The organism is Streptomyces luteolus, from assembly GCF_029968015.1.
In the GTDB taxonomy this organism is placed as follows: Bacteria; Actinomycetota; Actinomycetes; order Streptomycetales; family Streptomycetaceae; genus Streptomyces; species Streptomyces luteolus.
This window is the reverse complement of record NZ_JASCIS010000007.1, coordinates 115,344-173,014: the sequence shown is the minus strand read 5'-3', so window position 1 is coordinate 173,014 and position 57,671 is coordinate 115,344. Positions and strand designations below refer to the sequence as shown.

48 protein-coding genes and 3 pseudogenes (2 of these 51 cut by a window edge) are annotated in these 57,671 nt (G+C 70.2%); 34 read left to right on the top strand and 17 right to left on the bottom strand.

Features of this window, described 5'->3' with window-relative positions; all coding sequences use genetic code 11:
* The 4 genes from QIT00_RS09410 to QIT00_RS09395 form a co-directional block, all read left to right on the top strand.
* On the top strand, nt 1–2,235 hold the 3' portion of the coding sequence (locus tag QIT00_RS09410) for a GNAT family N-acetyltransferase (RefSeq protein ID WP_282534686.1). 993 nt of this gene lie to the left of the window's left edge; the window shows 2,235 of its 3,228 coding nt (coding positions 994–3,228); its start codon lies off the left edge, out of view; its stop codon occupies nt 2,233–2,235.
* 152 nt (nt 2,236–2,387) lie between these two features.
* Nucleotides 2,388–2,984, top strand: a complete 597-nt coding sequence (locus QIT00_RS09405; protein ID WP_282534685.1) for a DUF5998 family protein — start codon at nt 2,388–2,390, stop codon at nt 2,982–2,984.
* Complete coding sequence (locus tag QIT00_RS09400) at nt 2,984–4,243, top strand: alkaline phosphatase family protein (RefSeq protein ID WP_282534684.1); 1,260 nt, start codon at nt 2,984–2,986, stop codon at nt 4,241–4,243. The genes QIT00_RS09405 and QIT00_RS09400 overlap by 1 nt, the downstream gene beginning before the upstream one ends.
* 53 nt (nt 4,244–4,296) lie before the next feature.
* Nucleotides 4,297–4,947: a thymidine kinase gene (locus QIT00_RS09395; protein ID WP_282534683.1), complete on the top strand. Its 651-nt coding sequence runs from the start codon at nt 4,297–4,299 to the stop codon at nt 4,945–4,947.
* A 22-nt stretch (nt 4,948–4,969) separates the two neighbouring features.
* Here the strand turns inward: QIT00_RS09395 and QIT00_RS09390 are convergent, their stop codons facing one another.
* Nucleotides 4,970–5,752 carry a hypothetical protein gene (locus tag QIT00_RS09390; protein ID WP_282534682.1) on the bottom strand — a complete coding sequence of 261 codons (783 nt, stop codon included), beginning with the start codon at nt 5,750–5,752 and terminating at the stop codon, nt 4,970–4,972.
* Between the two features lie 535 nt (nt 5,753–6,287).
* On the opposite strand from QIT00_RS09390, the gene QIT00_RS09385 reads away from it, so the two are divergent.
* The gene (locus QIT00_RS09385; RefSeq protein WP_282534681.1) at nt 6,288–9,029 is read left to right on the top strand and encodes an ATP-binding protein; all 2,742 of its coding nucleotides are present in this window, start codon (nt 6,288–6,290) and stop codon (nt 9,027–9,029) included.
* 16 nt (nt 9,030–9,045) lie between these two features.
* Nucleotides 9,046–9,412, top strand: a pseudogene (locus QIT00_RS09380) (6-pyruvoyl trahydropterin synthase family protein).
* Nucleotides 9,413–9,473: 61 nt separating this feature from the next.
* Here QIT00_RS09380 and QIT00_RS09375 read toward each other — a convergent pair.
* Entirely contained in the window at nt 9,474–10,247 is a 774-nt protein-coding gene (locus tag QIT00_RS09375; protein WP_282534680.1) for a VOC family protein, read from the bottom strand.
* A 244-nt stretch (nt 10,248–10,491) separates the two neighbouring features.
* Here QIT00_RS09375 and QIT00_RS09370 point away from each other — a divergent pair, with 244 nt between their 5' ends.
* Nucleotides 10,492–11,343, top strand: a complete 852-nt coding sequence (locus QIT00_RS09370; RefSeq protein ID WP_282534679.1) for a sulfurtransferase — start codon at nt 10,492–10,494, stop codon at nt 11,341–11,343.
* Between the two features lie 184 nt (nt 11,344–11,527).
* Here the strand turns inward: QIT00_RS09370 and sepH are convergent, their stop codons facing one another.
* A complete protein-coding gene (gene sepH / locus QIT00_RS09365; RefSeq protein ID WP_282534678.1) occupies nt 11,528–12,625 on the bottom strand; it encodes a septation protein SepH in 1,098 nt (365 codons plus the stop codon).
* A 466-nt stretch (nt 12,626–13,091) separates the two neighbouring features.
* Between sepH and QIT00_RS09360 the strand changes: the two genes are divergently transcribed.
* The gene (locus tag QIT00_RS09360) at nt 13,092–14,363 is read left to right on the top strand and encodes a hypothetical protein (RefSeq protein WP_282534677.1); all 1,272 of its coding nucleotides are present in this window, start codon (nt 13,092–13,094) and stop codon (nt 14,361–14,363) included.
* A gap of 3 nt (nt 14,364–14,366) precedes the next feature.
* Here the strand turns inward: QIT00_RS09360 and QIT00_RS09355 are convergent, their stop codons facing one another.
* Both QIT00_RS09355 and QIT00_RS09350 read right to left on the bottom strand, forming a co-directional pair.
* The gene (locus QIT00_RS09355; RefSeq protein WP_282534676.1) at nt 14,367–15,716 is read right to left on the bottom strand and encodes a D-arabinono-1,4-lactone oxidase; all 1,350 of its coding nucleotides are present in this window, start codon (nt 15,714–15,716) and stop codon (nt 14,367–14,369) included.
* Nucleotides 15,646–16,917: an MFS transporter gene (locus QIT00_RS09350; RefSeq protein ID WP_282534675.1), complete on the bottom strand. Its 1,272-nt coding sequence runs from the start codon at nt 16,915–16,917 to the stop codon at nt 15,646–15,648. Before QIT00_RS09350 ends, QIT00_RS09355 begins: the two co-directional genes overlap by 71 nt.
* 119 nt (nt 16,918–17,036) lie before the next feature.
* Between QIT00_RS09350 and QIT00_RS09345 the strand changes: the two genes are divergently transcribed.
* Both QIT00_RS09345 and QIT00_RS09340 read left to right on the top strand, forming a co-directional pair.
* Nucleotides 17,037–18,167 carry a ferrochelatase gene (locus QIT00_RS09345; protein ID WP_282534674.1) on the top strand — a complete coding sequence of 377 codons (1,131 nt, stop codon included), beginning with the start codon at nt 17,037–17,039 and terminating at the stop codon, nt 18,165–18,167.
* A gap of 13 nt (nt 18,168–18,180) precedes the next feature.
* A complete protein-coding gene (locus QIT00_RS09340) occupies nt 18,181–18,990 on the top strand; it encodes an inositol monophosphatase family protein (protein WP_282534673.1) in 810 nt (269 codons plus the stop codon).
* Between the two features lie 160 nt (nt 18,991–19,150).
* Here the strand turns inward: QIT00_RS09340 and QIT00_RS09335 are convergent, their stop codons facing one another.
* On the bottom strand, nt 19,151–19,312 hold the full coding sequence (locus QIT00_RS09335) for a hypothetical protein (protein ID WP_282534672.1): 162 nt from the start codon (nt 19,310–19,312) through the stop codon (nt 19,151–19,153).
* 306 nt (nt 19,313–19,618) lie between these two features.
* Between QIT00_RS09335 and QIT00_RS09330 the strand changes: the two genes are divergently transcribed.
* From QIT00_RS09330 to QIT00_RS09315, 4 genes are all read left to right on the top strand, one after another.
* Nucleotides 19,619–20,272: a response regulator transcription factor gene (locus QIT00_RS09330; RefSeq protein ID WP_282512128.1), complete on the top strand. Its 654-nt coding sequence runs from the start codon at nt 19,619–19,621 to the stop codon at nt 20,270–20,272.
* A 7-nt stretch (nt 20,273–20,279) separates the two neighbouring features.
* Entirely contained in the window at nt 20,280–21,527 is a 1,248-nt protein-coding gene (locus tag QIT00_RS09325; RefSeq protein ID WP_282534671.1) for a sensor histidine kinase, read from the top strand.
* Nucleotides 21,528–21,918: 391 nt separating this feature from the next.
* A complete protein-coding gene (locus QIT00_RS09320) occupies nt 21,919–22,215 on the top strand; it encodes a DUF4193 domain-containing protein (protein ID WP_282512126.1) in 297 nt (98 codons plus the stop codon).
* A gap of 14 nt (nt 22,216–22,229) precedes the next feature.
* A complete protein-coding gene (locus QIT00_RS09315) occupies nt 22,230–23,297 on the top strand; it encodes a hypothetical protein (RefSeq protein ID WP_282534670.1) in 1,068 nt (355 codons plus the stop codon).
* Nucleotides 23,298–23,375: 78 nt separating this feature from the next.
* On the opposite strand, the gene QIT00_RS09310 is transcribed toward QIT00_RS09315, so the two are convergent.
* Complete coding sequence (locus QIT00_RS09310) at nt 23,376–23,837, bottom strand: DUF3093 domain-containing protein (protein ID WP_282534669.1); 462 nt, start codon at nt 23,835–23,837, stop codon at nt 23,376–23,378.
* Between the two features lie 58 nt (nt 23,838–23,895).
* Here QIT00_RS09310 and QIT00_RS09305 point away from each other — a divergent pair, with 58 nt between their 5' ends.
* The 7 genes from QIT00_RS09305 (at nt 23,896) to QIT00_RS09275 (ending at nt 30,669) form a co-directional block, all read left to right on the top strand.
* On the top strand, nt 23,896–24,489 hold the full coding sequence (locus QIT00_RS09305) for a PaaI family thioesterase (protein ID WP_282534668.1): 594 nt from the start codon (nt 23,896–23,898) through the stop codon (nt 24,487–24,489).
* A 68-nt stretch (nt 24,490–24,557) separates the two neighbouring features.
* Nucleotides 24,558–25,103 carry a dUTP diphosphatase gene (dut, locus tag QIT00_RS09300; RefSeq protein WP_282534743.1) on the top strand — a complete coding sequence of 182 codons (546 nt, stop codon included), beginning with the start codon at nt 24,558–24,560 and terminating at the stop codon, nt 25,101–25,103.
* 1 nt (nt 25,104) lies between these two features.
* Nucleotides 25,105–25,890, top strand: a complete 786-nt coding sequence (locus QIT00_RS09295) for a DUF3710 domain-containing protein (RefSeq protein ID WP_282534667.1) — start codon at nt 25,105–25,107, stop codon at nt 25,888–25,890.
* Nucleotides 25,891–26,155: 265 nt separating this feature from the next.
* Nucleotides 26,156–28,699, top strand: coding sequence for an ATP-binding protein (locus QIT00_RS09290; RefSeq protein ID WP_282534666.1), 2,544 nt, complete (start codon nt 26,156–26,158; stop codon nt 28,697–28,699).
* A gap of 56 nt (nt 28,700–28,755) precedes the next feature.
* Nucleotides 28,756–29,445, top strand: a complete 690-nt coding sequence (locus QIT00_RS09285; protein ID WP_282534742.1) for a response regulator — start codon at nt 28,756–28,758, stop codon at nt 29,443–29,445.
* Nucleotides 29,446–29,541: 96 nt separating this feature from the next.
* Nucleotides 29,542–29,940: an OB-fold nucleic acid binding domain-containing protein gene (locus QIT00_RS09280; protein ID WP_282534665.1), complete on the top strand. Its 399-nt coding sequence runs from the start codon at nt 29,542–29,544 to the stop codon at nt 29,938–29,940.
* 3 nt (nt 29,941–29,943) lie between these two features.
* Nucleotides 29,944–30,669 (top strand): DUF3159 domain-containing protein, encoded by a 726-nt coding sequence (locus QIT00_RS09275; RefSeq protein WP_282534664.1) that lies wholly within the window; start codon nt 29,944–29,946, stop codon nt 30,667–30,669.
* Between the two features lie 159 nt (nt 30,670–30,828).
* On the opposite strand, the gene QIT00_RS09270 is transcribed toward QIT00_RS09275, so the two are convergent.
* Entirely contained in the window at nt 30,829–31,497 is a 669-nt protein-coding gene (locus tag QIT00_RS09270; protein WP_282534663.1) for a potassium channel family protein, read from the bottom strand.
* On the bottom strand, nt 31,497–32,165 hold the full coding sequence (locus tag QIT00_RS09265; protein WP_282534662.1) for a potassium channel family protein: 669 nt from the start codon (nt 32,163–32,165) through the stop codon (nt 31,497–31,499). Before QIT00_RS09265 ends, QIT00_RS09270 begins: the two co-directional genes overlap by 1 nt.
* 199 nt (nt 32,166–32,364) lie before the next feature.
* Here QIT00_RS09265 and QIT00_RS09260 point away from each other — a divergent pair, with 199 nt between their 5' ends.
* The 4 genes from QIT00_RS09260 (at nt 32,365) to QIT00_RS09245 (ending at nt 37,803) form a co-directional block, all read left to right on the top strand.
* A complete protein-coding gene (locus QIT00_RS09260; RefSeq protein ID WP_282534661.1) occupies nt 32,365–34,503 on the top strand; it encodes an APC family permease in 2,139 nt (712 codons plus the stop codon).
* 96 nt (nt 34,504–34,599) lie between these two features.
* Nucleotides 34,600–35,931, top strand: a complete 1,332-nt coding sequence (locus QIT00_RS09255) for a class I SAM-dependent RNA methyltransferase (RefSeq protein ID WP_282534660.1) — start codon at nt 34,600–34,602, stop codon at nt 35,929–35,931.
* A 480-nt stretch (nt 35,932–36,411) separates the two neighbouring features.
* The gene (locus QIT00_RS09250) at nt 36,412–37,071 is read left to right on the top strand and encodes a peroxiredoxin-like family protein (protein ID WP_282534659.1); all 660 of its coding nucleotides are present in this window, start codon (nt 36,412–36,414) and stop codon (nt 37,069–37,071) included.
* Nucleotides 37,072–37,203: 132 nt separating this feature from the next.
* Nucleotides 37,204–37,803: a TetR/AcrR family transcriptional regulator gene (locus QIT00_RS09245; protein WP_282534658.1), complete on the top strand. Its 600-nt coding sequence runs from the start codon at nt 37,204–37,206 to the stop codon at nt 37,801–37,803.
* 19 nt (nt 37,804–37,822) lie between these two features.
* Here QIT00_RS09245 and QIT00_RS09240 read toward each other — a convergent pair.
* Nucleotides 37,823–38,417 (bottom strand): annotated as a pseudogene (locus tag QIT00_RS09240) (MFS transporter); the annotation flags it as partial.
* A gap of 163 nt (nt 38,418–38,580) precedes the next feature.
* Here QIT00_RS09240 and QIT00_RS09235 point away from each other — a divergent pair.
* Nucleotides 38,581–40,176 carry an extracellular catalytic domain type 2 short-chain-length polyhydroxyalkanoate depolymerase gene (locus QIT00_RS09235; RefSeq protein WP_282534657.1) on the top strand — a complete coding sequence of 532 codons (1,596 nt, stop codon included), beginning with the start codon at nt 38,581–38,583 and terminating at the stop codon, nt 40,174–40,176.
* Between the two features lie 676 nt (nt 40,177–40,852).
* Here the strand turns inward: QIT00_RS09235 and QIT00_RS09230 are convergent.
* From QIT00_RS09230 to QIT00_RS09205, 6 genes and pseudogenes are all read right to left on the bottom strand, one after another.
* Nucleotides 40,853–41,039, bottom strand: a pseudogene (locus QIT00_RS09230) (S8 family serine peptidase); the annotation flags it as partial.
* Between the two features lie 166 nt (nt 41,040–41,205).
* Nucleotides 41,206–42,192, bottom strand: coding sequence for a dihydrodipicolinate synthase family protein (locus QIT00_RS09225; protein ID WP_282534656.1), 987 nt, complete (start codon nt 42,190–42,192; stop codon nt 41,206–41,208).
* Between the two features lie 197 nt (nt 42,193–42,389).
* Nucleotides 42,390–45,218, bottom strand: coding sequence for an NEW3 domain-containing protein (locus QIT00_RS09220; RefSeq protein WP_282534655.1), 2,829 nt, complete (start codon nt 45,216–45,218; stop codon nt 42,390–42,392).
* A 98-nt stretch (nt 45,219–45,316) separates the two neighbouring features.
* Complete coding sequence (locus tag QIT00_RS09215; protein WP_282534654.1) at nt 45,317–46,282, bottom strand: carbohydrate ABC transporter permease; 966 nt, start codon at nt 46,280–46,282, stop codon at nt 45,317–45,319.
* On the bottom strand, nt 46,279–47,265 hold the full coding sequence (locus QIT00_RS09210) for a carbohydrate ABC transporter permease (protein WP_282534653.1): 987 nt from the start codon (nt 47,263–47,265) through the stop codon (nt 46,279–46,281). The genes QIT00_RS09215 and QIT00_RS09210 overlap by 4 nt, the downstream gene beginning before the upstream one ends.
* A gap of 4 nt (nt 47,266–47,269) precedes the next feature.
* Nucleotides 47,270–48,559, bottom strand: a complete 1,290-nt coding sequence (locus tag QIT00_RS09205) for an ABC transporter substrate-binding protein (RefSeq protein ID WP_282534652.1) — start codon at nt 48,557–48,559, stop codon at nt 47,270–47,272.
* A 250-nt stretch (nt 48,560–48,809) separates the two neighbouring features.
* Here QIT00_RS09205 and QIT00_RS09200 point away from each other — a divergent pair, with 250 nt between their 5' ends.
* The 8 genes from QIT00_RS09200 (at nt 48,810) to QIT00_RS09165 (ending at nt 57,417) form a co-directional block, all read left to right on the top strand.
* Nucleotides 48,810–49,610, top strand: a complete 801-nt coding sequence (locus tag QIT00_RS09200) for a DeoR/GlpR family DNA-binding transcription regulator (protein ID WP_282534651.1) — start codon at nt 48,810–48,812, stop codon at nt 49,608–49,610.
* A 48-nt stretch (nt 49,611–49,658) separates the two neighbouring features.
* Nucleotides 49,659–50,636 (top strand): SDR family NAD(P)-dependent oxidoreductase, encoded by a 978-nt coding sequence (locus QIT00_RS09195; RefSeq protein ID WP_282534650.1) that lies wholly within the window; start codon nt 49,659–49,661, stop codon nt 50,634–50,636.
* Nucleotides 50,636–51,769: a mandelate racemase/muconate lactonizing enzyme family protein gene (locus tag QIT00_RS09190; protein ID WP_282534649.1), complete on the top strand. Its 1,134-nt coding sequence runs from the start codon at nt 50,636–50,638 to the stop codon at nt 51,767–51,769. Before QIT00_RS09195 ends, QIT00_RS09190 begins: the two co-directional genes overlap by 1 nt.
* On the top strand, nt 51,769–52,653 hold the full coding sequence (locus tag QIT00_RS09185; RefSeq protein WP_282534648.1) for a RidA family protein: 885 nt from the start codon (nt 51,769–51,771) through the stop codon (nt 52,651–52,653). The genes QIT00_RS09190 and QIT00_RS09185 overlap by 1 nt, the downstream gene beginning before the upstream one ends.
* A 28-nt stretch (nt 52,654–52,681) precedes the next feature.
* Entirely contained in the window at nt 52,682–53,500 is an 819-nt protein-coding gene (locus tag QIT00_RS09180) for a creatininase family protein (RefSeq protein WP_282534647.1), read from the top strand.
* Nucleotides 53,501–53,684: 184 nt separating this feature from the next.
* A complete protein-coding gene (locus tag QIT00_RS09175; protein WP_349017169.1) occupies nt 53,685–54,797 on the top strand; it encodes a Gfo/Idh/MocA family protein in 1,113 nt (370 codons plus the stop codon).
* Entirely contained in the window at nt 54,794–55,636 is an 843-nt protein-coding gene (locus QIT00_RS09170) for a sugar phosphate isomerase/epimerase family protein (RefSeq protein ID WP_282534645.1), read from the top strand. Before QIT00_RS09175 ends, QIT00_RS09170 begins: the two co-directional genes overlap by 4 nt.
* 728 nt (nt 55,637–56,364) lie before the next feature.
* Nucleotides 56,365–57,417, top strand: coding sequence for a LacI family DNA-binding transcriptional regulator (locus QIT00_RS09165; RefSeq protein WP_282534644.1), 1,053 nt, complete (start codon nt 56,365–56,367; stop codon nt 57,415–57,417).
* Between the two features lie 42 nt (nt 57,418–57,459).
* Here QIT00_RS09165 and QIT00_RS09160 read toward each other — a convergent pair whose 3' ends face one another.
* Nucleotides 57,460–57,671: the 3' portion of an alpha-amylase family glycosyl hydrolase gene (locus tag QIT00_RS09160; protein WP_282534643.1), read on the bottom strand. Its footprint extends 1,402 nt past the window's final position; only the last 212 of its 1,614 coding nucleotides appear in the window; the start codon falls outside the window, past its right edge; the stop codon is at nt 57,460–57,462.

The window sequence follows — 57,671 nt, the reverse complement described above, 5'->3', positions numbered from 1 at the left end:
CAGGCCCGTTCGTACGGGATGCGGATCATCGGCCCCAACGCCTTCGGCGTCATCAACACCGCCCCGCAGATCCGGCTCAACGCCTCGCTCGCGCCGACCCTGCCCGCCACCGGGCGCGTCGGCCTGTTCACCCAGTCCGGGGCCATCGGCATCGCCCTGCTCGCCGGACTCCACCGCCGCGGCACGGGCCTGTCCACCTTCGTCAGCGCCGGCAACCGGGCCGACGTCTCGGGCAACGACGTCCTGCAGTTCTGGTACGACGACCCGGAGACCGAGGTCGCCCTCATGTACCTCGAATCCATCGGCAACCCAAGGAAGTTCACCCGTCTCGCCCGCCGTACCGCCGCCGTCAAGCCCGTCGTCGTGGTCAAGGGCGCCCGGCACTCCGGCGCCCCCATCGGCCACGCGGTGCCCGCCACCCGCATCCCGCACGAGACAGTCTCCGCGCTCCTGCGCCAGGCCGGTGTGATCCGCGTGGACACGGTCACCGAACTCGTCGACGCCGGGCTGCTCCTCGCCGGACAACCCCTGCCCGCCGGGCCCCGTGTCGCGATCCTCGGCAACTCCGAATCGGTCGGCGTCCTCGCGTACGACGCCTGCCTCGCGGAGGAGCTCAGGCCACAGCGGCCGCTCGACCTCACCACCCAGGCCACGCCCGCCGACTTCCGTGCCGCGCTCGACGCCGCCCTCGCCGACGACAACTGCGACGCCGTCGTCGTCACGGCGATCCCCTGGGTCGGCGACTCGGCACCGCAGTCCCCGTCCGCCCTGGCGGCCGCGCTCCGCGAGGCGGTCGCCGCAGGACCCGCCAAGCCGGTCGTCGTGGTCGTGGTCGAACTGGGCCAGCTCGCCGAAGCCCTCTCCGCCGCGTCCCGCACAGCCCCACCCGCCGAGGGCACCCCGCGACCCCCGGACCAGACCGCCCACGCCACCGGGCCCGCCGCCGAACCAGCGACTGGGCCCGCCACCGCACCAGCGACCGGGCCTGCCACCGGGGCCCCCACTGAACCAGCGACCGGGCCCCCGACCGAAGCGGCCACGAAACCGGCGGCCGAACCCCCCACCGGGGCCACGAAACCGGCGGCCGAACCCCAGACCGAAGCGGCCACGAAACCAGCGGCCGAACCCCCCACCAAGCCGGTCACGAAACCGGCAGCCGAACCCCCCACCGAAGCAGCCACGAAACCGGCAGCCGAACCCCCCACCGAAGCAGCCACGAAACCGGCAGCCGATCCGGCGACCCATCCCGCCACCGAACCTGCCACCGAACCCGCGCCCGAGCCTCCAGCCCATTCCTCAGCCGAACCCCCATCCGATCCCGCCACCGAACCCCCATCCGATCCCGCCCCCTCCGCCCGCGCCGGCAGCATCCCCGCCTACCCCGCAGCCGAACGGGCCGCCCGTGCCCTCGGCGAAGCCGTCAAGTACGCCCAGTGGCGGCGCGAGAACGCCGACCACCCCGGCCGCGTCCCGCAATACGACGACATCGACGAGCGCGGTGCCGCCGATCGGATCGACACCCTCCTGGCCGACGCCGACACGGAGCGCGGCTTCGACCTCGCGCCCGAGGACGCCCACGACCTGCTGCGCCGGTACGGCCTCCGGGTCCACCGCACCCTGCCCGCACCCGACGCGGACGCGGCCGCCCACGCCGCCCGGGTCCTCGGCTACCCGGTCGCCCTGAAGACCACCGCTCCGCACCTGCGCCACCGCGCCGACCTCGGCGGCGTCCGTCTGGATCTCGCGGGTGAGGGCCAACTGCGTGCCGCCTACGCCGAGTTGACCGAAACCCTCGGCAAGCCGGAAGAGCTGCGCCCGGTCGTGCAGGCGATGGTGCCGCGCGGCGTCGACACCGTCGTACGCGCCACCATCGACCCGGCCGCCGGGGCCGTCCTCTCCTTCGGCCTCGCCGGGGCGCCGTCCGAACTCCTCGGCGACACCGCGCACCGGCTCGTGCCGGTCACCGACAGAGACGCGGCCGGACTCATCAGATCCATCAGAACGGCGCCGCTCCTCTTCGGCTGGCGCGGCTCGTCCCCGGTGGACACCGCCGCCCTGGAGGAGGTGCTGCTCCGGGTCTCCCGGCTCGTCGACGACCACCCCGAGATCGTCTCCGTCACACTCGAACCCGTGGTCGTCGGGCAGTACGGCGCCGCCGTCCTCAGCGCCACGGTCCGCCTCGCCCCACCCCCGGCCCGCGACGACCTGGGCCCCCGCACCCTGCCCGCCTACTGACCCCGCTCGCCGAGCGCGCCCGACCCCTCCCGGCGCCCCGGGACCCGCCCCACTCCCCGCCCCACTCCACCCCCGCTCCACCCCCGCTCCACCCTTGCCCCGGCCCGACCGTGCGTGCCACAGCGGTCTCCGTACCCCCGTAGGATGGGCGCATGGCGAAGACCGGTACGACGACCCAGGGGCTGCGCACGGCGATCGAGCGCAGCGGCTACTACCCGGCTCTCGTGGCCGAGGCGGTGGAGGCCGCCGTCGGCGGCGAGTCGATCGCGTCGTACCTGGTGCACCAGGAGACCACGTTCGACGCCAACGAGGTCCGCCGCCACGTCACGGTCCTCGTCCTCACCGGCACCCGCTTCATCGTCAGCCACACCGACGAGCAGGCCGCCGACTCCACCTCGCCGACGCCGTACGCGACCACCTCCACCGAGTCCGTGAAGCTCGGCCGGATCTCCTCGGTCGTGGTCAGCAGGGTCGTCGCGAACCCGGAGCGGTACCAGCCCGGCAGCCTGCCCCGCGAGGTCCTGCTCACCATCGGCTGGGGCGCCGTCGCCCGTATCGACCTCGAACCCGCTGCCTGCGGCGACCCCAACTGCGAGGCCGACCACGGGTACACCGGCAACTCCACGGCGGATGACCTGAGCCTGCGCGTCAGCGAGGCGGGCGACGGCCCGGACACCGTGCGCCAGACCCTGGCCTTCGCCCAGGCGCTCTCCGAAGCGACCGCGGCCACCGCCGCGAGCACCCGCTGATGTCCCACCCGTCTCCCCCCTCCGCCCATGATCGAGGTCGCTACGCGCCCGCCCCTCCGGATGCGTACTGGCCGGACGACCCCGCTGAGTTCCTCCCCGTCCACTCCGCTCCGGTCCCCGCGTACGGCACCGGATCCCTCGCCGATCTGCTGCCCACCCTCGTGACCGGCATGGGCGTGCGGGTGCCCGGTTCGCCCGCGCGGATCCCGGAGCTCACCGCCGCCGACCGCAACTGCGTCTTCCTCATCGACGGCCTGGGCTGGGAGCAACTGCTCGCCCACCCCGACGAGGCCCCGTTCCTGACCTCCCTGATCGGCAGCTCCCGAGGCGGCACCGGGCGCCCCATCACCGTGGGCTTCCCCGCGACCACCGCGACCTCGCTCGCCTCGGTCGGCACCGGACTGCCGCCCGCCGCGCACGGCCTGCCCGGCTACACGGTGCGCAACCCGGAGACCGACGCGCTGATGAACCAGCTGCGCTGGAACCCCTGGACTCCGCCGCACATCTGGCAGCCCTATCCGACGGTCTTCCAGACCGCCCACGAGGCCGGAGTGCACACCGCCCAGGTGTCGTCCCCGGCCTTCGAGCAGACCCCGCTCACCAAGATCGCCCTCAGCGGCGGCAGCTTCCACGGCAGGCTCTCCGGCGAGGAGCGCATGGACCTCGCGGCGGAGCAACTCGCCGCGGGGGACCGGTCGTTGGTCTACACGTACTACTCCGAGGTGGACGGCAAGGGCCACCGCTTCGGCGTCGACTCGGACGCCTGGCGCGGCCAGCTGATGTATGTCGACCGCCTGGTGCAGCGCCTCGCCGAGCAACTGCCGCCCCGCTCCGCCCTGTACGTGACCGCCGACCACGGCATGATCGACATCCCCTTCGACGAGCAGCACCGCATCGACTTCGACGAGGACTGGGAGCTGCGCGCGGGCGTCGCCCTGCTCGGCGGCGAGGGCCGCGCCCGGCACGTCTACGCCGTCCCCGGCGCCGAGGGGGACGTGCTGACCTGCTGGCGCGAGGTGCTCGGCGAGCAGTTCTGGGTGGCGAGCCGCGAAGAGGCCATCGCCGCGGGCTGGTTCGGCCCGCCCGGAAGCTGCGACGAGCGAGTGTACGGCCGGCTCGGCGACGTGATCGCCGCCGCGCGCGACGACGTCCTGATCATCGCCTCGGAGCGGGAGCCCAACGAGTCCGCGATGGTCGGCAACCACGGCTCCATGACGGCGGTCGAGCAGCTGGTCCCGCTCCTCGAAGTCCGCCCCTGAACACCGCAGCCGCGCCCACTCCTACGTACGTACCGAAAGGTCCTCAACTCCCCATGCCCGAGCTGGTGTTCTTCTGCGGAACCATGGACTGCGGCAAGAGCACCCTCGCCCTCCAGATCGGTCACAACCGGTCGGCGCGGGGACTGCGGGGCGTGATCTTCACCCGGGACGACCGGGCGGGCGAGGGCAAGCTGTCCTCCCGGCTCGGCCTGGTCACGGACGCCGTCGAGGCGGCACCGGGCCTCGACCTGTACGGGTACCTGGTGGAGCTGATGTCGCAGGGCGAGCGGGTGGACTACGTGATCGTGGACGAGGCGCAGTTCCTCGCGCCCGAGCAGATCGACCAGCTGGCCCGGGTCGTGGACGACCTGGACATGGACGTCTTCGCGTTCGGCATCACCACGGACTTCCGCACCAAGCTCTTCCCCGGCTCGCAGCGCCTGATCGAACTCGCCGACCGCATAGAGACGTTGCAGGTCGAGGCGATGTGCTGGTGCGGCGCCCGGGCCACGCACAACGCCCGTACGGTCGGCGGCGCGATGGTCGTCGAGGGCGAGCAGGTCGTCGTCGGCGACGTGGACCGCCCGGCCGAGGAGGTCGGCTACGAGGTGCTGTGCCGCCGCCATCACCGCCGCCGCATGACGAGCGCCTCGTCCCGGGCGGCGGCGGTGTCGCCGGACGTGCTGCCGGTGACGTCGGTCTGACCTCTGATGCGGAACCCCGGGGCTACGCCGTCCACGGGCATGAAGCCGTGCCTGTGTCGACCGGTACGGACCTCGTCTGCTTCGACGGCACCTTGAGGATGCCGTCTCCGTCCGTGTCCCAGAGCAGGTACTGGCCGTCCGATGAGCCGAAACTGAGGTACGGGCGCTCCGGGCGCAGCTTGCCTCCGTCTTCGTTGAGCTTCTCGGGATCTGTGGTGGGCTCGATACAGACCCACTCTGGTTCGACCCCGAAGTACGAAGGCGGGGCCTGACCGGAGCGGGCGGCCGCCCGCGTGGCGTCAGCGGCATGCCCTGCCGAGGCCATGGCCTGGACGGCGGCCGTCACCACCATCACCGCCAGGATGCCCACGTAGAACACCGCGTTCGTCCTCTCCCCCGGGCGCCTCAGGTGAAGGTGCTTGATCGCACCCCAGATGGCCACCACCAGGAACAGCATCCACAGGAACGAGAGCAGCCGGACGGCGGAGATGAATTGCCACAGAGGTGGGACGTCCAGCTCACGGGTGGTGAGCGATAGATCGTCGGCGTAGAACGCGTGCAGCACGGACCCCGAGGCCACAAGCATCGAGACCAGCACCGTCGCCGCCGCCGGAACGACCCACGCCGCCCATTCCCGTAACGTCCACTGCCTGACCACCAGCCAGATTCCCGCCACGGAGAATCCGCAGACCATCAGCAGCAAGGCGTGCAGCGGCTGCACAGCCTGCTCATCACCGTTGAGGAGACCGAGGCCCAAGAGGATCACAAGGACCGCGGCGACGCTCCCCACGCCGAACCCGATCACACGCTCGCCATGGGGGACCGCCGCTGCCCGTGTCGTACCAGCGGAGGTGCAGGAGCCCGGAACGCCACAGGACCGAGCAGCGGCGTCCGACCGTCCTGTCCGACCAGCGTTCACACGACCTCGACCAGTGGCCGGTGGAATGCGCTGCCCATTCCGGGAGCATCTCCCTGTCCCGGTGCAGGAGTTCGGTGCGCCGGGCGTACATCTCCAGTCGGTCGCTCCTGGCAGCGGTCTGTACCCGCCACACGGCAGCACGTTCCACCCGCTGGTTGAGCGCGCCGAAGAGCCTCACCTCGACGCAGTAGAACTTCGCCCCTGCCTCCCGTCTGACGACCCCGGATGCCAGAGAGGTCTCGCCGTCCGCCTCGACGACGGGCCATCCTCGATCCGTGAAGGAGCCTTCGGCCCTCGCCGTGTCGATCTTCGGTATCGGGCAAGTTTCCGAAGCACCTGACGGTCTGTCGAACGACCCATACGCTGAGCGCAGTTGATGTTGATGACGCCGGTGTGGTGGGACACGGAAGCAGGGGGAAGGGTGACGTCGATCTTCGTCGACCGTGTGGAGACGCTGGACGTGCTCGGCGGCGTGGCCGAGAGACTGGCCCGGGGGAACGGCAGCTTTCTGGTTCTGGAAGCCGAGACCGGAATGGGCAAGTCCGCGTCCCTGGAGGAGTTTCGTGATCGCGCCGAGGGCGGGCCGTGCCGCGTGGTCCTGGTGAGAGGCACGCCAGGCATCGGCACACGTCGTCCGTACGGGCCCTTCGTCGACGCCGTCAGCGAACTCCATGTGTCCGACGAACGGGGAGCACGGCGCTCATGGTGGGCCCGGTTGATGGGTCAAGGCGCCATGGCCGCGGCGCCCGACGTGCTCTCCGCGATGGTCCCGGGTCTCGGTGCGGCGTTCGCCGCCGGTCGTTCGGTGGCGCAGGCGGCGGTCTCCACCGGCTCCATCCCGGGCGACAGCCTGCTCCCCTTGCAGAGCGCCCTCAGCCTGCGCTGGATGGAGGTGCTCCTGGAGAAGGCACGTGAGGGGGCACCACTTCTGCTGATCATCGATGACTTCCAGCGGTGCGACGAGGCGAGTCTGGAGGTCCTCGACCTGCTGTTGTCGCGCCTGGAAGGCGAGCCGCTCGGCGTCGTCCTGGGGCTTGGGACGTACGCGTCGGATTCCGGCAACGGCAGAGTGGTGGAGAACCTGCTCGACGTATGGCAGGCGCGGTACCCGCAGCTGCTGCACCGGCATTCGCTTCCGGCGCTTCCCGGTTGGGCGGTGGGCGAGCTGGTGCAGGCTCGCCTCGGCGGCCAAGTGGTGCCGGACGGCTTCGCCGAGCGCCTGGCAGACGTGACCGGTGGGCGGCCTGTCTTCGTCGAGCAGTGCCTGAGGCTGTGGCGTCCGGGGTTCGGAACCGAAGTACCGCTGCCGGACGAGCTGCCCGCGGCCGTGGAAGACCGGCTGCAGCGGCTCGGCCCGCAGGAACGGGAACTGCTGACGGTCGGGGCGACGACGGGTGAGTTCTTCTTCTCCCACACCCTGGCGGAGGTGACCGGCCTGCCCCTGACTCAAGTTCAGGACCTGCTGCATCGGATACAGCGCGAGCACGGCCTGGTGCGTGAGCGGTCCCGCCGCGATATGCCGGGCTGGGCTGCCGGGCTGCACGTCGACTGGTTCGACTTCGAGCATCGCGTTCTTCAACACGGCATCCGTGCCGGGCAGTCGGAAGGAGCACGGCTCGGCCGCCACGCACGGATCGCCGGCGCCCTCGCCGCCCTCCCCAGGGATACGCTGACGAGCCTGCCGCGCGAGGTCCAGGTGATGATCGCCGATCAGCTTCGTGCGGCCGGGCCGGCATGTGCGGCCCAAAGTGCCGCCGCACACTTCGAGTTGGCCCGCTCCGGCGCCGTGGAGGACTTGGCATTCGCCCAGGCCGAGCAGTACTGCCGTACGGCCATCGACGCGGCACGACAGCTTCCGGAACAGCACTCCGACCGGGACCGCCGCCTGATCGAATCCATCGAGCTGCTGCTCAGCCTCACCGAGGTCCGCTGGCGGGGCCACAGCGCGCAGGACGACCCCACGGGCATCGATGCCCTTGCGACCGAGGCCGAGGGAGCTGCCCGGCGACTGGGTGACAGGTTGCTCATCGCCCGTACGACGCTCTTGCGTGGCAAGACACTCATGGCCGTCCGTGGCCTGCGGCCCTCGCTCGACAAGCTCGAAGAGGCGGTCACCCGAGCCCGGGAGTGCGGGGAGGAAGGCGTCACGACGCTCTTCGTGGCCCTGGTCGAGTACGGTCGCCAACTGCCGAAACTCAACCTGCGGGACGGGCTGCGCGTCCTGTTCGAGGCAGAGCAGCTCTATGCGTCCGCTCCGCAACTGGGCGAGACGGGCAACCCGGTTCTGCAGCACGCCCGCAACCTCAACGAGATGCAGATCGGCGTCAACCTCTACGACTCCGGCCGGTTCACCGAAGCCCTCCACCGCCTCGAACACTGCGTCGACCGGCTGGACAGCGACACACCACAAGCCGAACTGCCCATCGCGCTCAACTACTTGGCTCAGCTCCACCTCGCCATGGGCGCGTACGAGGAAGCACGTGCCGTGCTTTTGCGCGCTCTCGAAGTGGAGGGGGACAGCAGCGCCCGCAGCGGCTGGTACGCCTACAACAGCGCTTTGCTCGCGCTCCTCGTCGCCCGTGCCCCGGAGCGGGCCGACGAAGCTCTCCAGCGGATGCGGGATGCATGGACGCAGACCCAGGAATCCTCACTGGCCAACCTGGTTCCCATTGTGCGCAACCTCTACGTCGAGGTGCTCCTGGAGACCGGCCGCGACCTGCGTCTGGCCGAGCAGCTCGCCAGCGACACCCTGGTGGAGACCGAGACCACTGCCATGGTGCGCAGCACCATCGCCGCGCACGGCCTGCGTAGCCGTATCCACCTCGCCACCGGAGACACCGGCAGGGCGGCCGACGACGCCCGGCGGGCTCTGGCTCTCCTCGAACAGTACGGAGAGATGCCGGCGCTGCGCACAGAAGAGGTGCTCCACGACGCGGCTCGCGCTCTCGCTGCGCACGGCGAAGGAGGAGAGGCCGGAGAGGCCGCGAATCTGTTCGAGCGCGCCCGGGAGGAAGTGCTCCGCAAGGCGAACGGCATCGACGACGAGCAACGCCGTGCCCACTACCTCAGCGCGGTACCTCTCAACCGTGCCCTGTTCCGGGACGCGCCCAGCCACCCGGATACAGTGCGTGACCAGGGTCGGACCGGCCAGGAACAGGAATAGGGAGAGGAGCGGAACCGTGTTCACCATCACCAAGGAGTTCCACTTCTCCGCCAGTCATGTGCTGGACCGCCTGCCGTCATGGCACCCCTGTGCACGCATGCACGGCCACAACTACATCGTCGTTCTCGAGCTAAGCGCCGCAGACGACGCGCGCACCGAGAACGGCTTCGTGCGGGACTATCGAGAGCTCGGAGCGTTCAAGGAGTGGATGGACGCCACACTCGACCACCGGCACTTGAACGAATCGATGGGGGGGGGGTTGCGCCCCCTCGGCAGAGAATCTGGCGAAATGGATCTTCGACACCTGGCGCGCAGAGATTCCTGAACTGAGCGCCGTGAGGATCTCGGAAACCCCCAAGACCTGGGCCATCTACCGGCCTTGACACGACGGTTCCTCCGGCTGCCGGACCGCCCTGCCGGACCGCCCTGCCGGGCCGGCCCCGCTCAGTCCGCCGAGCGCACGACGCTGAACACGGCTCCTTCCGGGTCCGCCACCGTCGCGAGCCGTCCGTGCGCGCTGTCGCACGGGGCGCGGAGCAGGTCTCCGCCGAGTTCGGTGACCCGTACCGCCGCCTCGTCCACGTCCTCGATCTCGAAGTACGTCATCCAGTGCGGTCCGTGCTCGCGCGGCAGTACGTCCCCGACGCCATGGATGCCGGCCACCGCGCGCCCGTCCAACCGCAGGGTCACGTAGTCGAGGTCGGCCGAGACGACCGGCTGTTCGTGGTACTCGAAGAGGCACGAGTAGAACTTGCCGACCGAGGCCGTCTCGTGGGTGATCAGCTCGTTCCAGACCGGAGTGCCCGGCCTGCCCGCGCCGGAGGCGCCGATGTGCTGGGCGGCCTGCCAGACGCCGAAGACGGCGCCCACGGAGTCGGAGCCGATCGCCATGCGGCCCGCCTCGCCGGCGTCGAGCGGCCCCACGCCGACGGTGCCGCCGCAGTGCCGGATGGTGTCCGCCGTGGTGTCCGCGTCGTCCGTCGCCAGATACGGCGTCCAAGCGACGGGCAGATGCCGGTCGGCCGGAAGTTGGCCGATTCCCGCCACCTCGTGATCGTCGAGCAGTGCCCGGACGTACGGCCCCAACTGCTCCGGTCCGGGGCGGAACTCCCAGCCGAACAGGGCGCCGTAGAACTCCTGGGTCGCGCCCAGGCCGTGCACCATCAGACTCACCCAGCAAGGCGTGCCAGGGGTGTGCCGAGCTGTGGACTCGGTCATCGTGACTCGTCTCCTCGGACCGTCATGGTGATCCACCGGGCGCCGGACGGTGGCCGGACCCTCTCCTTGCACCCTGCGCTCAAGCCGCGCCGCGGTCCATCGGGATCTTGGGGAGGATGCCCGGATTACCGCCGCTCATCCGTTTCCGCGCGGTTTCCCTCGGATGTCGATCCACGGAACAGCCGGCGGTGCAGGGTAGTCGTCCTGGGACAAGGCGACCAGACTTTACGCAAGGATGTGCCCCATGACAGCCATCATCTCTGGATCCGAACTTGCGAGCGACCTGACGGGTGAGGACCCGCCGGTCATCCTCGACGTCCGCTGGCAGCTCACCGCCGCCAAGGCGCCGGGTGAGCCCGCCTTCGACGGCCGTGCCGAGTACGCGGCCGGGCATCTGCCGGGTGCCGTCTTCGTGGACCTCGACGCGGAGCTGGCCGGTCCGCCCGGCCCGGGCGGCCGCCATCCGCTGCCGGACCTGGACGTCTTCGGCGCGGCGATGCGTACGGCCGGGGTGTTCGCGGACCGTGACGTGGTCGTGTACGACGGCGGCCAGGGCTGGGCGGCCGCACGCGCCTGGTGGCTGCTGCGCTGGACGGGGCACCCCTCGGTGCGCGTCCTCGACGGCGGCCTCGCGGCATGGCGGGGCGGGCTGTCCACGCGTACGCCCGATCCCGAACCCGGCGACTTCGTCCCGAAGCCGGGGGAGACGGGAGCCGTGGACGCGGACGGCGCGGCCGCGCTCGCCCGCTCCGGCCTGCTCCTGGACGCCCGCGCGGCGGAGCGCTACTGGGGCGATGTCGAGCCCATCGACCGGGTCGGCGGCCACATCCCGGGCGCGGTCTCGGCGCCGACGACGGACAACGTCGGCGCGGACGGCCGCTTCCTGCCGCGCGAGCAACTGGCCGATCGTTTCAGGTCACTTGGGGCCGTGAACGGCGCGGAGGTCGGTGTCTACTGCGGCTCGGGTGTCTCGGCCGCCCACGAGGTGCTCGCCCTCGCGGTCGCGGGCATCCCGGCGGCGCTCTACCCGGGCTCCTGGTCGGAGTGGTCCGGCGACGCGTCCCGCCCGGTGGCGACGGGCCCTGACCCGCAGTGAGTGTGCGGACGTACGCGCAGTGAGTGTGCGGACGTACGCGCAGTAAGTGGGCGTCCGGACCCGCGGTGACTGTGCGTCCGTACCCGCGGTGACTGTCCGTACGTACCGTGGTGAGGACGTGACCAGGGGCCCGAGCCGAAGATTCGGCTCGGGCCCCTCCTCATACGCAGGCGGTACGGGCGCCTCAGTCCTGCTTCTTGCGGCGCGTGCCGAAGACGATCTCGTCCCAGCTCGGCACCGCGGCGCGGCGGCCGGGGCGGACGCCGTCGGCCTCGGCCTGCCGGTCGGTGGTGCCGACCAGCCGGTCGCGGTGCCCTGCGACCGCGCGCGGCATCAGCACGTCCGCGTACGCGGAGCCTGCCGACGCCGCCGGGGCCGGGGGTTCCTCGGCCTCGGGCTCCTGCTCGGGTTCCTCTACGGTGGGTCGCTCCGTCGTAGAGGTGGAGTTGGCGCTCGCCGCGGGTGCGGCGGACGGACCGGTGGCGGGTGAGCGCTCGGGCACGACCAGGTCGCCCCGGAAGCTGGGCACCGCTTCCAGGAGGCTGGTCAGCGAGTCCCGCTCGTCCTCGCTCTCCTCGTCCGGCTCGGGGGTGGGCGAGGGGATGCTCGGGCGTTCCAACTGCCGGTCCAGTGCGCGGTCGAGCGGCCGGTCCCGGGGCAGGCGGGCGATCCGCGGCACGAACGGGAAGCTCGGCTCGGGCGGCGCGATGTCGTCGGCCTCACCGATCAGCGAGCGTGCCTCGTCGTCCACGGCCTGGACGAGCCGCCGGGGCGGGTCGTACGTCCAGCTCGCGGTGTGCGCCTCGGTCGCGACGCGGTAGGCGAGCAGCACTTCCCAGGTGCCGTCGTCCCGGCGCCAGGAGTCCCACTGCACGGACTCCTTGTCGGCGCCGCGGATCAACAGCCGTTCCTGGACGGCCTCGCCGAGCTGCGGACCGGTGTTCTCGCCGGGCCTGCGCACGGGCGTCTTGCGGGCGCGCTCGGCCATGAACGCGCGCTCGGCGAGGACGGGGCCCTCGAAGCGGCGAACGCGGTCGACGGGGATGCCGGCGAACTGGGCGACCTCTTCGGCGGATGCACCTGCCCGTATCCGGGCCTGGATGTCGCGGGGGCGGAGATGGCTCTCCACCTCGATCTCGATCTGGCCGAGGCGTGGGCGATCCCCGCGCACTGCCGCGCGCAGCCGTTCATCGATCGGAAGCGTGTACTCCGTCGAGTCCGCAGCCTTCAGCACCAGCCGTGTGCCGTCGTTGCTGACAGCCACGACACGCAGTTCGGGCATGGGGACCTCCCGGGTGGTGCCTGCCGACGTCACGTGCGTAACGCTGCTTCCGCTAGTCGAGTGTGGCCTGCCCGGGTGCAGCCTGCCACAACCTTGCCGAGTTGCCCGGCGTGTCGGGCATGGGCCCTGGATCGCCGTTATGGCACGGTTACCTATTCGCAACTCTAAGTGACCGACTTCGTCACTCTGTGCAGCGAGCCCCCTCCCGGAGATGCTGAAACCGCTCCCGGGCACCCAGGTTGGAGACCGGACCCAGGGCTCGCAACAGTACTCCATTCGGGCCACTCGGGTGGACCGCCGCGCCGCCGAACTTCTCACAGGGCAAGGCAGTTGGGAGTTGTGGATCACAAACCCGCTGCTTACAGAGGTGTCCTGCTTCACAGAATCCTCAAAAACGGAACTATTCGCTTCGCCCAAATGTCACTTGAGAGTGCAGTCAGGAGAGAACGGCAATCAAGGGACGGGGATGGCGGACAAGGTCGATACCGGCAAGAACAGGAAGATCGCGACAGACGAGGCGGCCGACGCGCAGCCGAAGCGCAAGAGGATCGACCTGAACGTGCCGCAGGTCGCGGGCAGCGCCGTCGCCGCGGTCGTGGCGGCCAAGCTCGCGTCCAGCTTCGGTGTCTACGGCACGATCCTCGGCGCCGGCCTGGTCAGCGTGATCGCGACCTGTGGCGGCTCGGTCTTCCAGCACTTCTTCTCGCGCACGGGCGAGCAGGTGCGCGAGGCCGCGGAGAAGGCCAAGCCCCGGGCGCGGCAGGTGCCGCTCACCGCGGACGGCCGCCCGGTGCCGGCCACGTTCCGCGCCGAGCCGGCCACGACCGGCACCGGCACGGTGGGCGCACGGACCGCCACCACCGGCCCGGTGACCACGAGTTTGGGCGCACGGACCGCCACCACCGGCCCGGTGACCACGAGTTGGCGCCCCGGGGTCGTGACCACCGAGGGCGACGCGACGACGGCCCTGCCCGCCACGGCCGCCGCCGACGGTGACCGTACGCAGCTGCTCAGCTCCGTCGACGGCGCGAACGGTGACCGTACGCAGCTCCTCACCAAGGCCGACGCCGACAGCACTCAACTCCTCACGCCCGTACGCCCTCCCGGGGCGGACGCCGAGGCGACCTCCGTGCTGCCGCGGGCCGACGCCACGATGCTGCTGCGCGCGACGGACACCGGCGGACCCCACGAGCCCGTCGATCAGGAGACCCGACCGCTCGGCACCGCCCTCCCGCAGGGGCACTCCAGTGAGCCCGCCCCCGTCCAGGGCAGGCGGATCAAGAGCTGGAAGCGGCCGTTGCTCGGTGCCGCCCTGATCTTCGGCGTGACCATGGCGGGCATCTCCACGTACGAACTCGTCTCGGGGAACAGCTTCAGCGGCAACGACTCGCGGGTGCTGCGGCCCAGTTCGTGGGGTGGCTCCTCGTCCGGCGGTGGGCACAGGAGCACCCCGGACGACAGTCCTTCCCAGTCGACGCCCACCGAGGGCGGCAGTGACGGCGGCGGTGAGCGGACCCCGGCGACCGACCCCGCGGCCACGCCCGGCGGCGGCTCCGGTGACACCGCGACGAACCCCGGGCCCAGCCCTTCGCAGACCTCGTCCGACACGGACCCGACGCCCGAGCCGAGCCCGTCGGAGTCCGACGCGGATCCGACACCGGCCCCGTCGACCCCGACCTCGACCCCGACCGACAACGCCACCGACCCCGGCCAGGACCGGGGGACGCCCACCGAGTGAGGCTCAGTCGCCGAGCACCCGGCGCAGATAGTCGTTGCCGAACAGGTGGTCCGGGTCCAGGCGGTCGCGCAGCGCGGTGAACTCGCCGAAGCGCGGATAGACGGAGGAGAGGTACTCCGCGTCCCGCGTGTGGATCTTGCCCCAGTGCGGGCGGCCGGCGTGCTCGGTGAAGATCCTCTCGGCGGCCGTGAAGTACGCCTGGTACGGCGTGCCTCGGTACATATGGACCGCGATGTACGCGCTGTCGCGGCCCGAGGCCGTCGAGAGGGCGATGTCGTCGGCGGGTGCCGTACGGACCTCGACCGGGAAGCTGATGCGCAGCGGCGAGCGGTCGACCATGGACTTCAGTTCGCGGAGCGCGGGCACGAGGGCCTCGCGCGGCACCGCGTACTCCATCTCCAGGAAGCGCACCCGGCGCGGGGATGTGAAGACCTTGTACGGGATGTCCGTGTAGGTGCGGGCGGAGAGCGCCTTGCTGGAGACCTTGGCGACCGAGGGGATCGTCGCCGGGAAGGCGCGGCCCAGTGAATTGACCGCCTGGAACAGGCCGTTGGAGAGGAGCTCGTCCTCGAACCAGCCGCTCAGCGCGCCCACCGGGTTCTCCGGGCCCGCGCTGCGGTTGTTGCGCTTGGTGTTGCAGTTGCCGGTGTGCGGGAACCAGTAGAACTCGAAGTGCTCGTTCTCCGCGAAGAGTTGGTCGAACTCGGCGGTGACCCGGTCGAAGCTCATCGGCTCCTCGCGGGCCGTGAGCAGGAAGACCGGCTCCACCGCGAAGGTGATCGCCGTGACCACGCCGAGCGCGCCGATGCCGATCCGCGCGGCCGCGAAGACCTCGGGACGCTCGTCGGCGGAGCAGCTGAGGACCGTGCCGTCGGCGGTGACCAGCTCAAGTGCCGTGATCTGGGCGGATATCGAGCCGGAGTCGCGGCCCGTGCCGTGCGTGCCGGTGCTGCTGGCGCCGGCGACGGTCTGCTCCATGATGTCGCCCATGTTCGTGAGCGACAGTCCCTCACGGGCCAGGGCCAGGTTCAGCCGCTTCAGCGGAGTCCCCGCCTCCACGGTGACGGTGCCCGCCTCGCGGTCGATCTCGCGGATGCCGGTGAGCAGGTTCGGCCGGATCAGGACGCCGTCCGTCGCGGCGGCCGCGGTGAAGGAGTGGCCCGTACCGACCGGCTTCACGCGCTCGCCGCGCTCGGCGGCCGTACGCAGGGCCGCGGTCAGCTCGTCCACGGAGGCGGGGGTCACCTCCCGCGCCGGGCGGGAGACGACGTTGCCCGCCCAGTTACGCCACGGGCTCTGCCGCGTCCGTGATCCGTTCCGGCCGTTCGCCTGCGCTGTGTGCTGCGTGTTCATGGGCCCCTCCCCGCTGCGGCACCGGCCGCTTCAGCCGGCGATACCCGAGGAACGCGACCGCGACCGCGGCGATGCCGGCGATCCCCGGCACCGCGTACCCCGCGCGCGCCCCGGCCGCGTCGATCACCCAGCCGGAGGCCGACGAGCCGAGCGCGATGCCGACCGCGAGCCCGGTGGACGTCCAGGTCATGCCCTCGGTCAGTTTCGCGCGTGGTACGTGCTGCTCGACCAGGGCCATCGTGGTCACCATCGTCGGCGCGATGGACAGGCCCGCGACAAACAGCGCCACGGCCAGAAACGGAAGGTTCCCGACCAGTTGAAGCGGGATCATACTCACGGCCATCGCACAGACACCCAGCAGCCACCGCCGGGAGGCCGCGCCCTTCAGCTGAAGCAGCCCGAAGACCACACCGGCGAGGCAGGACCCGAGCGCGTACACCGCGAGCACCAGACTGGCCGCCGACTTGTGCCCCTCGGCCTCCGCGAAGGCGACCGTCACCACGTCGACCGCGCCGAAGATGGTGCCCGTGGCCACGAACGTCAGCACCAGGACCCGCAGCCCCGGCGACTTCAGCGCGGAGCCCTTGACGTGGTGCTCGCGCGGATGCGGTACGGGTTCGGTGGCGCGCTGCCCGGTCAGCCAGAACGTGCCCACGGCGAGGAAGAGCGCGGCGAGCAGCGGCCCGGCCTCCGGGAACCAGGCCGTGGAGAGCCCGATCGACACGATCGGCCCGAAGATGAAGCAGACCTCGTCCACCACGGACTCGAAGGAGTACGCGGTGTGCAGCTTGCGCGGATCGGTCTGGTACACCCACACCCACCGCGAGCGGATCATCGAGCCGAGGCTCGGCACACAGCCCACTCCGGCGGCGAACAGGAACAGCGTCCAGTCGGCCAGCTCCGTTTTCGCCGCGACGAGGAGCCCGGTGACGGCGAGGAGCGCGACCAGCGTCGCGGGCCGCAGCACCCTGCGCTGACCGTGCCGGTCGACGAGCCGGGAGATCTGCGGGCCGATCACCGCCGCCGAGAGGGCGACGGTGGCCGACAGCGCGCCGGCGAGGCCGTACCGCCCCGTGAGCTGGGAGATCATCGTGACGATGCCGATGCCCATCATGGCGAGCGGCAGGCGGCCGAGGAAACCGGCGGCGGAGAACGCCCGGGTGCCGGGGGCGTCGAAGATGGCGCGGTAGGGGCTGGGCAAGGAGGGCTCCGCTGGCGGCGTTACGTAAGGCGTGTAGATGGCTCATACAGCTTACGGCCGGGAGAACCCGGGACGCACCGCGTTTTCCGGCGCTCGGCGGGGGTGGCAGGATCGGAACCATGCCAGAAGCGCTTGACTCCACCCCTTATGACGCCCTGCTGCTGCTCTCCTTCGGCGGCCCCGAGGGCCCCGACGACGTCGTGCCGTTCCTGGAGAACGTGACGAAGGGCCGCGGCATCCCCAAGGAGCGGCTCAAGGAGGTGGGGCAGCACTACTTCCTGTTCGGCGGGGTCAGCCCGATCAACGACCAGAACCGCGCGCTGCTCGACGCCCTGCGCAAGGACTTCGCCGACCACGGCCTCGACCTGCCGGTCTACTGGGGCAATCGCAACTGGGCGCCGTACCTGACGGACACCCTGCGCGACATGGTCAGCGACGGGCACCGCCGCATCCTGGTCCTCGCCACCAGCGCGTACGCCTCGTACTCCGGCTGCCGCCAGTACCGCGAGAACCTCGCCGACTCCCTGGCCGCCCTGGCGGCCGAAGGCCTGGAGCCGCCCCGGATCGACAAGCTCCGGCACTACTTCAACCACCCGGGCTTCGTGCGGCCCATGATCGACGGCGTGCTCCAGTCCCTCGCCCAACTCCCCGAGGACGTACGGGAGTCCGCGCACCTCGCCTTCACCACGCACTCCATCCCGACCGCCGCGGCGGACACCTCGGGCACGGTCGGGGAGCACGGCGAGGGCGGCGCGTACGTCAAGCAGCACCTGGACGTCGCCCGGCTGATCGCGGACGCGGTGGCCGAGGAGACCGGCGTCGCCGGCCGGCCCTGGCAGCTCGTGTACCAGTCCCGCTCCGGCGCCCCGCACATCCCGTGGCTGGAGCCGGACATCTGCGACCACCTGGAGGAGCGGCACGAGGCCGGGGTGCCCGCCGTGGTGATGGTCCCCATCGGCTTCGTCTCCGACCACATGGAGGTCCTCTACGACCTCGACACGGAGGCCACCGCCAAGGCCGCCGAGCTCGGCCTGCCGGTGGCCCGCTCCGCGACCGTCGGCGCCGACCCGCGCTTCGCCGCCGCGATCCGCGACCTCGTCCTGGAGCGCGCCGGGTCCGAACGCGGCGAGGACGTCCGCCCCTGCGCCCTCGGCACGCTCGGTCCGAGCCACGACCTGTGCCCCCTCGGCTGCTGCCCCGCGCGGACGCCCAAGCCCGCCGCGGCAGGCGCCGACAGCCCCTACGTGTAAGGAACTCCCCATCGTGACCCAGCAGTTGCAGGCCGAGATCGCCGAACTCACCGCCCTGGCCGTCGCCGCCGCCGAGCACGCGGGCGCGTTCCTGCGCGACGGCCGCCCCGCGGACCTGGGCGTGGCCGCCACCAAGACCAGCGCCGTCGACGTCGTCACCGAGATGGACATCGCCTCCGAGAAGCTGATCACCGGGTTCCTCGGCGACCGCAGGCCCGACGACGGCTTCCTCGGCGAGGAGGGCGCCAGCGTCGAGGGCAGCAGCGGCGTCCAGTGGGTCATCGACCCCATCGACGGCACGGTCAACTACCTCTACGGACGTCCCGCCTGGGCCGTCTCCATCGCCGCCCGCAAGGACGGCGAGACCGTCGTGGGCGTCGTGCACGTGCCGATGCAGGGCGAGACCTTCCGGGCCGGTCTCGGCGAGGGCGCGTACGTCGGTGAGCAGCGGCTGAAGGTGGGCGCCGCGCCCTCCTTCGACCAGGCCCTGCTCGGCACCGGCTTCGGCTACCTGGAGGAGCGCCGGATCCGCCAGGCCGAGGTGGTCGGCCGGCTGATCCCGCAGGTCCGGGACATCCGCCGGGGCGGCTCCGCCGCCATCGACCTGTGCGACGTCGCGTACGGCCGCCTCGACGCGTACTACGAGCGCGGCCTCAACCCCTGGGACTACGCGGCCGGCGACCTCATCGCCCGGGAGGCGGGCGCCCTCGTCGGCGGCAGGCCCGGTGAGGAGCTGTCGACCGAGCTGACCGTGGCCGCGCCGCCCGGACTCTTCGAGACCCTGCAGGGCAAGCTGGAGGAGCTCGGCGCCTGGCACGACTGACACGGTTGACACGGCTGAGCGGTCCGCACGCGGCGAAGAGCCCCGGCACCTGGGAGGTGCCGGGGCTCTCGGCGTACGGAACGGCTTCGCGAGCGGCTTCGCGTACGGCTTCGCGAACCGCTTCGCGAACGGCTTCGCGTACGGAACGGGTGGAACGGGCTCAGGCGACCTGCACGCCGTGCTCGGCCGCGAGGCGGCGCAGGTCGTCGAGCTCGGCCTCCTCGACCTCCACGAGGAAGTCGTCGCCGTCCTCGCGGGCCTGCGAAAGGTCGGACTCGGTGGTCTTTATGCGGTGCAGGAGCCCTGCGGTGAATGCGTCCATGGTTGCGCCCCCTCGTCGTGGGTCGTGGTCGGTGGCACGGGGTGTGCCCTCGGGAAGGGGCGATCACGTCTGTCGCAGCCTGCGGGAGCTGCGCCGTGGCGTGCCACATGCAAAGAGTGATCGCGGGTGTGGAGTCGTCCTCCCCAGGCCCGGTTCGACAGAAACCTCAACTCGCGCCCGAATCCCGGAATTCCACGTTCGTGCGACCGCCTTACGGCCGGTTTATGGCCGAAAGAGGCAGGATGGAGGGGCTCACCACTCGTGATCAAGCCTGCCCGGCAAGGGCCAAGCGGAAGGACAGAAGACGTGCGCGTACTCGTCGTCGAGGACGAGCAGCTGCTCGCCGATGCGGTGGCCACCGGACTGCGCCGGGAGGCCATGGCGGTCGACGTCGTGTACGACGGCGCGGCCGCCCTCGAACGCATCGGCGTGAACGACTACGACGTGGTGGTGCTCGACCGCGACCTCCCGCTGGTGCACGGGGACGACGTCTGCCGCAAGATCGTCGAGCTCGGCATGCCCACCCGCGTCCTGATGCTCACCGCCTCCGGCGACGTCAGCGACCGCGTGGAGGGCCTGGAGCTGGGCGCCGACGACTACCTGCCCAAGCCCTTCGCGTTCACCGAGCTCACCGCCCGCGTCCGCGCCCTCGGGCGGCGTACGACGGTGGCGCTCCCGCCCGTCCTCGAGCGCTCCGGCATCAAGCTGGACCCCAACCGCCGCGAGGTCTTCCGCGACGGCAAGGAGATCCAGCTCGCGCCGAAGGAGTTCGCGGTCCTGGAGGTGCTGATGCGCAGCGAGGGCGCCGTCGTCTCGGCCGAACAGCTCCTGGAGAAGGCCTGGGACGAGAACACCGACCCGTTCACCAACGTGGTGCGCGTGACCGTGATGACGCTGCGCCGCAAGCTCGGCGAGCCCGCCGTCATCGTCACCGTGCCCGGCTCCGGATACCGGATCTGATCCCTCCATGGCCGCGACCCCGGTGCCGCCGACAGCACCTCCGAAACCGACGTATGCCCCGGACCGCCCGGAGCCCCCGTTCCCCTGGCTGCGGCCGACGATCCGGATAAGGCTCACGCTGCTGTACGGCGGGATGTTCCTGATCGCGGGGATCCTGCTGCTCTCGATCATCTACCTGCTCGCGGCGCAGGCCGTGAACGTGGGCAATGAGCTGCCGTTCAAGATCGCGGAAGGCAGCGAGGTCAAGGTCTACAGCGAGGTGTGCCCCAACCTGGTCACCGCCACCGGCAGCCAGGACCAGTTCAACACCGCGCTGAACGCCTGCCTGAACCACCAGCGCCAGAAGGCCCTGGACGACCTGCTCAGCCGCTCGCTGCTCGCTCTGCTCGGCCTCAGCGTGATCGCGTTCGCCTTCGGGTACGCGATGGCCGGCCGGGTGCTCTCGCCGCTCGGCCGGATCACCCGCACCGCCCGCCGCGTGGCCGGCTCGGACCTGTCCCGGCGGATCGAACTCGACGGCCCGGACGACGAGTTGAAGGAGCTCGCGGACACGTTCGACGAGATGCTGGACCGCCTGGAGCGCGCCTTCTCGGCCCAGCAGCGCTTCGTCGCCAACGCCTCGCACGAGCTCCGTACGCCCCTGGCGATCAACCGCACGCTCCTGGAAGTGCATCTGTCCGACCCGGGTGCGCCCCCTGAGCTGCAGCAGCTCGGCAAGACGCTGCTCTCCACCAACGAGCGCAGCGAGCAGCTCGTCGAGGGGCTGCTGCTGCTCGCCCGCAGCGACAACCAGATCGTGGAGCGCAAGCCGGTCGACATCGCCGAGGTCGCCTCCCGCGCCATCGACCAGGTGCGGGCGGAGGCCGAGGAGAAGGGCGTGGAGATCCGCGGCGAGCGCGGCCTCGCGGTCGTCCAGGGCAACGGCGTCCTGCTTGAGCGGATCGCCCTGAACCTGGTCCAGAACGCCGTGCGGTACAACGTGGACGAGCGCGGCTGGGTCGAGGTCAGGACGGAGATCAAGGACGGCCAGGCGGTCCTGCTCGTCTCGAACACCGGCCCCGTCGTCCCGGCGTACGAGATCGACAACCTCTTCGAGCCCTTCCGGCGGCTGCGCACGGAGCGGACCGGGAGTGACAAGGGAGTGGGCCTCGGCCTGTCCATCGCCCGCTCGGTGGCCCGTGCGCACGGAGGCCGTATCATCGCCGAGCCGCGCGAGGGGGGTGGTCTCGTGATGCGAGTCACCCTGCCCATCTGAGATGCTGCTGCGGATTCGCCGTGTTCGCTTTGAGCGGAATTTTCGGGACCTGAGCCCCGAAGTTCCGTGTGGAATCGATCACAGGGGCGAATCTCCGGCCATCTACTCTCCGTGATCGCTCTGACCACCGGAAAGCCTGGAAAATCCGGGTTTTCGGGGGTACGGATCACGGGAAGTACACGGGGTGGCGCCCGTGTAGTGCGACAAACGGACCGTGTACGGTCCCGATCGCCATCCAAGCCGGTCGCCCCTTCAGGGGTGCGGTTGGGTGTCGATTGAGTAACAGACCTTGATGTGAGGCAAAATCTCCGCCTCGGGTCGGGCACAAGTCCGGCCTCTCACGCGTTACGTGCGCTGGAGACACCGCAGACACCCAGAGGGGGAGAGCGACATGGCAACGGATTACGACACCCCACGCAAGACCGACGACGACGTCGACTCGGACAGCCTTGAAGAACTGAAGGCTCGCCGGAACGACAAGTCGACCTCGTCCGTCGACGTAGACGAGTTCGAGGCCGCGGAGGGCATGGAACTGCCCGGCGCGGACCTCTCCAACGAGGAGCTGGCCGTTCGCGTCCTGCCCAAGCAGCAGGACGAGTTCACCTGCATGAGCTGCTTCCTCGTACACCATCGCAGTCAGCTGGCCCGAGAGAAGAACGGCCAGCCGATCTGCCGCGACTGCGACTGAGGCGGGGGTCGGCCGTGACAGGCTCGACCCCGCCCCGGAAGCGGTTCTTCCGGAAGCGGTCCGCAACCGGTGGCCCGACCACCGGCGGCAGCCCGCTCGACCGCGCACGTGACGACGAGCGAGGCCCCCAGGCCTCGCTCGAAGCAGCGGACGCGACGGACGCCGTGGACGCGACGGACGCCGTGGACGCGACGGACGCGACGGACGCGGTGGACGCGGTGGACGCGACGGACGCGACGGACGCCGTGGACGCGACGGATGCCGTGGACGCGACGGACGCCACGGACATCGACGAACCGAGCGGCCGGCGCGACGGCGACGGCGCGGCCGTCGAACGAGCGCCCCGCCAGGGCGACACCCCGGCCAACGCCGGACGCCTCTCCGCCATCAGGGACGGGGCACGCAAGGGCGGCCAGAGCGCCAAGGCAGGCCTGGTCAAGGGCGGCCAGAGCGCCAAGGCCGGTATCGGCTTCCTCGCCGACCGGATCATCGAGAACGCACCGCGTATCCCGGTGCGCGATCTGGCGACCCTGCGCAAGCAGTTCCCGGGCCTCGGGCCCGAGCAGATCGCCGACAAGCTGGTGGCGGGCGCCCGCAACGCCACCTCGACCGTCGGAGCGGGAGTGGGCGCGGCCGCCATGCTGCCCGTACCGCCCGCGATGCCCGCCGAACTGGCCGCCGAGATCACCGGTGTGGCCGCGATCGAGCTGAAGCTGGTCGCCGAGCTGCACGAGGTCTACGGCCTGCGCCCGCCGGGCAGCCTCAAGGACCGCAGCACCGCCTACCTGCACTCCTGGTCGGACGAGCGCGGGATCGACGTGGCCAAGCCGCTGACGATCAACGCGGCACTCGGCGGCCAGCTGAAGCGCGAGCTGCGCCAGCAGATCACGAAGCGGATGGTCAAGAACCTTCCGAACCTGATGCCCTTCATGGTCGGCGCCGCCGTCGGCGCGGTCATGAACCGCCGTGAGACCAGCAAGCTCGCCGAGAAGATCCGCAAGGACCTGCGCAAGCAGCAGGTTCCGTGGGACGCGCTTGAGGACCTTCCACCGCTGGAGTCCCCGAAGGAAATCGGCAACTAGAGCCACGACGGCGGGTCAGTCGAACGCTGCCCCCGAAGCCCGCGGCGCCGTCACGGGGCCAGCCCCCGGACCCGCTCCTCAAACGCCGGAGTGGCTGCACCCCAGCGCTCCGGCCAGCCCCTCAGGGTTCCGCGTCGACAGGTACAGATACGGCGTCGGGTCCTGCTCGTCCGTCACCGGGACGCGTACCGCCGTCGGCACATAGCTGCGCAGCAGCATGAAGGCGCGCGGGTCGGCCTTGTGGGAGCGCCAGGCGCGGGCCTCCGCCGGGTCCAGGACCTCCGGGGTGCCGAGCGCCGAGAGCGGCAGCCGGGCGTCACCCGCGACCAGCGAGTCCGCCACCACGCGGATCCGCGCCGAACCGTACGAGGAGACCGCCATCGCCGCGAGGGCGGCCGCGCCGATCAGGCCGCCGAGCATCGGCAGCGGGCCGAGCGGCAGGAGGATCAGGCCGCCCGCGATCCCGATCAGGCCGGTGATGGCCCACCAGGAACGGGGTGCGGTGAGGCGTTCGTCGTAGATTTCGGCGGAGAGCTGCATACCGCCAAGCTTGGCACGGTGCCCGCGTTCTCAGGCCGCGCGGGTAAGGTCTGCGCCTGTGAGTGGACGTACCCCTTCGTTGACGCCCCCGGACGACGCGGCCCGGCCGGTGCGGCACCCCGATGCCCCGGCGCCCGGCGAGCTGCTCGGCGCGCACTACGAGTACTGCTTCGGCTGCGGGCACGGGCAGCCGCACGGCCTGCACCTGGAGGCGCGGGCGGGCGCCGATCCGGACGCCGTGGCGATCACCGCGGAGTTCACCGTCAAGCCCGAGCACCAGGGCGCACCCGGGCTCGCGCACGGCGGCGTCCTCGCCACCGCCCTCGACGAGACGCTCGGCTCCCTGAACTGGCTGCTCCGGGTCATTGCCGTGACCGGGCGGCTGGAGACGGACTTCGTGCGGCCGGTCCCGGTCGGCACGGTGCTGCACCTCGACGCCGAGGTGACCGCCGTCGCCGGGCGCAAGATCTACTCGACGGCCACCGGCCGGATCGGCGGCCCTGACGGGCCGGTCGCGGTCCGCGCCGACGCCCTGTTCATCGAGGTGAAGGTCGACCACTTCATCGACAACGGCAGGCCCGAGGAGATCAAGGCCGCCATGGAGGACCCCGACCAGGTCCGGCGCGCACGTGCCTTCGAGGTGAACCCGTGACCCACGTACCTGACGTGACCCACGTACCCGGCGTGACCCACGTACCTGACGTGACCCACGTACCCGGCGTGACCCACGTACCCGGCGCGACCCGCGCTCCCGTCGACGTGCTGCTGCGGCGCCTGGACCCGGACGTACCGCTTCCGAGCTATGCGCAGCCCGGGGACGCCGGGGCCGATCTGTGCACCACCCGGGCCGTCGACCTCGGCCCGGGGGAGCGGGCGGTGCTGCCGACCGGGGTGTCCGTCGCGCTGCCCGAGGGGTACGCGGCGTTCGTGCACCCGCGATCGGGGCTTGCCGCCCGTTGCGGTGTCGCTCTGGTGAATGCCCCGGGGACGGTTGATGCCGGGTACCGTGGGGAGATCAAGGTGATCGTCGTGAACCTCGATCCGCGCGAGCCAGTGCGGTTCGAGCGCTTCGACCGGATTGCCCAACTCGTCGTCCAGCAGGTCGAGAAGGTCCGCTTCCACGAGGTTGCGGAGCTTCCCGCATCGGCGCGGGCCGAGGGGGGCTTCGGGTCCACCGGGGGGCATGCCGCAGTGGACGGCAACACGGGTGGGCAACAGGGCGGGAATCGATACGCTTCGGTCGTATCCGACCGGGAAGGACAGTGACGTGTTCGGACGTCGCAAGAAGAGTGATGCCGCCGACGGCGCGGCCGGCGAGGCCGAGCAGGTCGCCGAGGGCGTGAGCTCCGAGGACGGGACGGAACAGCCCGAGGCGGCGCAGGACGAGCCGAAGCGGGCGAACCTGCCCCCGGCCCCGCGCCCCGACGGACCCTGGGACATCTCCGAGGTGCGCGAGCCCGGCGAGGGCCGGGTCGACCTGGGTGGCATCTTCGTGCCCGGCGTCGAGGGCATGGAGCTGCGCGTGGAGGTCGCGGGGGACGCGATCGTCGCGGCCACCGTGGTCCTGCGCGACAGCGCCGTACAACTCCAGGCCTTCGCCGCCCCCAAGCGGGAGGGCATCTGGGGCGAGGTCCGCGAGGAGATCGCCTCCGGCATCACCCAGCAGGGCGGAGTCATCGACGAGGTCGAGGGCCCCCTCGGCTGGGAGCTGCGCGCGCAGGTCCCGGTGCAGCTGCCGGACGGTACGGGCGGCGTGCAGGTCGTCCGCTTCGTGGGTGTCGACGGGCCGCGCTGGTTCCTGCGCGGAGTGATCTCAGGCCAGGGCGCGGTGCAGCCCGAGGCCGCAGGCCTGCTGGAGCAGATCGTCCGGGACGCGGTGGTCGTGCGCGGTGACGGCCCGATGGCGCCCCGCGACCCGATCGTCCTGAAGCTGCCGGACGACGCGCAGATGGTGGCCGAGGGCGGCGTGAAGGAGGAGAACCAGGAGGAGTCCCGGTTCTCCGGCGGGATGGGCCAGCTTGCCCGTGGCCCGGAGATCACCGAGGTCCGCTAGCCCGGCCCCCTCCGGATTCGTTCCCGCACCGTCGACTCGGTTGCCGCAGTCGCCCTGCGGGCTCGTCCTCAATCGCCGGACGGGCTGATATTCGCTTGGCCTGGGCCGCATCCCCCGCTGTGGGGGTGCGGCCCTTGCCATGTCCCCCCCCGCGTCAGAATCGCGTCAAATGCGGGCCGCAGGGCCACCTCGGGGGCCGTTGTCCGGAAATCCTGGCCGTAAGGTCGACGCGGGGTAGCAGCGGATTTCGGAAGACAATGAGGCCATGGGACGCGGCAAGCTACGGATATACCTCGGTGCGGCACCGGGCGTGGGCAAGACCTACGCCATGCTGTCCGAGGCCCACCGTCGCGTGGAGCGCGGCACCGACTGCGTGGTGGCCCACGTCGAGCACCACGAGCGGCCGCGCACCGAGGCACTGCTCCAGGGCCTGGAGCAGGTGCCCGGCCGTGTCGTCGAACACGGCGCCACCGAGATGGACGTCGACGCCGTCCTCGCCAGGCGCCCCGCGGTCGCCCTCGTCGACGAGCTGGCGCACACGAACGCCACCGGCTCCCGCAACGCCAAACGCTGGCGGGACGTCGAAGAACTGCTTGGCGCGGGCATCGACGTCGTGTCCACCGTCAACATCAAGGACCTGGAGTCACTCGGCGATGTCGTCGAGTCGATAACGGGCGTACGACAGCACGAGACCCTGCCCGACGAAGTGGTGCGCAGGGCCGACCAGATCGAGCTGGTCGACATGTCGCCCGAGGCGCTGCGGCGGCGTATGGCGCACGGCAACATCTACAAGCCGGACCGCATCGACGCCTCCCTCGCCAACTACTTCCGGCCCGGAAACCTCACCGCCCTTCGGGAGCTGGCGCTGCTCTGGACCGCCGACCGGGTCGACGAGTACCTCCAGCAGTACCGCGGCGAGCACAACATCCGCTCCACCTGGCAGGCCCGCGAGCGCATCGTCGTCGGCCTCACCGGCGGGCCCGAGGGCCGCACCCTGATCCGCCGCGCGGCCCGCATGGCCGCCAAGGGCTCGGGCAGCGAGATCCTCGCCGTCTACATCGCCCGCAGCGACGGCCTGACCTCCGCGTCCCCGAAGGAACTCGCCGTCCAGCGCACCCTGGTCGAGGACCTGGGCGGCACCTTCCACCACGTCATCGGCGACGACGTGCCCGGCTCGCTCCTGGAGTTCGCGCGCGGGGTCAACGCCACCCAGATCGTCCTCGGCTCCAGCCGCCGCAAGACCTGGCAGTACGTGTTCGGTCCTGGCGTCGGCGCGACCGTGGCCCGCGAGTCGGGGCCCGACCTGGACGTGCACATCGTCACGCACGACGAGGTCGCCAAGGGCCGGGGCCTTCCGGTGGCCCGGGGCGCGCGGCTCGGCCGGTCGCGGCTGCTGTCCGGCTGGCTGGTCGGCCTGGTCGGCCCGGTGCTCCTCACCCTGCTGCTCAGCAACATCGATGCGGACCTCGGCCTCGCCAACAACATGCTGCTGTTCCTGTCCCTCACGGTGGCCTCGGCGCTGCTCGGGGGACTGCTGCCGGCGCTCGCCTCGGCGGCCTTCGGCTCGCTGCTCCTGAACTACTACTTCACGCCGCCGCTGCACCTGTGGACCATCGCCGACAACCGCAACATCGTGGCCATCGTGGTGTTCGTGGGCGTCGCCCTGGCCGTGGCGTCGGTGGTGGACCTCGCGGCGCGGCGCACCCACCAGGCGGCCCGGCTGCGCGCCGAGTCGGAGATCCTGTCGTTCCTCGCGGGCAGCGTGCTGCGCGGCGAGACCACCCTGGACGCCCTCCTGGAACGGGTCCGCGAGACCTTCAACATGGAGTCCGTCGCCCTCCTGGAACGCGCCGGCGACCGCGACCCCTGGACCTGCGCCGGCAGCGTCGGGCGCGCCGAGCTCGACCGGCCCGAGGACGCCGACGTGGACATGCCGGTCGGCGGCAGCAACGGTCACATGGTGCTCGCCCTGACCGGACGGGTGCTCCCGGCCGAGGACCGGCGCGTGCTCGCCGCGTTCGCCGCGCAGGCCGCCGTCGTCCTCGACCGCCAGCGGCTCCAGGACGAGGCGGACCGGGCCCGCGCGCTCGCCGAGGGCAACCGCATCCGTACCGCCCTGCTCGCCGCCGTCAGCCATGACCTGCGCACCCCGCTCGCCGGGATCAAGGCGTCCGTGACCTCGCTGCGCTCCGACGACGTGGAGTGGTCCGAGGAGGACCGCGCCGAGCTGCTCGAAGGGATCGAGGACGGCGCGGACCGGCTCGACCACCTGGTCGGCAACCTCCTCGACATGTCACGCCTGCAGACCGGCACCGTGATGCCGCTGATCCGCGCCGTCGACCTGGACGAGGTCGTGCCGATGGCGCTCGGCGGCGTCCCCGAGGGCAGCGTCGACCTGGACATCCCCGAGACCCTGCCGATGGTCGAGGTGGACAAGGGGCTCCTGGAGCGGGCCGTCGCCAACATCGTGGAGAACGCCGTCAAGTACAGCGCCGACGGCAGGCCCGTCACCGTCTCCGGCAGCGCCCTCGGCAACCGGGTCGAGGTGCGCGTCGTGGACCGCGGACCCGGCGTCCCCGACGACGCCAAGGACCGCATATTCGAACCGTTCCAGCGGTACGGCGACGTTCCGCGCGGCGCGGGCGTCGGCCTCGGCCTGGCCGTCGCCCGCGGCTTCGTCGAGGCGATGGGCGGCACCCTCAACGCGGAGGACACCCCGGGCGGCGGCCTCAGCATGGTGCTCACCGTGCGCGCGGCCCCGGCCCATGAACCCGCCGCCCCCGAACTCTCCGCGCAGGCCACCCCGTGACCCGCGCGCCCCACGCCGGCGGCGAGCGCCGCACCACCGCAGAAAGGCAGGACCAGATGACCCGGGTGCTCGTGGTCGACGACGAGCCGCAGATCGTACGCGCCCTCGTGATCAACCTGAAGGCGCGCAAGTACGAGGTCGACTCCGCCGCCGACGGCGCCACCGCCCTCCAGGTCGCCGCCGACCGCCACCCCGACGTGGTCGTGCTCGACCTCGGCCTGCCCGACATGGACGGCGTCGACGTGATCAAGGGCCTTCGCGGCTGGACGCGGGTGCCGATCCTGGTGCTCTCCGCCCGGCACAGCTCCGACGAGAAGGTCGAGGCGCTCGACGCGGGCGCGGACGACTACGTCACCAAGCCGTTCGGCATGGACGAGCTGCTCGCCCGCCTCCGGGCCGCCGTACGCCGGGCCGAGCCCGCCACCGACGGCACGGGCGAGCACGCGGCGATCGTGGAGGCGGGGGACTTCACCGTCGATCTCGCGGCGAAGAAGGTCCACCGCGGCGACCGCGACGTACGCCTGACACCCACGGAGTGGCACCTCCTGGAGGTCCTCGTCCACAATACGGGCCGTCTCGTCAGCCAGAAGCAGCTCCTCCAGGAGGTCTGGGGCCCGTCCTACGGCACCGAGACCAACTACCTGCGGGTCTACATGGCCCAGCTGCGCCGGAAGCTGGAGGCCGACCCCTCCCACCCCAAGCACTTCATCACCGAGCCCGGAATGGGATATCGGTTCGAACGGTGACACGACGGGCTACCGGTGGGCTTACGGCGGGCTGTGGCGGAAGCCGCCCGTCACCGGCCTTGAAGCGGTGTCGGTGCGCCCCGGTACGCTTCCTGTATGAGTGCTGTTCCCCGTTCAGAAGAGCCGGCAGGCCGGTTCCGCCGGATGCTGGACCGGCTGTCCTCGTCCCAGGAGGAGCTGGATTCGGAGGAGCTCCGCGAGGATTCAGAGACGACCGGCTGCATCCGCATCGGTGACTGCCAGGACCGCCAGATAGTCACGGTTACTGGTACGTTGCGCACGGTCACGCTGCGCCCCCGGGCCGGCGTCCCCGCCCTGGAGGCCGAGCTGTTCGACGGCTCCGCCGCTCTGGACGTGGTGTGGCTGGGCAGACGCTCCATCGTGGGCATCGAGCCGGGGCGCAGACTCATCGCATCAGGCCGGATCTCGATGAGCCGGGGCCGCCGGGTGCTCTTCAACCCGAAGTACGAACTCAGACCGCTCGGACGGGAGTAGCCGGTGACGTCTGTCGACAAGCCGACCGACCACACCACCACGGGTCAGGCCGACCCCGACAGCAACACGAAGGCTGTGACCGAGGCCGCTCTCTTCGAGGCGTTCGGCGGTCTCCGCGGCATGATCGAGACGGTCCTGCCCGGCCTGCTCTTCGTGACCATCTACACGGTCGACAAAGACCTGAAGATGTCGGCGATCGCCGCGCTCGGCGTCTCCCTGCTGCTCGTCGTGGTCCGCCTCGCCAGGCGGGACACGGTCAAGCACGCCTTCAGCGGCGTATTCGGCGTGGGCTTCGGTGTGGTCTTCGCGATGATGACCGGCAACGCCAAGGACTTCTACCTGCCGGGCATGCTCTACACCCTCGGCCTGGCCCTCGCGTACATCGTGACGACGCTCGCCGGGGTCCCGCTGATCGGACTGATCCTCGGCCCGGTCTTCAAGGAGAACCTCTCCTGGCGCACCCGCAACCCCGGCCGCAAGAAGGCGTACGCGAAGGCGAGTTACGCCTGGGGCTTCATCCTGCTCGCCAAGTGCGCGGTCCTCTTCCCGCTCTACTGGTGGGCGGACACCACGCAGCTCGGCTGGGTCCTGGTCGCCCTGAAGATCCCGCCGTTCCTGCTCGCCGTCTGGCTGACCTGGGTCTTCCTGGCGAAGGCGCCAGCGCCGATCGACGTGTTCGCGGAGATGGAGGCCGAGGAGAAGGCTGAGCGGGAGCGTACGTCGTCCTGACCTGGGCGTGGTCCAGCGTGCCGTTGATCGCCCTTCGGGCTCGTCCTCAAACGCCGGACGGGCTGGATTTGCCGGTCGGCCCGCCGTGTGCCGCGAGAACTGAAGTGGGCCCGGAACCTTTCAGGTTCCGGGCCCACTTCAGTCGTACGCGTACGACCGCTAGCTCTCCTTGCGGACCGACAGCAGGTCCTCCAACTGCTCCTCACGGGCCTGGGCCGCGACGAACAGCAGCTCGTCGCCCGCCTCCAGGGAGTCCTCCGCGGTCGGGGCCAGGACGCGGGTGCCGCGGATGATCGTCACCAGGGACGTGTCCTGCGGCCACGCGATGTCGCCGATCGTGGTGCCCGCGAGCGCGGACTCCGGCGGCAGGGTCAGCTCGACCAGGTTGGCGTCGCCGTGGCTGAAGCGCAGGAGCCGCACCAGGTCGCCGACGCTGACGGCCTCCTCGACCAGGGCCGACATCAGACGCGGCGTGGAGACCGCGACGTCGACGCCCCAGGACTCGTTGAACAGCCACTCGTTCTTCGGGTTGTTGACCCGGGCGACGACGCGCGGAACCCCGTACTCCGTCTTCGCGAGGAGGGAGACGACGAGGTTGACCTTGTCGTCACCGGTCGCCGCGATCACGACGTTGCAGCGCTGCAGGGCCGCCTCGTCCAGGGACGTGATCTCGCAGGCGTCGGCGAGCAGCCACTCGGCCTGCGGCACCCGCTCCACCGAGATGGCGGTGGGGGCCTTGTCGATCAGGAGAATCTCGTGCCCGTTCTCCAGGAGCTCGCCCGCGATGGAACGACCCACCGCGCCTGCTCCGGCAATGGCGACGCGCATCAGTGACCGCCCTCCTCAGGGCCCTCGGCGAACGCCGCCTCGATCTTCGCGACCTCGTCGGTGCGCATCATCACGTGCACCAGGTCGCCCTCCTGCAGCACCGTCTGCGAGGTCGGCAGGACCGCCTCGCCCAGGCGGGTGAGGAACGCGACGCGGACGCCGGTCTCCTCCTGCAGCTTGCTGATCTTGTGCCCGACCCAGGCGCTGGACGCGTGCACCTCCGCGAGCTGCACACCGCCGGTGGGGTCACGCCACAGCGGTTCGGCGCCGGACGGCAGGAGCCGGCGCAGCATCTGGTCGGCGGTCCACCGGACCGTCGCGACGGTCGGGATGCCGAGGCGCTGGTAGACCTCGGCGCGACGCGGGTCGTAGATACGGGCCGCGACGTTCTCGATGCCGAACATCTCGCGGGCCACCCGGGCCGCGATGATGTTGGAGTTGTCGCCGCTGCTCACGGCCGCGAAGGCACCGGCGTCCTCGATACCGGCCTCGCGCAGGGTGTCCTGGTCGAAGCCGACGCCGGTGACGCGGCGCCCGCCGAAGCCGGAGCCGAGCCGGCGAAAAGCCGTGGGGTCCTGGTCGACCACCGCGACCGTATGCCCCTGCTGCTCCAGGGTCTGCGCGAGTGCGGCGCCCACTCGTCCGCAGCCCATGATGACGATGTGCACGACCGTCCTTCCGGCTGGCGTATTTCCTACGTCAGGAATGCGTTAGGAATGCGTTAGCAACTCTGCGGCTGCTGCTTACTGCTGAGGCCCCGAAGGCTCCTGGGGTCAGGATTAACAGGGTCTCAGACAGACGCACAAGCTACACAGCCGCCGAGAGGCGGGTGGGCGGCCCCCCTTTCGAACGCTTACGATCCTCACCGTGTCCAAACTGACCGACGTGCCCAAACGGATTCTCATCGGGCGCGCACTGCGCAGCGACCGGCTGGGAGAAACGCTCCTTCCCAAGCGCATCGCACTTCCCGTCTTCGCCTCCGACCCGCTGTCGTCGGTGGCGTACGCGCCCGGAGAAGTGCTCCTTGTGCTGTCCATCGCGGGGCTGTCGGCGTATCACTTCAGCCCGTGGATCGCGGTCGCCGTCGTCGTGCTGATGTTCACCGTCGTCGCGTCGTACCGGCAGAACGTGCGCGCCTATCCGAGCGGTGGCGGCGACTACGAGGTGGCCAACACCAACCTCGGGCCGAAGGCCGGGCTGACCGTCGCGAGCGCGCTGCTCGTCGACTACGTCCTCACCGTGGCCGTGTCGATCTCCTCCGGCATCGAGAACCTGGGCTCAGCGATCCCATTCGTCGTCGAGCACAAGGTGCTCTGCGCCGTCGCCGTGATCGTGCTCCTCACTCTGATGAACCTGCGCGGCGTCAAGGAGTCCGGAAAGCTCTTCGCGATCCCCACGTACGTCTTCGTGACCGGCGTCTTCCTGATGCTGGCGTGGGGCGCCTTCCGCGGCTTCGTCCTCGGCGACGAGATGAAGGCACCGACCGCCGACCTCGTCATCAAGCCGGAGCACGAGGGCCTCGCGGGCCTGGCGCTGGTCTTCCTGCTCCTGCGCGCCTTCTCCTCCGGCTGTGCGGCGCTCACCGGCGTCGAGGCGATCAGCAACGGCGTGCCCGCGTTCCGCAAGCCCAAGTCGAAGAACGCGGCCACCACGCTCGCCCTGATGGGCGGTCTCGCCGTCACCATGTTCTGCGGCATCATCGTGCTCGCCATGGCCACCGACGTCCGGATGGCCGAACGGCCCGCACACGATCTGTTCCTGAACGGGCAGCCGGTCGGCTCGGACTATGTGCAGAACCCGGTGATCTCGCAGGTCGCCGAGGCCGTCTTCGGACACGGCTCGATCCTCTTCATGATCCTCGCCGCGGCCACCGCGCTCGTCCTCTTCCTCGCGGCCAACACCGCGTACAACGGCTTCCCGCTGCTCGGCTCGATCCTCGCGCAGGACCGCTATCTGCCGCGCCAGCTGCACACCCGCGGCGACCGGCTCGCGTTCTCCAACGGCATCGTGCTGCTCGCCGGCGCCGCCGCGCTCCTCGTCGTCATCTACGGGGCCGACTCGACCCGCCTCATCCAGCTCTACATCGTCGGCGTCTTCGTCTCGTTCACGCTCAGCCAGATCGGCATGGTCCGGCACTGGAACCGGCACCTGCGGACGGAGAAGGACCCCGCCAAGCGGCGCCGCATGATCCGCTCCCGCGCCATCAACACCTTCGGCGCGTTCTTCACCGGGCTCGTCCTGGTCGTCGTCCTCGTCACCAAGTTCACCCACGGCGCCTGGGTCGCCCTGCTCGGCATGGTGATCTTCTACGCGACCATGAGCGCGATCCGCCGCCACTACGACCGCGTCGCCGAGGAGATCGCCGCCCCCGAGGGCCCCTCCGACGACAGCGTGCGCCCCTCCCGCGTGCACTCCGTCGTCCTGGTCTCCAAGGTCCACCGGCCCACCCTGCGCGCCGTCGCCTACGCCAAGCTGATGCGCTCCGACACCCTCGAAGCCGTCAGCATCAACGTCGACCCGGACGAGACCAAGGCGCTCAGGGACGAGTGGGAGCGGCGCGGCATCTCCGTACCGCTGAAGATCCTCGACTCCCCGTACCGCGAGATCACCCGCCCGATCATCGAGTACGTGAAGAACCTGCGCCGCGAGTCCCCGCGCGACGCGGTCAGCGTGATCATTCCCGAGTACGTGGTGGGCCACTGGTACGAGCATCTGCTGCACAACCAGAGCGCCCTGCGGCTCAAGGGACGGCTCCTGTTCACGCCCGGCGTGATGGTCACCTCCGTGCCGTACCAGCTGGAGTCCTCCGAGGCCGCCAAGCAGCGGGCCCGCAGGCGCCAGGACTGGAACGCCCCCGGCGCGGTCCGGCGCGGCCCGGTCGAGCAGCGCAAGCCGAAGGCGGCGAGCAACAGCGGCGGCAAGGGAAGCGGCAACGGCGCCGGCAACGGCGCCGGCAACGGCGCCGGCAACGGGGCCGGTAACGGGGTCGGCGACGGCAAGAGCTGAGTCGTGCGCCGTGTGGTGAGCGGCCGGGCGCGGTCCACGTAGACTGGTGGGCTGTTGTCCGGCCGTCCCTTTTTTCGCATCTGGAGCCACCCCGCCATGCAGGCAGAACCGAAGAAATCGCTGGTGGGAGAGGAGTACGAGGTCGAGGTCGGCCCCGTCGCCCACGGCGGCCACTGCATCGCCCGTACGTCCGAGGGCCGGGTGCTCTTCGTGCGGCACACGCTGCCCGGCGAGCGGGTCGTGGCCCGCGTCACCGAGGGCGAGGAGGACTCCCGCTTCCTGCGCGCCGACGCGGTGGAGATCCTCGACCCCTCCAAGGACCGCATCGAGGCGCCCTGCCCGTACGCCGGACCCGGCCGTTGCGGTGGCTGCGACTGGCAGCACGCCAAGCCGGGCGCGCAGCGCCGCCTCAAGGGCGAGGTGCTCGCCGAGCAGCTGCAGCGGCTCGCCGGACTGACCCCCGAAGAGGCCGGCTGGGACGGCACGGTGATGCCCGCCGAGGGCGACAAGCTCCCCGCCGGCGAGGTGCCGCAGTGGCGTACGCGCGTGCAGTACGCGGTCGACCCCGACACGGGCAAGGCCGGTCTGCGGCGCCACCGTTCGCACGAGGTCGAGCCCATCGAGCACTGCATGATCGCCGCCGAGGGCGTCAGTGAACTCGGCATCGAGCAGCGCGACTGGTCGGGCATGGCCTCCGTCGACGCGATCGCCGCGACGGGATCGCAGGACCGCCAGGTCATCCTGACCCCCCGGCCCGGCATGCGGCTGCCGATCGTCGAACTCGACCGTCCGGTCTCGGTGATGCGGGTCGGGGAGAAGGACGGGGGCGTGCACCGCGTCCACGGGCGCCCGTTCGTGCGCGAACGCGCCGACGGCCGTACGTACCGCGTGGGCAACGGCGGCTTCTGGCAGGTCCACCCGAAGGCCGCCGACACCCTCGTCCTCGCCGTCATGCAGGGCCTGCTCCCGCGCAAGGGCGAGACGGCCCTCGACCTGTACTGCGGCGTCGGCCTCTTCGCCGGCGCCATCGCCGACCGGGTGGGCGAGCAGGGCGCGGTCCTCGGTATCGAGTCCGGCAAGCGGGCGGTCGAGGACGCGCGGCACAACCTCGCGGAGTTCGACCGGGTCCGGATCGAGCAGGGCAAGGTCGAGTCCGTACTGCCGCGCACCGGCATCACGGACGTCGACCTGATCGTCCTCGACCCGCCCCGCGCGGGCGCGGGCAAGCAGACGGTCCGCCACCTCTCCTCGCTGGGCGCCCGCCGCATCGCCTACGTGGCCTGCGACCCGGCGGCACTGGCGCGGGACCTGGGGTACTTCGGGGAGGCGGGGTATCGGGTTCGGGTGCTTCGGGCTTTCGATCTGTTTCCGATGACGCATCATCTGGAGTGTGTGGCGATTCTTGAGCCTGCCGCGAAGGGTGCCTGACCTGCGGTTTTGGCCGTGCGCGTTATGTGCGGTGTGGGCGTTGCGGGCGATATCTTGACGCTGAAATGACGCTCGTGACGCTCATTTGACGCTCGTTCTGATGGGGTATCAGCTGCCCTGGAGTACAGGTTGGTCGCTCTGCCGCCTGCTTGAGCGTGGCAGGGCATGGAGGTGCTGTGACGCTGGCGGTGCCGCTGATCCATCTGGCCTCGGCTGGTCGTTCAAGGCGGCTGAACCTTCTTCTGTCGGTGCCACCGCTCGGAGTCTGATCGGCAGTTGATCGCCGCCATCTCGTCCGACGCGTGCTCCAACTCGCCGCATTCATCAAGGCGTTCGCCCTAATCGACCACTACCCCTTCGCCAGCCTCTGACCTGTTGCCGCCTCCGCGTGACTGGCGCGGGACCACGTAGGGCCGCTATCTTGGAACGGGCATTTCAAGATAGGTTCCGCTCCAGTCGTCGACCAGGAGGAAAAGCAGCATGACTACCCTCAACGCCGAACTGCGCACCTTCTATGAAGCACGCCAGCAGCAGATCCCCGCTGAGATCCGACGGATCATGCACCGGGCCGGCCAGGAACTCGCCGACTCCGGTCAGGCCGACCGCGCCCTGACCGTCGGCGCCCCGGCACCGCGCTTCAGTCTCTCCTCTGCGACTGGGCAGGTCGTGTCCCTGGAAGACCTACTGGCCGACGGCCCGGTCGTCCTGACCTTCTACCGTGGCGCATGGTGTCCGTACTGCAACATCGCCCTGCGCTCCCTGCAGCAGCATCACGACGCAATCACCGCTCGCGGCGCTCGCCTGGTGGCCGTCTCCCCGCAGATTCCCGACGAGTCACTCACTCTCACCGAGAAGCACACCCTCGCCTTCGACGTCCTCAGCGACATCGGCTCCGACACGGCCAAGCAGTACGGCCTGGCCTTTGACCTGCCCGACGACCTCGCTGCCGTCTACGGCAAACTCGGCTTCGACCTCCAGCGCGTCAATGGCGGCCATCCTCGCACCCTCCCGCTGCCCGCCACTTACGTCATCGCCCGTGATGGCGCCATCCGCTGGGCCTTCGTCAATTCCGACTACACCATCCGCGCGGAACCGGCTGACATCCTCGCCGCCCTCGACGCCCTCGACGCCCTCGACTGAAGCAGGCGGTCGACCGGCATCACTACGACCGGCGCCCATCCGGTCTGTCCGCCCTGTGCCTGTCAGCGTCTTTGCGGCATGTTGAAGCGAGAGTATCTTGGAATTCTCATTTCAGGATGGTGAGGGTGAAACATGCCGGACATCAAGCACTTCGATCCGGACGCCACCTTGGAGACCGTGGTGCGGCTGTTCTGGCGGCAGGGCGTGGCCTCGACCGGGATCCAGGACGTGGTGACCGCGACCGGGCTCAACCGCTCCAGTCTGTATGCCACGTTCGGCGGCAAGCAGGAGCTCTATCTCGCCGCACTGCGCCGCTATCTGGAGTTGCGGTCCCAGCCGGTGTTCCGGCGCTTGGCCGAGGACGAGCGGGGGCTGCCGGCCGTTTCCGAGTTCTTCGCCGGTCTGATCGAGGCTCGTTGCTCAGGCGAGTACGCGCGCTGGGGCTGCATGGTCTCCAACGCGCACGCCGGGGCTGAGAACAGTGCCCCAGAGGTGCGCGCCGTCCTGGACCAGCACCACCGGGAGCTCCGCGACGCGCTGTACGCCGCCCTCGTTACCGCTGACTGCCAGGGGCAGTTGTCCTCCAGTGCCGATCCCGGAGCTGCCGCGGATCTGCTGGCGCTGATCGCCTACGGCGTCAACTTGCGCTCCCGTGCCGGAGCGGACGACGCGTCGCTACGAAAGACGGTGACCGCCGCTCTGGACTCGATCGGAGTCCGGGCGGCGGGATAGAGGTGTGTTGATTCGTCGTTCAACCGTTGGCAGTCGGCACAGGATGTGGCCGGAGAGCAGAAGCCGGCTTGGCTGCCGTTTCTGTTCCATCGACCGTGTAGTCCCCGGGCGACGTGGCGTCGACGCCCTCGGGGCCTTCCCGATCTTCAGGAGGAAGGTCAGGATCACCGTGATCAGAACGTTGAGCACGAACGCTGTCAGGCCGATGTAGCCGATCTCGCCGATGCCCGGGATCTCCTTCGCCGAGCCACCGAAGTGCTGCTGGGTCGGGTAGGGACGCCGTATGCGGCGACCGTGCCGGAGGCGGCCATGTAGCCGCCGGTGGTGGTCAGTCCCGCCTGCAGCACCATGATGGCCGCGCGTCGGCCGGGGGGCAGGCTCTCGGTCATCAGGGCGTAGACGACGGGTAGCATCCCACCGGCCGCCATGCCCATCAGGGCGTACATGACGAGGGTGCCGCCGAAGGTCGGCATGGCTTCGCACACCGTGGTGCCGAGGAAGAGCAGAGCGGAGATGAGGATGGTGGCCCTGCGGCCGATGCGGTCCGCCGCGCGTCCCCAGACGAGCGATCCGAGCACGGTGCCGGTCAGCGCGACTGCGGGCAGGGCAGCCACGAGACGTCAGTTCGACGGTGACGTCGGGCTCGGCGTCGACGGTGTCAACAGACACGTCTGGTCCGCCTGTTGTGGGGTTCCCAGCCATAAGTGTGAGAGGTGACCGAAACCTACCGTCGCAGACACTCGAAACACTGAGCCGTTTCAAATCGCTGGAGGGTTCGTGTATCTGTCTCATGGAAGGCTCGGCAGGGCAGCCGCCGGGCTGCTCCTCGCCATCAGCACGTTCGTCGCGGTTCCTGCCGCAGCGGCGGCTCCCGTGTCCGTCGCCGGTGAACTCAAGTCCTACAACGTCGACGGCGTGTACAGCGTCGGGATCTCGTCCGGCGGCTACATGGCGACTCAGCTCCATGTGGCGTATTCCGGTACCTTCGACGGCTCAGCCACCTTCGCGTCGGGGCCCCAGTATTGCGCGCAGAACAACCTGAACACCGCTCTGAACGCCTGTATGGAGGTCAGTCAGGATCTCCAGCTGGAGAAGCTGAAGCAGACCACGAAGGATTGGTCGGCCCAGGGCAAGATCGACGACGTGGCGAATCTGTCGGGGGATCCGGTCTACGCCTTCAGCGGTTCGAGCGACTCGACGGTTGAGCGCCCTGTGGTCACGGCGCTGAGCGACTACTACGCTCACTTCGGTGCCAACGTCCTCTACAACAAGAGCACGACCGCCGGCCACGCCTGGATCAGTCCGCTCGGTCCGAACTCCTGCACCGTCACCGCGACGCCCTACATCAACAACTGCGGCATCGACCCCGAGCGGGACTTCCTGGCGCATCTGCTCGGGTCGGTCAACGCACCCGCCGGCACGCCGGGCGGCACGCTGACCCAGTTCGACCAGAACCAGTACGAGCCGGGCGGAGCGGCCAAGCCGATCTCGATGGACGAGAAGGCCTTCGTCTACACGCCCACGTCCTGTGAGGGCGGCGCCACCTGCAAGGTGCTCGTGGCCCTGCACGGCTGCAAGCAGGGCTACTCGTACCAGGGGTTCGGCACCCAGTTCATCGACAAGGCGTATCTCAACGAGTACGCCGACACCAACAACCTGATCGTGCTCTACCCGCAGGCCATAGCGACCGCCACCCTGGACAACCCGAACGGCTGCTGGAACTGGTGGGGCTACCTCGGCGATGCCGACTACGCCCGGCACGGCGGTAAGCAGATCGAGACGATCATGTCGATGGTCAAGGCCCTCGGAGGCGGAGGGGGCACCACCCCGCCGACCACAGGCAGCGCCACGCTACAGAGCGTCGACGCCGAGGACGGCTACATCAAGGCCGCCGCCGACGGCTCCGGCCAAGCAGTCGGCACGCGGGAGAACTCGTACGGACTGGCCCTCGGCCGGGGAACCGATGGCAAGTTCAACCGCACGGTGCTCTCCTTCGACACCTCCGCCGTCCCGGCGGGCAAGACGATCACCCGCGCCTTCGTGACGCTGACCCGGACGAGCGGCTCCGGCGATCCGTGGTCGAGCCCTCCCGGCAACCGCCTCATCGTCGACGTCCAGAACGGCTGCCTCGGCGGCTGCGCAGTGGAGACCTCCGACTGGGGAGCGACCTCCACCGCACAAGGCACGGCCCAGATCTCCTCGTTCACCTCGGGCAGCAAGTCCTCCACCGACCTCTCCTCTGCGGGGCTTTCGGCGATCAACCGCTCGGGGAAGACACAGGTACGCCTGCGATTCGAGCAGAACCAGACCGCGACGGCCTACCTGTTCGTCAACAAGGACACCCGGGCCACGCTGACCGTCGAATACCAGTAAGGCCTCGCCGTTGTGAACTCGCGGGCAACCTTTGCCGGTTCGCCCGCGGGCACCCTGTAGCAGCCGGTGCACGCCGGGCTCCACAGCGCCGCCCGACCGGTCGGGCTGCCGGTCAGCACCGCGTACTGGTGGTCATGGGGGGCTACGCCCGCACGACCACCAGTACCTCGTCCGTCGAGAGTGGAGCCCGCACGGCCTGCGTACTCGGCCCTGAGCGCGGAGAGGCGGCCCGCCGGATCGGCGACCGCGATGGCGGTCTTCGACATTTTCCGTCTCGCAGACGGCCTGATCGTCGAGCACTGGGACAACATGGAGCCGGTCCCGGCACCACAAGACGCCAAGAGCAGGAGGAAGTTCTGGGGGGGGGAGAGAGATCGCAGTGGTCACTGCCTTCGCCGTGACCGTGCCCGTGTGGGCGACGATCAGCCTCAGGGGAACATGCCGGACCGCGCCGATCGGGCTGAGCGCCGTGTGCCTGTCGGTACGGGGCCGGAGCCGCAGTGAGACGTTGTCCTTGTCGGTCCGGTAGGTGATCGGCCAGTCGCCGCCGGCCATGGGACTACCGGGCGCCGAGCCGGGCGCGGGTGGCGTCGACGGTCGTGGCGGACACCGGGTTCAGAGTTGCTCTGCGAGACGGTCGTGGCGGACCGACGGCCACGACCCGGCCCCCGTTCGGTCAGAAGAGGGTGTAGAGGAGCTTCTTCGGGGATCCGCTCTTCGGTCCTGGACCTTGCCCGGCTGGCATTGTTCACCAGCGCGTCGCCCACCTGGGAGGGCGTCGCGGACGGGTTGGCGGCGAGATACAGCGCTGCAGCGCCGGCCGTGTGCGGCGCGGCCGTGGAGGTGCCGCTGATCGTGTCCGTACCGACGGCCGCACGACCGCCGAACTCACTGTGGGCGGTGCGCAGTCCGGTGTCGATGACGTACATGTGGACGTTCGCTGCGGTGGTGTTGTACGTGCCGCTCAGCGGAAAATCCCGCCGGCCATGGCCGGTACACCGGGTACCACGGGCGCTTGCCGTGGTGGTGTCATCGGGCGAGCTCCGGCACGAGCCCGGCGAACTCCGCGCAGAATCGGTCGATCATGCACAGCTCCTCGTCGTCGAGGCAGTGGCCGGGCGCGCGGCAGTGCGCCGAGCCGAACCAGCCGCGCCGCACTGAAATCTCCTTCTCCGCGGCGACGATGAGCTCGACGCCCTGCATCCAGTACGAGAGGTACGGGACCAGGCGCGTGTGCAGTGCCGTCGCACCGTCCGTGTCGCCGCGCTCCCAGCGGCTCCATAGGTCCACGTACAACTCCGTGAAGGAGCAGCCGGGTTGGACGCCCACCGCCCCCCGGCGCAGCGCGTCCGGAAGTTGCAGCCCGGCGTAGCCGACGAGTGCGGGCAGTGGGCGCTCCCCCTGCGCGAGTGCGGCGATGAGGCGGCCGGGCGGTGCCGACTCGACCTTCACCCACCGCAGGTTCGGGTGCTCGGCGGCGAGCCGCCGCAGCGTCGGGGCGTCGAGGGCCGTGCCGGTCTGGGCAGGGGCGTACTGCACGACGACGGGCAGCGGTGCCACGGCGCGGAGCACGGCCCGTACGTGGTCGAGGACCGCTTCGCGGGAGGGGCCGAGGAAGTGCGGGGGCAGGAGGTTGACCGCGTCCGCTCCGCGTTCCGCGGCCCGTGCCGCCTCACGGACCGCGTGCCGGGTCGCGTGGTCGGGGACCGAGACGATGGCGGCCACGTCCGGACGGGAGCGGGTCCGCTCCAGCAACAGGCCGGTGAGGAGGTCCCGTTCGCCGCCGTCGAGCTTGTGGAACTCGCTCGCGAAGCCGGGAAACATCACGGACGTGACCCCGGTGGACAGCACCCGCTCGACGACGCGGGCGAAGCCGTCCGGGTCCAGGGATCCGTCTGCATGGAAGGGCACCTCAAGGACGGGCGACACACCGCGTACGAGCGCCGCGGTGTCCTTCTGTGCCGGATCCTTGTGGATCGGATCCTGCTGTGCCGGATCCTTTGTCATCGGGGTCATGGCAGTCCTTTGGAACAGGAAGTCCGACGGAACCGGACATCCGGTGGGGCCGCTTCGGGCCGGTGGGGCGGTTTCGGGCCGGTGGGTCGACCGGCTGGGTGGGTGGTGCACCGGTCCTCGCGACCGGGTGGGGACATGCGGCGGATCGGCGCGGCACCGATCGTGGTGTCGCGCCGATCCGCCGTGCCGGACGGGAGTTACTCCCGGGCGGTGGGTGCGAGGGGTGCGTCGATCGGCAGCACCACCACTCCATCGCCGCGGGTGCTGTACGTCGCCCGCCCCTCGATCGCCTGGCCCCACGAGACGGTCTCGCCCTCGGGCACCGTGATGGTGAACTCGACGACGGCCTTCTTCCCGGGAGCCAGCGCCTTGGCGCCGTCCTCGCGGGTCGGCTCGACCTTCCAGCCTGCCGGGGCTTCCAGGGTCACGGCCACGTCGTGGAGCGGGACTTCAGAGGTGTTGTGGACGACCGCGGAGGCCCGCAGGGTCTTCCCGGCGACCGCGACATTGTCCGGGAGTTCGAGGCTCGCGCTGACGGGAGCGACGCTGCAGCGGTGGAGGGTCGACAGGCCGGTCGTCGCGGATGCCGTTTCGGCGAGGAGTTCGCGCGCGACCCCGGCACGGAGTGCCCCGGACTCCCGCTGCCCCGTGAGCCACTTGTCCAGGGTCGAGACGGTGGCGAGGGACGCCTCGACGGCCCGGGACAGCCTCTGGTCGTCACCGCCGGTCCGGGCGGACCTCACCTCGTCGGTCCGGCGCTCCAGTTCGGCCGCGGCGGCCCGGATACGGTCGGCCTGCTTACCCGTGAGGTCACCGCTCTCCTCCAGTGCGGTGGCGCGGGTGCTCAGGGCGGACGCCGCGGCTTCGGGCGCTTCCAGCTCACCGAGGACCGGGTCGGACTCCGCCGTGGTGTAGGGACGGGACGTCATGCAGATCGCCTGTCGGCGGTCGAGCCACCGCGTCAGGTACATCATCCCGGCGAGATGGGTGATCCGCTGCTCCTTGAGCGCGTAGTTGCTCTCCTCGTCGTCGGCGTAGGTGTGGCCGTCCGGGTGCCGTTCCTGCATGGCCGCGGCCTCGGTGTTGTGCAGCTTCTCCCAGGTCGGGGCCTTCGTCCCGGCGAGGTTGTCCTGGCCGAGGACGTCGGCGATGACATCGGCCTGGCCGAAGTACAGGGGGAACTTCGTTCCCCAGTCGTTGCCTTCGGGGTAGTAGATGTCGGCGGAACCGGGACGGTAGATGGTGCCGCCGGGCTCGCGGTAGGTCGGCGTGGTGAACTCCCGGTCCACCAGGGCGTCGTAGACGACGTCGATGTTGTGGACGGCGGCCTCAGGTGTGGGAGTGCCGGCCAGGGAGGACGTCAGTGCCGCGTTCACGCTCTCCGAGAAGGCGAGCATGTAGATCGGGTGCAGGAAGCCGTGGTTGACGACGGTGCCGTTGTTCTCGATGTTGGAGCCGTCGAGGAGGTCGCTGAGCTTGCGCCCGTTGAGCACCTGGTCGCTGTCCGTGTCGGTGGGCCGGGCGTAGGCGGCGATCATCAGGTCCACGTTGCGGCGCTGCCAGTCCTGCCAGTGCTTGTGGTCGGGCATCATCGCGGCGGCGAGCCCGAGGATCGTCGACCACGAGGAGTCCTCCTCTGCCTGGGTGTTGCCGCCGGAGATGATGGTGCCGCTCCGGTCGCGGTAGTACGCGGGAGCCGGGGCCTTGTCGGCTTCGTACTCCACCATGTTCTGCACGCAGGTCTGCTCGGCGGGTGACAGCTCGTCCCACAGCAGCCAGCCGGCGAAGGCCGCGTAGAAGCTCCACAGCGGGGTCTGCCAGTGGTCGCCGGGGTCGCCCCAGCCGCCTTCGGTGTTGGCTCGGTGGCGGTAGGCGAGTGAGCTCACGAGCTTGGTGACGCGGTTCGTCGCCTCCCGCTCGCTCAGTCCGGCCTTCTCGGCGTCGAAGGTGCCGGTGGCGAGCGGAACGGCCGATCCCATCGCGGCCATGGCCGGGGCGCGCAGCTCGTACTCGCCGTCGCCGCCGAAGTCGAGATAGCGGCCCTTGTCGTCGCCGTACCGCTCGGGGTACCAGGTCGCGACCGAGTGGCGGGTGGCGTTGAAGGCGATGTCGCGCAGCTGCCGGGACTTCTCGTCGGTGGGTTCCGTTCCGGTGAAGAGGTTCCTGTCGATGGGAGCGACCTTCGCGTTGCCGCGGGGCACGCACACCTGCTCGGCCGGGGGATCGTTGGCCGGCGGCGGCGGGCCCACGCTGACCGATGCGGCCCGGATGGTGCCGGCGAAGAACATCTCGGTGCCGGTGTCGCCGCCGTTCGCGAAACGCAACGGCTGATCGTCGCCCATCGGCTGGTACGAGCCCTGCATCAGGGCGCGGCCCTTGCCGGTGGCGGCACCGGACACGGCGATGGACAGGCTCTTGCCGTTCCATTCCGCCTCGATGTCGTAGCTGCGTCCCTCGACCGCCTTGACGTCCGACGACACCTGAGCCCAGCCGCCGGTGTCCTTGGCCATCCAGAAGGCGAGCGTGCCCTTCGTGGTCATGTAGACGGCCCAGCCGCGGCCGTCGGAGCGGCCACTCACGATCGCCCGGTAGTCGGGGCCCACGGCCGTCGGCACCACGCCGTCGAGTTCCAGGCGCCAGCGTTCGCCGGCCTCGATGCTCTCGGGCTGGTAGCCGGCGTCGTAGCCGACGGAGATCTCCCCGTCGTCGCTGCCGTCGAAGCGGGCGCCCGTGCCGGTGAACTCGACACCGCTGCCCGCTTCGCCGTCGTGGCCGTTGCCCGACAGGTCCTTCGCGTTCCCGGCCGCCAAGTCCCAACGGGCCGCCTCACGTTGCTCCCCGGCGGAGGCCGCCGGGCCCGGACCGGTCGCGGACGTCGTCCTGGCTCCGGCCGGCCCGCTGACCAGAGTCAGACAGAGGGCGGCGACCAGACCTGTGACGACGATGCGTGAGGTATCTCTGCGCCGCGGGCGCAGGCGCCGGCGATCGGCCGAGGCCCGTATCGCCTTTCCGTCTCCTCCGTGCACGCTTCAGTCTCCTTCTTCGTGAGGTGGACCAGTTGTCTGTGCCGAGTGCTGCGTGAGGTGGACCAGTTGTCTGTGTGCCGAGTGCTGCGTGAGGTGGGCTATTTGTCCGCGCCGAGGGTGAGGCCCTCGATGATGCGTCGGCCGAGCCAGACGTACAGGGCGACCATGGGGAGCACGATGATGCAGACACCGGCGAACAGCGCCCCGTAATCGGCGCCGCTGTACTGCTGTTTGGCGAGGAAGCCGAGGAGCGCGAGCGACAGCGTCTGGTTCTCGTTGCCGGTGACGAACACCAGGGCGAGGAAGGTCTCGTTCCACAGGCCCACCGCGTTGAGCGCGAGTGCGGTGATGAGGCCGGAGCGGCCGAGCGGCAGCATGATCTGCCAGAACGTCCGGAACGGGGAGGCACCGTCGAGCGCGGCGGCCTCCTCCAACGAGCCGGGCAGGGAGCGGAAGAACCCGGTGAGCAGGAAGACCGTGAACGGCAGGGACAGTGCGACGTAGAGGACATAGAGCCCGGGCAGGCTGTTGACCAGCGCCATCTCCTGGGCGATCACGAATAGGGGGACGATGATCACCTGGGCGGGGACCCCGATGCCCAGCGCGAACAGGACGCTCAGCGAGTCCGACATCCGGCCGGGTATACGACTCAGCGCATACGCGGCGGGCGCGGAGATCAGCACGATGGTCACGCTCGCGGCGCCCACCAGCAGGACCGTATTGACGGCGGCGGGGCCGAAGTTGCCGGTCGTCCACGCGTCGAGGTAGTTCTCCAGCTGCGGCCTTCCGGGCAGCGACCAGGGGCTGCGGAAGATGCTGCGGTGCTCACGCACCGAGGTCACGATCATCCAGCCGAGGGCGAAGAGGTTGAACCCGACCAGCAGCCACACCAGCGTGTGCGCGATGCGGCGGCCGCGGCCGCGGTCCGAGCGGCCGGCCCCGGGGCGGCGCCCGCCCGGCCGGAGGATCCCTCGCCGCCGTTGGTGTTCGTCCTCCTGCGTCGGCGTGCTCGTCGTCGGTCGTTCGGTCGTAGTAGGCATCGTCGATCCAGACAGTGCGGTCAAAACTCGATCACCTCGCGGCGCAGGACCCGCCGGAACAGGAAGACGAGCACGATGAGGAACAGCAGGGTCACCACAGCGGCGGCGGAGGCGTAGCCGAACAGGTACGGAGGGGTGCGCCCGCCGAAGGTCTGCCCGTAGATGAACAGCGCGCTGTTCCACACACCGGTCGGCGGCATGTCGTTGGTGGTGCCGCCGAAGGCGTAGAGGAACTCGAAGATCTTCAGCGAGCTGATCGTCCAAAGGATCGCCGAGGTCGCCACCACGTCCCAGGTCAGGGGAAGGGTCACGTGCCAGAAGCGCTGGAAGGCGTTCGCCCCCGCGAGCTTGCAGTCCTCGTACAGGTAGGGCGGGATCCGGTCCACCCCGGCCATGATGATCGTGACGTAGAAGCCGGTGTTCACCCACGCGAGCCCGAGCAGGATGACGAAGAACAGGTGGTCGCCGAGCCAGTTGGGGCCGTCGGAGATACCGATGCCCTGCAGCGCGGAGTCGAGCAGCCCGTCGTTCTGGAAGATGAAGCCCCAGAGCACCGACAGCACGATCGGAGCGATGATGTTGGGGAAGAACAGCACGGCGCGGGCGAACTTCCGGCCGGCCAGCTCCCTGAGCACCATCGCGAGGGCGAAGCTCGCCACGAAGACGGCCAGTCCCACACCGACCAGGATGATGAGGGTGTTGGCGAACGCACCGCGGAAGACCTCGTCGCCAAGGAGCACTTCGTAGTTGCCGAGGCCCCTGAACTTCATCTCGCCGATGCCGTCCCACGCGTGCAGGCTGATCCAGAACGAGGCGAGGGTGGGGCCGAGGAAGAAGACGAGGTACAGGACGAGCGGAACGGCCACGAAGGGCCAGAAGAGCCGGCGCCGCCGGGCCTGGAACGGCCCTTCGTCACGCCTGCTGCGCCTGTGCGGGGCTGCGGGACTGGCAGCGGAGGAGGTCGTGGCCGTGGCCCGGTCCCGCGCCGGAACTGCTGTGTCGGTCATGGGCTCAGTGCTTCTTCCAGTACGCGGCCTGCTTGTCCGCCACCTGCTGGATGAACTGGTCGGCCGTGATCTTTCCGGCGAGCAGTGCGTTCCCGGCGGGCTCGAACACCTCGGTCGGGTAGTTCGGGTAGTCGGCGTCGATCCCGTCGTACGCCGGGGTGATCTTCCGCTCCTTGAGGGCCTCGGCCAGGCCGGCCAGCTGCTCCGGCGCCTCGACGTCGGGGCGCGGGACCAGGTTGAGCGCCTTGGTGGAGAAGCCCTCGATGTTCTCCCGCTTCATCATGAAAGCGAGGAACTTCTCGGCGGCCTCGGGATGTTCGGCTGCCGTGGGGACGGCGAAGCCGATCGCGCCGGTGTGCACCGAGTCGTCGCCGCCCGCGACGGTGGGGAAGGGCATGGACCGGTAAGTGAACCCGGAGGCGGCCGAGTTCCTCGTCTCGCTGGGTATCCAGGAGCCCATCAGGAGGAAGTCCGAGTCGCCCGCGGCCCACCGCTCCTGCATGGCCGGCCATTTGCTGCCGAACGCTCCTTCGGCGAAGTACCCGCCCCTGGCGAGGTCTTCGACCCTGCGCAGCGCGTTGACGACCTTGGTGTCACGCCATGCGTCGCCGGACTTGTCGGCGGCGATCTTGTTCACGGTGCCCGGCCCGAGCGCGCGCTCCAGAAGGTGCACGGTCCACAGGCTGTTGTAGAAGCCGATGTCACCGTCGAGGGCGAGCGGGGCGCGCCCCTCCTTCTTCCGCTCGTCAAGGAGCTTGAGGAAGGCGTCCCAGGTCTCGGGTTGCTTGTCCGCCAGCTTCGGGAACTTCGACCCGTCGTACCAGAGGGCCTGGGCGAACACCTCGTACGGGAGCATGTACGGCTTCCCGTCGTGGGTGGTCAACTCCCGGTATCTGCCGGGTCCTACGGCGGCGACGGTCTTGCCCTCGCCGGGAACGTTCGCCTTGTAGACCGCGGAGAGGTCGCGGGCCTGACCTGGCTCGGCGAGCGTGGACCGCAGGGAGTTGTGGTCGTGGTCCACGAGGTCGGGCACCTCGCCCGAGCGCAGCGCGGGCGCGACCTTCTGGAGCACCTTGCGGCCCTGCCAGACGACATCGACCTCGGTGCCGGACTGCTTCTCGAATCTGGCGATGGCGCTCTTGAGCACCTCGGCCTGGGGTTCCTTCTCCTCCCACATGGACCAGTAGACGAGCGTGTCGTCCCCTGAGCCGGGGCTGCCACCGCAGGCCGCGGTGGTGAAGGCCAGGACGCCCGCCGTGAGTGCGGCGAGCGTCGTGGTGCGCATTCTGTTCATGTAGGTCTCCACCTGTCCCTAGCGGGGGCAAAGCCGGACTCCGCAGGCACGCCCGGACCTTCGGGGAGCGGGCTCTCCGGTCCCCGGCAGCATCCGGCTGAGCGGTCCACACGCTCCCCCTGCATGTGTGCGACTGTCAACACTTCGAATGCTCGAATCTGCTTTTTTCTGCATGGTCTTGCTTGTTACTTGCTCGGTGTGCTTGATTGATCGCACAGATTGAGCGCTTCATGAGGGGGCGGCGGAGGCTATGAGCGGACAGCAGGCGCGACAGTCAGGGCACGGTCGTGCAGAGCGACTCAATGCCATCCTCGACAGGATCTCCGGCATGGGCTCCGTGGCGGTCTCCGAGATGGCCGAAGAGCTCGGCGTCTCCGAGGCCACCGTCCGGCGGGACCTCGACCATCTGTCGGATCAGCAACTCGTCGCACGGACGCACGGCGGGGCGCTGGCCCACCATGCCGAGGTCGGTACGCGGCGGCGTCGAAACGCCGTACTGCCCCAGCACACCGCCGTAGCCGAACTCCTCGCCGCGCGCTGTGCCTCGGCACATGCGGTCGGCATCACCGGCGAGTCACTGGGCGAACTGATCGCCGGACACCTCGCGGGCCGACGGCTGGCGGTCCTGACCAACGCGCTGGACGTCGCCGCCAGGCTGAAGACGGCGGACGGTGTCGACCTCGTGGTGACCGGAGGGACGCGCAGGGCCGGAACGTCGCTGCTCGTCGGCCATCTCGCCGAACAGGCCGCGGCGTCCTACCAGGTGGATGTGGCCGTCGTGGTGTGCGAGGGCGTCACGGAGACCTCGCTCAGCGTCGCCGACTCCGCCGTGGCGGGCGTGGCCGGCCAGATCATCGCGCGGGCCCGCAGTGTGGTGGTGGCCTGCCCACCGGAGGGCATCGGCGTTGCGCGGTTCGCATCGGTGGGATCGACCAGCGACGTAGCCGAAGTGGTCACGTGGCTGCCGGACGAGGACGACTCGCTGAACCGGGAAGCGCTGGACGCGGTGGCGGACGCCGGGCCCCTGGTGACCGTCGTGGAAGCGAAGTAACGGCAAGTTTGGAGACGGTGAATGGTGGTCAATCCGCATGTTGTCCCGTTGCTGGAGACAGACACTCCGGCAACGGCGAACGGCGAAGAGGTTCCGTCCCTGGCCGGTCGGACCGTTCTCGTCACCGGGGCCACCGGTGACGGTGTCGGAGCAGGCGTCTGCCGTGCCGTTCAGGCGGCCGGCGGACGGCTGGTCCTCAACGGCCTGACCGAGGCCGAGCTCGCACCAGTGCTGAAGAGGCACCCGGGTGCGGTCGGCGTCGTCGGGGATGTGAGCAAGCCGGAGGACGCGGAGCGGATCGTGCGGACCGCGACGGAGCGCTGCGGTCCGGTGACCGCGCTGGTGAACAACGCGGGTGTCGGACTGGCCGAGCCCTTCTACCGTGCGTCCGAGGAGGAGTTCGACCGGGTCTTCGATGTGGACGTCCGAGGGTTGTGGCTGGTCAGCCGCGCCTTCTCCCGCCTGCTCATCGACCAGGGCATGCCCGGCGCGATCGTCAACGTCTCTTCCGTGCACGGTCGGGCGACGATGGACCAGTACGCGATCTACGCCTCCGCCAAGTCCGCGGTCGACGGGCTCACTCGCGGGAGCGCGCTGGAACTCGGCCCGTACGGTGTGCGCTGCAACGCCATCGCACCCGGCTACGTCCACTCCGAGCAGAACGTCCACCTGCTCGGCCGGATCACCGACGACCCCGAGGCGTGGGTGGAACGGCACCGGGACGTCGAACAGCCCCTGCCCCGCCTCGTCGAACCGGTCGACTGCGGATGGGCCGCGGTGTTCCTGCTCTCGGAGCAGAGCAGATGCGTCACAGGACAGACCCTGTACGTCGACGCCGGGCTCACCGCCCGCCTGTACAACCGCGCCTCGACCGGAAACCCGGCCTCCGCGCCGGCCACCGTCGGCGGACCCCTGCCGGACGCACCTGACCCGTCCGACGGGGGTCCGCTCCCCACATCCGACCTGACCGCGTCGACGCCGCTGGCGGCGATCGGCGCCCCGTCCCTTCTCGAGGGGTCCCTCTGATGCGCATCAGCCGGATTCTGGCGACCGAGGTCGTCGTCCCAGCCCACCCCGGTGCGATCGAATCCGCCGCACTCCGCAGGCCGCTGCACAAGCTCCCGGTCAAGGGTTCACGCGGCTGGTCGGTCCAGTTCGACGAACTTCCCAAAATAGTCCTGCAATTGGAGCTGGCCGACGGGACCGTCGGGCTCGGTGAGCTGTACCGGTCCGTCGACTGGCCGACCGTCGACGCCATCGCCGAGTCACTGGTCGGCGAGGACATCGGCCGACTGTGCCGTCAGGACCTGCCCTTCGCACGGACCCGGGAGTACGACGGATTCGAGATCGCGATCTGGGACGCCTACGCCCGTACGCTGGGTGTCCGCGTCGTCGACCTGCTCGGGGGGCCGGTGCGCGATCTTGTCGAGGTCAGCGCCTGGTCGAGCCACCGCACTCTCGACGAGATCGGGGACGTGGCCCGCGGCTACCACGAGCAGGGCTTCACCTCCTTCAAGCTCAAGTGCTCGCTGGAGGACGACGTCGTCGGCTGGTGCGCCGCGATCGCCGAGAGCGCTCCGGGCATGCGCGTCGTGCTGGATCCGAACGAGCGGTTCGAGCGGGTCGCCGAGGCCCGCAGGATCGCCGACGGCCTCGCCGAGATCGGCAACGTGCTGTGCCTGGAGGATCCGATCCCGCACTGGATGGCCGCGGAGTGGGCCGAACTGCGCAGGGCCACCTCGATCCCGGTCGTCCGGCATGTGTCGCTGCCGTACACCTCGGTCGGCAACCGTCCGAGCGACGCGATCACCGCGATCCGCAACAGCACGGTCGACGGATTCAACTTCAACGCCGGCCTCGCCGACTTCCAGCGGCTCGACCACGTCGCCGACGTGGCCGGCCTGCCGTCCTGGCACGGCTCCGAGGTGGATCTGGGCATCCTCGAGGCGGCGTACGTCCACTCGGCCGCCGCAGCCCGGTCCTGCACCTGGCCCAGCGACATCTTCGGCCGCCACATCCGCTCCCACGACCTGCTGCGTGAGCCGCTGGCACTCACGCCTCCGCACGTGCGCCTGCCCTCCGGACCCGGTCTCGGCGTGGAGCTGGACGACAGCGCGGTGGCGAAGTTCCGTACCTCAGAGAAGGAGTACCGATCCTGATGACCCCGTACCGCAACCCCTTCACCACCGATGCCGACCGCGCCCAGATCTGGGAGATGCTCGTCGAGCGGGACATCCGATCCTTCATGGTCGGCGACTGGGACCTGGTCGCCGACGACTTCCACGCCGACTCGTTCGTCGCGGTCGACGGACGGATGCGGTCCAACCCCGACTCCTGGCGCCTCGGCTTCCGCGCGCTCGACGACTACCGCAGGTCCTGGCTGGAGCAGAGCACGGCCATGCGCGAGCTCGTCGCCGACGGCCTGGAGACCGGCCTGTACGAGGCGAGCACGGTGCGCGACATCGAGATCGACGGCGACCGGGCGCTGGCGCACAAGAAGATCGACGGCCAAGTGCGCCGCAAGGACGGCTCGATCGTCCCGCTGAGCTGGCAGACCCTCTACCTGTGCCGGAAGTTTGACGACCGTTGGCGGATCATCGGGTTCGTCGGCTACCTGCCGAACCCGATGGGCGATGCCGCTCCGGCCGCGCCGGCCACCGCGGCCAAGCAGGTCCCCGCGAGCGCACGCCAGCACACCACCGCGGGACCGTACTCGCCGGTGCTCTCCGTCCGCGCCGACAAGCTCGCCGTCATCTCCGGGCAGGCGGCCATCGCCTCCGACGGTTCGGTCATCGGCAAGACCGTCGAGGAGCAGGCACGCGAGACCCTGGACAACTGCGCCCGGCAGCTCGCTTCGGCCGGCTGCACCCTGGGGGACGTGTTCAAGGTCAACGTCTACCTCTCCGACATCTCGCTGTGGGAGCGGTTCAACTCGGTGTACCGCGAGATGATGCCCGGCACCCTGCCGGTGCGCACCGCTGTCGGCACCCAGCTGCTCGACGGGCTCCTCGTCGAGGTGGAGATGTGGGCGGTCCAGCCGTGAACCCGAACACCCGCAGCAAGGAGGCGGCATGACGTACTGGGAGCGCTGCACATCCCCCGCCCTTGCCGAGCTCGATCGCGACATCCCCGTCGTGCTGCCGATGGGCGCGGTGGAACAGCACGGACCGCACCTGCCGCTGGCCACCGACCGCATGATCGCCGAACACTTCGCCGCGCGCGTCGACGAGGAGCTGGGAACGGACGTCCTCGTCCTGCCCTCGGTCGCGGTCGGCTGCTCGGACCACCACCGGGACTTCGGCGGCACGCTGTCGGTGAGCCATGAGACGTTTCTGCGCCAGGTCGAGGACGTGGCGGGCTGTGTACTCGACCAGGGCTTCCGGCATCTGCTGCTGCTCAACGCCCACGGGGGCAACGAGGGCATCGGCCAGGTGGCCCTGGAGCGGCTGGGCACCCGGTGGCCGGGGCGGCACATCGTCCGCACCGCCTGGTGGCGCATCGCGGCGGACGAGCTCACTCGTCTCAGCGAGTCGGGCCCCGGAGGTGTGGGCCACGCCTGCGAGTTGGAGACCTCGCTCATGCAGGTCATCGCGCCGGCCCTCGTCGATCTCGATGCCGCCCCACCCATGACCAACACCCCCGCCTTCCCCTGGGACACCGCCGACATGCTGCGCGCGGCTCCAGCGACGCTGTACCGCCGCTTCAGCGACATCTCCGACACGGGGGTGTTCGGCGAACCAAGGATCGCCACCCGTGCCAAGGGCGAGGCGGTCAGCCGCGCCGTCACCGGCCAACTGGTGGCCCTCCTACGGTCGATGCGTTCCAGCGCGCCCGGCGGCACCGCCGCTCCGGCGCCCTCGGGAGCGGTGCGTATCGGGCAGACTTCCTGATCGGCCGCCCACTGGGACGCGTGAGGTCCAAGTCGGCGCCGATGCCCACCTGCGCCGGTGGGGCCGATCACTGACGGAGTCGAGTGCCGGGGTGCCTTCAACCACGGCTCCTGACACGGCCGTTGATGCCGACTGGGTTCACCTACGCCGGACTCCCTTCCTGTGAGTGCGCACCTGATCTAACGTGACTCGGAAAGCGTTTACCCAAGCGCTTACCCGAGTGTGGTGGAGGCCGCTCGTGAGATTCGGAATCATCGGGTGCGGGGTCATCGGTGGACTGCACGCGCAAACCGTGACAGGGCTGGGGGACCGCGCCGAACTCGCCGTCGTGGCCGACACTTCTCCCGACCGGGCCCGGCAACTGGCGGAGAAGCACGGCGTGGAGGCGTCCCACTCGATCGGGGAGGTTCTGGCGCGTCCGGACATCGACGCCGTGACCATCTGCACCCCGAGCGGGCAGCACGCCGATCTCGCGGTGGCCGCGCTGGACGCGGGCAAGCATGTCGTCATCGAGAAGCCTCTGGACATCACCCTCGGTGCGGCCCGTCGGGTCCTCGCCGCGGAGCGGCGGTCCGACCGCACCGCGATGGTGATCAGCCAGTTCCGGTACGAGCAGGCCAGCACGGTCGTGCACGAGGCGCTGCAGGCGGGGCGGTTCGGCAAGCTCACCTCGGGCAACGCGATCATGTCGTGGTGGCGCAGCCAGGAGTACTACGACTCCGGTGACTGGCGGGGCACATGGGAGTTCGACGGCGGCGGCGCTCTCATGAACCAGGGCATCCACACCATCGACCTGCTCGTCTGGTTCCTCGGCGAGCCGGTCGAAGTGTTCGCGTATGCCGACTGCCTGGCCCACGAGCGCATCGAGGTGGAGGACACGGCCGTCGCGACCATTCAGTTCGCGGGCGGTGCGCTGGGCGTGGTGCACGGCACGACGGCGGCGTACCCGGGCCCGGTGTCCCGCGTGCAGGTCCACGGCGACCGCGGCTCCGCGGTGATCGACAACGACGAGCTGGTGTACTTCCACGCGGCCGGCGGGGGTGGCCGGGAGTACCCTTACGGGGCCGGCGGTGAGGCCAACCAGGCCGGTGAACTGCTCGGCGGCGCGGGGTCGCGCCGCCGGTCCGACGCCACGTCGCACACCGCGCAGTTCGAGGACTTCCTCTCAGCCGTCGAGGAAGGGCGCCCGCCGCTCGTGACCGTCGAAGCGGCCACCCGCCCGCTCGCGCTGATCCGCGCCATCTACGAGTCGGCCCGCACCCGCAGGCCGGTGAAGATCAAGGAGTTGGGCCAGTGAAGTTGTCCGTCTGCACCGTGTCGCTCCCCGAGTGGACACCTGAAGAAGCGGCCGTCGAGCTTGCGGACCAGGGCTGGGACGGCATCGAATGGCGCGTCGTCGACCAGGCGCCGAGTTCCGTCACCGAGTTCTGGCAGGGCAACAAGTGCACGTGGCCGTCCTCGACATTCGAGGACGACGTCCCGCAGGTCAGGGAGCTCATCGAGAAGACCGGGCTCGTGATGCCGGCCATCAGCGGCTACGCGACCTGCGACAAGACCGAGCAGGTCGAGCGGCTGATGCGCGCCACGGCAGGCCTCGGCGTGCCTCAGCTGAGGGTCCCCCTCGGCAGGCCCGGCCCGGAGGGCTACGAGGCCGCGTTCCGGCGCCATCGCGCGCAGTACCGCGACATCGCCGAGCTCGCCCGGGAGCACGGCGTCAGGGCCTTGATCGAGCTGCACCACCAGTCACTGGCGTCCAGCGCTTCGGCGGCTGCCCGGTTCCTGGAGGGCTTCGATCCCGCGCACGTCGGCGTCATCCATGACATCGGCAACATGGTGCAGGAGGGGTACGAGTACCACCCCTGGAGCCTGGAGATCCTCGGCGACTACCTCGCACACGTCCATGTGAAGAACGCCGTTCTCGCCGAGCGGCCGTCCGCGGGAGCGGACCGCACCGAGTGGGCGTGGCAGTGGGCGCCCATGCGGCACGGTGCGGCCGACCTCCCCGCCCTCTTCGAGGCGCTCGCCGGGATCGGGTACGACGGCTGGGTGTCGGTCGAGGACTTCTCCACCGACGTCCCGCAGGCGGAACGGGTCCGGGACAACCTCGCCTACCTCCGCGAACTGACCTGCGCATAGGGGGCATCTCCAGCCGGACTTCCGGTCAACGGCTGGAGTGCGGCTGGAGGGGTACGGGACGGTCTTGCCGGACTGTCCGGCACACGTGGGCCCACGCCGCAGTGCTGGGCGACTACGTACGCGGACTGCGTGGACTGCGTGGACTGCTGGGCCCGGTGGGCGCACTCCCCAGCAATGACAGGTCACCACGACGCACTCGGTGGGCGTGCTCACGCAACTCCCGGACCATCTCCCCCTCGGTCTCCCGCCCACCCGCCGACGCGGGTCGTACGGAAGGTAGCGGCTGGGGATCGCGATCCCGGGCAGTGCCATCCGCGGGGACGACGCCGTCGCGTAGCAGCCCCGGACGCGCCCCCGCCCACGGCGTGCGCCCAGGCTCTCCGCGCGCTCCGCATCGGGCGCGCTCCAGCGCCGAGGGGCGCGCCCGCCATTCCTCCTCCGCTCCTTCGGCCCCGCCGGACCGCAGCGCGTGCTGCCGCGTCACGAACGGCGAGACGGTCCGTGTCGACGCCGAGTTCGTCCGCGCCCTCGATCAGGACCAAGGGCACTGTGGCCACCCGCAGCGTTGTCGTCAGCTGTCGACGCTCCGCGTCACCGCCTTCCTCCGCATGGCAGCCGCACGCGCCGGTGCGGCAGCCCACCTCCTCGCCGTAGGACAGGTGTGCCGCCCGGGCTACAGTGTGGCCCGCGGACATGCCGCTTACCGTGACGCTGCTCGGGAGACGACTATGGCGCGAGCGACGCTCGCTGATGTGGCTGCTCGTGCCGGAGTTTCACTCGCCACTGCATCACGCGTGCTCAACGGGAGCACCCGCGTGGTCGGAGCCGAGCTCCGCGACACCGTGATGACCGCCGCTGCCGAGCTGCGCTACGTACCCAACGCCCAGGCGCAGGCGCTGGCACGGTCGACCAACCCGACCGTGGGCCTGGTCCTGCACGACATCGCGGATCCGTACTTCAGCGCGATCGCCACCGGCGTCCTGCGGGTGGCGAAGGAACACGGATTGCTGGTGACGATAGCCAGCACGTTCCGGGACCCGGAACAGGAACTGGCCTACGTCCAGGCGCTGCACGAGCAGCGTGCCCAGGCCGTCATTCTCGCCGGCTCCGGCCAGCACGACCCGGCCTTCACCCGCCGTCTCGAGGACGCCGTGACCGCGTACCGCGACAGCGGCGGCCGGGTCGCCGCGGTCAGCCAGCACCGGCTGCGGGTGGACACCGTACGCCCGGAGAACGAGCAGGGCGCGTACGACATGACACGCCTGCTCGTCCAGCAGGGGCACCGGCGTTTCGCGGTCGTCTCCGGACCCGGCCACCTCCTCACCGTCCAGGAACGAGAGCAGGGAGTGCGGCGGGCGCTGGCCGAGGCCGATGTCGCGCTGACCGAACGGGACCTGCTCGACGGCGAGTTCACCCGCGACGGCGGATACAGGGCCGGGCAGGAGCTGGTCGGCCGGGTCGGCGACGTCACCGCGGTCTTCGTGCTCAGCGACATCATGGCCGTCGGTGTGATGTCCGCGTTCCGCGATCACGGGGTGAGCGTCCCCCGGGACATCTCCGTCGCCGGGTTCGACGACATCCCCACGGCGCGTGACCTGACACCGCCGCTCACCACGGTGCGACTCCCCCTCGAAGAGATGGGTGGGACGGTGATGCGGATGGTGCTCGACCCGAAACACCCGCGCCGCACCCGCAGCACACACTTCGCCGCCACGGTCGTCGTCCGCGACAGCACCCGCACCCTCCCCGACGTCGACGGGAAGCATCCCCAGCGCTCCTGACGACCGGTCAGCAGATGCATTCCGCCCGGCGCACGCCCCCGCTCAGTCGTTCATCGGCCACACCCCGTACCCGAACCCTTCCAGCTCGACCCCGCCCTCGCGCAGGACGGCGCCGCGATGCAGCACGGGTTCGGCGACACCGTGAACGGGCAGCGCCGCGAAGGCAGCCTCGGATCGCGGATTGACCGCCACCAGGAAGCGTTGCCCTTCGTGGCTGCGCAGGTAGACGAGCGGGTACCCCCCGTCACGGCCGG

Coding starts and splice junctions, on each gene's coding strand:
- QIT00_RS09320 (WP_282512126.1), top strand. CDS start 21,919: ATGGCAACGGATTACGACACCCCACGCAAGACCGACGACGACGTCGAC.
- QIT00_RS09345 (WP_282534674.1), top strand. CDS start 17,037: ATGCCAGAAGCGCTTGACTCCACCCCTTATGACGCCCTGCTGCTGCTC.
- QIT00_RS09370 (WP_282534679.1), top strand. CDS start 10,492: ATGACAGCCATCATCTCTGGATCCGAACTTGCGAGCGACCTGACGGGT.
- QIT00_RS09245 (WP_282534658.1), top strand. CDS start 37,204: ATGCCGGACATCAAGCACTTCGATCCGGACGCCACCTTGGAGACCGTG.
- QIT00_RS09205 (WP_282534652.1), bottom strand. CDS start 48,559: ATGAACAGAATGCGCACCACGACGCTCGCCGCACTCACGGCGGGCGTC.
- QIT00_RS09395 (WP_282534683.1), top strand. CDS start 4,297: ATGCCCGAGCTGGTGTTCTTCTGCGGAACCATGGACTGCGGCAAGAGC.
- QIT00_RS09375 (WP_282534680.1), bottom strand. CDS start 10,247: ATGACCGAGTCCACAGCTCGGCACACCCCTGGCACGCCTTGCTGGGTG.
- QIT00_RS09165 (WP_282534644.1), top strand. CDS start 56,365: ATGGCGCGAGCGACGCTCGCTGATGTGGCTGCTCGTGCCGGAGTTTCA.
- QIT00_RS09290 (WP_282534666.1), top strand. CDS start 26,156: ATGGGACGCGGCAAGCTACGGATATACCTCGGTGCGGCACCGGGCGTG.
- QIT00_RS09200 (WP_282534651.1), top strand. CDS start 48,810: ATGAGCGGACAGCAGGCGCGACAGTCAGGGCACGGTCGTGCAGAGCGA.
- QIT00_RS09190 (WP_282534649.1), top strand. CDS start 50,636: ATGCGCATCAGCCGGATTCTGGCGACCGAGGTCGTCGTCCCAGCCCAC.
- QIT00_RS09255 (WP_282534660.1), top strand. CDS start 34,600: ATGCAGGCAGAACCGAAGAAATCGCTGGTGGGAGAGGAGTACGAGGTC.
- QIT00_RS09250 (WP_282534659.1), top strand. CDS start 36,412: ATGACTACCCTCAACGCCGAACTGCGCACCTTCTATGAAGCACGCCAG.
- QIT00_RS09225 (WP_282534656.1), bottom strand. CDS start 42,192: ATGACCCCGATGACAAAGGATCCGGCACAGCAGGATCCGATCCACAAG.
- QIT00_RS09335 (WP_282534672.1), bottom strand. CDS start 19,312: ATGGACGCATTCACCGCAGGGCTCCTGCACCGCATAAAGACCACCGAG.
- QIT00_RS09355 (WP_282534676.1), bottom strand. CDS start 15,716: ATGAACACGCAGCACACAGCGCAGGCGAACGGCCGGAACGGATCACGG.
- sepH (WP_282534678.1), bottom strand. CDS start 12,625: ATGCCCGAACTGCGTGTCGTGGCTGTCAGCAACGACGGCACACGGCTG.
- QIT00_RS09270 (WP_282534663.1), bottom strand. CDS start 31,497: ATGCGCGTCGCCATTGCCGGAGCAGGCGCGGTGGGTCGTTCCATCGCG.
- QIT00_RS09360 (WP_282534677.1), top strand. CDS start 13,092: ATGGCGGACAAGGTCGATACCGGCAAGAACAGGAAGATCGCGACAGAC.
- QIT00_RS09180 (WP_282534647.1), top strand. CDS start 52,682: ATGACGTACTGGGAGCGCTGCACATCCCCCGCCCTTGCCGAGCTCGAT.
- QIT00_RS09325 (WP_282534671.1), top strand. CDS start 20,280: ATGGCCGCGACCCCGGTGCCGCCGACAGCACCTCCGAAACCGACGTAT.
- QIT00_RS09185 (WP_282534648.1), top strand. CDS start 51,769: ATGACCCCGTACCGCAACCCCTTCACCACCGATGCCGACCGCGCCCAG.
- QIT00_RS09405 (WP_282534685.1), top strand. CDS start 2,388: ATGGCGAAGACCGGTACGACGACCCAGGGGCTGCGCACGGCGATCGAG.
- QIT00_RS09280 (WP_282534665.1), top strand. CDS start 29,542: ATGAGTGCTGTTCCCCGTTCAGAAGAGCCGGCAGGCCGGTTCCGCCGG.
- QIT00_RS09210 (WP_282534653.1), bottom strand. CDS start 47,265: ATGACCGACACAGCAGTTCCGGCGCGGGACCGGGCCACGGCCACGACC.
- QIT00_RS09285 (WP_282534742.1), top strand. CDS start 28,756: ATGACCCGGGTGCTCGTGGTCGACGACGAGCCGCAGATCGTACGCGCC.
- QIT00_RS09400 (WP_282534684.1), top strand. CDS start 2,984: ATGTCCCACCCGTCTCCCCCCTCCGCCCATGATCGAGGTCGCTACGCG.
- QIT00_RS09310 (WP_282534669.1), bottom strand. CDS start 23,837: ATGCAGCTCTCCGCCGAAATCTACGACGAACGCCTCACCGCACCCCGT.